This window comes from Pseudoalteromonas sp. OF7H-1 (genome assembly GCF_022347825.1).
Classification (GTDB): domain Bacteria; phylum Pseudomonadota; class Gammaproteobacteria; order Enterobacterales; family Alteromonadaceae; genus Pseudoalteromonas; species Pseudoalteromonas maricaloris.
Genome location: NZ_JAKRFX010000012.1, coordinates 1 through 57671 on the forward strand (window position 1 = coordinate 1; position 57671 = coordinate 57671).

42 protein-coding genes and 1 pseudogene (1 of these 43 running past the window's edge) are annotated in these 57671 nt (G+C 42.1%); 23 read left to right on the plus strand and 20 right to left on the minus strand.

Going from position 1 to position 57671, the window contains the following annotated elements; all coding sequences use genetic code 11:
- The 5 genes from MHN30_RS15085 to MHN30_RS15105 form a co-directional block, all read right to left on the minus strand.
- A partial coding sequence (locus tag MHN30_RS15085; protein WP_239360184.1) for an amino acid adenylation domain-containing protein occupies window positions 1–2701 on the minus strand: 2701 nt, incomplete at its 3' end.
- A gap of 111 nt (window positions 2702–2812) precedes the next feature.
- Window positions 2813–4501, minus strand: a complete 1689-nt coding sequence (locus MHN30_RS15090) for a cyclic peptide export ABC transporter (RefSeq protein WP_130165906.1) — start codon at window positions 4499–4501, stop codon at window positions 2813–2815.
- 8 nt (window positions 4502–4509) lie between these two features.
- The gene (locus tag MHN30_RS15095) at window positions 4510–7884 is read right to left on the minus strand and encodes a non-ribosomal peptide synthetase (protein WP_130165905.1); all 3375 of its coding nucleotides are present in this window, start codon (window positions 7882–7884) and stop codon (window positions 4510–4512) included.
- Window positions 7881–9881: an AMP-binding protein gene (locus tag MHN30_RS15100; protein WP_130165904.1), complete on the minus strand. Its 2001-nt coding sequence runs from the start codon at window positions 9879–9881 to the stop codon at window positions 7881–7883. The genes MHN30_RS15095 and MHN30_RS15100 overlap by 4 nt, the downstream gene beginning before the upstream one ends.
- 2 nt (window positions 9882–9883) lie before the next feature.
- Window positions 9884–10375 carry a VOC family protein gene (locus MHN30_RS15105; protein ID WP_130165903.1) on the minus strand — a complete coding sequence of 164 codons (492 nt, stop codon included), beginning with the start codon at window positions 10373–10375 and terminating at the stop codon, window positions 9884–9886.
- Between the two features lie 676 nt (window positions 10376–11051).
- On the opposite strand from MHN30_RS15105, the gene MHN30_RS15110 reads away from it, so the two are divergent.
- The 3 genes and pseudogenes from MHN30_RS15110 (at window position 11052) to MHN30_RS15120 (ending at window position 13349) form a co-directional block, all read left to right on the plus strand.
- On the plus strand, window positions 11052–11732 hold the full coding sequence (locus tag MHN30_RS15110; RefSeq protein WP_130165902.1) for a protocatechuate 3,4-dioxygenase: 681 nt from the start codon (window positions 11052–11054) through the stop codon (window positions 11730–11732).
- Window positions 11719–12120 (plus strand): hypothetical protein, encoded by a 402-nt coding sequence (locus MHN30_RS15115; protein WP_130165901.1) that lies wholly within the window; start codon window positions 11719–11721, stop codon window positions 12118–12120. The genes MHN30_RS15110 and MHN30_RS15115 overlap by 14 nt, the downstream gene beginning before the upstream one ends.
- A gap of 163 nt (window positions 12121–12283) precedes the next feature.
- A pseudogene (locus MHN30_RS15120) lies at window positions 12284–13349 on the plus strand (IS3 family transposase).
- Between the two features lie 197 nt (window positions 13350–13546).
- Here MHN30_RS15120 and MHN30_RS15125 read toward each other — a convergent pair.
- Genes MHN30_RS15125 through MHN30_RS15135 form a run of 3 tightly spaced genes read right to left on the minus strand, consistent with a single transcriptional unit; the run spans window position 13547 to window position 18031 of the window.
- Entirely contained in the window at window positions 13547–15985 is a 2439-nt protein-coding gene (locus tag MHN30_RS15125; protein ID WP_239360185.1) for an FtsX-like permease family protein, read from the minus strand.
- A 25-nt stretch (window positions 15986–16010) separates the two neighbouring features.
- Window positions 16011–16766, minus strand: coding sequence for an ABC transporter ATP-binding protein (locus tag MHN30_RS15130; protein WP_130165899.1), 756 nt, complete (start codon window positions 16764–16766; stop codon window positions 16011–16013).
- A gap of 8 nt (window positions 16767–16774) precedes the next feature.
- Window positions 16775–18031, minus strand: a complete 1257-nt coding sequence (locus MHN30_RS15135; protein WP_130165898.1) for an HlyD family efflux transporter periplasmic adaptor subunit — start codon at window positions 18029–18031, stop codon at window positions 16775–16777.
- A 180-nt stretch (window positions 18032–18211) separates the two neighbouring features.
- Between MHN30_RS15135 and MHN30_RS15140 the strand changes: the two genes are divergently transcribed.
- The 4 genes from MHN30_RS15140 (at window position 18212) to MHN30_RS15155 (ending at window position 22963) form a co-directional block, all read left to right on the plus strand.
- Window positions 18212–18907 carry a response regulator transcription factor gene (locus MHN30_RS15140; RefSeq protein WP_165384138.1) on the plus strand — a complete coding sequence of 232 codons (696 nt, stop codon included), beginning with the start codon at window positions 18212–18214 and terminating at the stop codon, window positions 18905–18907.
- Window positions 18897–20660, plus strand: a complete 1764-nt coding sequence (locus MHN30_RS15145) for a histidine kinase dimerization/phospho-acceptor domain-containing protein (RefSeq protein WP_130165897.1) — start codon at window positions 18897–18899, stop codon at window positions 20658–20660. The genes MHN30_RS15140 and MHN30_RS15145 overlap by 11 nt, the downstream gene beginning before the upstream one ends.
- Window positions 20661–20972: 312 nt before the next feature.
- Window positions 20973–22112, plus strand: coding sequence for a S8 family serine peptidase (locus MHN30_RS15150; protein WP_130165896.1), 1140 nt, complete (start codon window positions 20973–20975; stop codon window positions 22110–22112).
- 161 nt (window positions 22113–22273) lie between these two features.
- The gene (locus tag MHN30_RS15155; RefSeq protein WP_239360186.1) at window positions 22274–22963 is read left to right on the plus strand and encodes a DUF4386 family protein; all 690 of its coding nucleotides are present in this window, start codon (window positions 22274–22276) and stop codon (window positions 22961–22963) included.
- A 70-nt stretch (window positions 22964–23033) separates the two neighbouring features.
- Here MHN30_RS15155 and MHN30_RS15160 read toward each other — a convergent pair whose 3' ends face one another.
- Genes MHN30_RS15160 through MHN30_RS15170 form a run of 3 tightly spaced genes read right to left on the minus strand, consistent with a single transcriptional unit; the run spans window position 23034 to window position 25224 of the window.
- The gene (locus tag MHN30_RS15160) at window positions 23034–23438 is read right to left on the minus strand and encodes a lysozyme inhibitor LprI family protein (RefSeq protein WP_039496655.1); all 405 of its coding nucleotides are present in this window, start codon (window positions 23436–23438) and stop codon (window positions 23034–23036) included.
- A gap of 17 nt (window positions 23439–23455) precedes the next feature.
- Window positions 23456–23773 (minus strand): hypothetical protein, encoded by a 318-nt coding sequence (locus MHN30_RS15165; RefSeq protein WP_130165894.1) that lies wholly within the window; start codon window positions 23771–23773, stop codon window positions 23456–23458.
- The gene (locus tag MHN30_RS15170; RefSeq protein ID WP_239360188.1) at window positions 23770–25224 is read right to left on the minus strand and encodes a PLP-dependent aminotransferase family protein; all 1455 of its coding nucleotides are present in this window, start codon (window positions 25222–25224) and stop codon (window positions 23770–23772) included. Before MHN30_RS15170 ends, MHN30_RS15165 begins: the two co-directional genes overlap by 4 nt.
- 96 nt (window positions 25225–25320) lie before the next feature.
- Here MHN30_RS15170 and MHN30_RS15175 point away from each other — a divergent pair, with 96 nt between their 5' ends.
- The 6 genes from MHN30_RS15175 to MHN30_RS15200 all read left to right on the plus strand — a co-directional run bounded on the left by MHN30_RS15175 (window position 25321) and on the right by MHN30_RS15200 (window position 29511).
- Entirely contained in the window at window positions 25321–25896 is a 576-nt protein-coding gene (locus MHN30_RS15175) for a GNAT family protein (protein ID WP_045988419.1), read from the plus strand.
- On the plus strand, window positions 25893–26474 hold the full coding sequence (locus MHN30_RS15180; RefSeq protein WP_130165892.1) for an FMN-binding negative transcriptional regulator: 582 nt from the start codon (window positions 25893–25895) through the stop codon (window positions 26472–26474). Before MHN30_RS15175 ends, MHN30_RS15180 begins: the two co-directional genes overlap by 4 nt.
- 149 nt (window positions 26475–26623) lie before the next feature.
- Entirely contained in the window at window positions 26624–27088 is a 465-nt protein-coding gene (locus MHN30_RS15185) for a hypothetical protein (RefSeq protein ID WP_130165891.1), read from the plus strand.
- Between the two features lie 256 nt (window positions 27089–27344).
- Window positions 27345–28358, plus strand: a complete 1014-nt coding sequence (locus MHN30_RS15190; RefSeq protein ID WP_205992136.1) for a DUF5924 family protein — start codon at window positions 27345–27347, stop codon at window positions 28356–28358.
- A 99-nt stretch (window positions 28359–28457) separates the two neighbouring features.
- Window positions 28458–28901, plus strand: a complete 444-nt coding sequence (locus tag MHN30_RS15195) for a DUF2000 domain-containing protein (protein ID WP_130165890.1) — start codon at window positions 28458–28460, stop codon at window positions 28899–28901.
- A gap of 52 nt (window positions 28902–28953) precedes the next feature.
- On the plus strand, window positions 28954–29511 hold the full coding sequence (locus tag MHN30_RS15200) for a hypothetical protein (protein WP_130165889.1): 558 nt from the start codon (window positions 28954–28956) through the stop codon (window positions 29509–29511).
- Between the two features lie 278 nt (window positions 29512–29789).
- Here the strand turns inward: MHN30_RS15200 and MHN30_RS15205 are convergent, their stop codons facing one another.
- From MHN30_RS15205 to MHN30_RS15215, 3 genes are read right to left on the minus strand one after another with little or no spacing between them, the layout of a single operon-like run.
- On the minus strand, window positions 29790–31565 hold the full coding sequence (locus MHN30_RS15205) for an FAD-dependent oxidoreductase (protein ID WP_130165888.1): 1776 nt from the start codon (window positions 31563–31565) through the stop codon (window positions 29790–29792).
- Window positions 31558–33321, minus strand: coding sequence for a thiamine pyrophosphate-binding protein (locus MHN30_RS15210; protein ID WP_239360191.1), 1764 nt, complete (start codon window positions 33319–33321; stop codon window positions 31558–31560). The genes MHN30_RS15205 and MHN30_RS15210 overlap by 8 nt, the downstream gene beginning before the upstream one ends.
- A complete protein-coding gene (locus MHN30_RS15215) occupies window positions 33308–35182 on the minus strand; it encodes an FAD-dependent oxidoreductase (RefSeq protein ID WP_239360193.1) in 1875 nt (624 codons plus the stop codon). Before MHN30_RS15215 ends, MHN30_RS15210 begins: the two co-directional genes overlap by 14 nt.
- Window positions 35183–35816: 634 nt before the next feature.
- Between MHN30_RS15215 and MHN30_RS15220 the strand changes: the two genes are divergently transcribed.
- From MHN30_RS15220 to MHN30_RS15230, 3 genes are read left to right on the plus strand one after another with little or no spacing between them, the layout of a single operon-like run.
- Complete coding sequence (locus MHN30_RS15220; RefSeq protein WP_130165885.1) at window positions 35817–36677, plus strand: hypothetical protein; 861 nt, start codon at window positions 35817–35819, stop codon at window positions 36675–36677.
- Between the two features lie 58 nt (window positions 36678–36735).
- The gene (locus MHN30_RS15225) at window positions 36736–37944 is read left to right on the plus strand and encodes a cysteine desulfurase family protein (protein WP_239360195.1); all 1209 of its coding nucleotides are present in this window, start codon (window positions 36736–36738) and stop codon (window positions 37942–37944) included.
- 49 nt (window positions 37945–37993) lie between these two features.
- Entirely contained in the window at window positions 37994–39289 is a 1296-nt protein-coding gene (locus MHN30_RS15230) for a pyridoxal phosphate-dependent aminotransferase (RefSeq protein ID WP_239360197.1), read from the plus strand.
- Between the two features lie 78 nt (window positions 39290–39367).
- Here the strand turns inward: MHN30_RS15230 and cueR are convergent, their stop codons facing one another.
- Together cueR and MHN30_RS15240 are read right to left on the minus strand one after the other, a co-directional pair.
- Entirely contained in the window at window positions 39368–39778 is a 411-nt protein-coding gene (gene cueR, locus MHN30_RS15235; protein ID WP_010369762.1) for a Cu(I)-responsive transcriptional regulator, read from the minus strand.
- A 5-nt stretch (window positions 39779–39783) separates the two neighbouring features.
- Complete coding sequence (locus MHN30_RS15240) at window positions 39784–42162, minus strand: heavy metal translocating P-type ATPase (RefSeq protein ID WP_239360199.1); 2379 nt, start codon at window positions 42160–42162, stop codon at window positions 39784–39786.
- Window positions 42163–42338: 176 nt separating this feature from the next.
- Between MHN30_RS15240 and MHN30_RS15245 the strand changes: the two genes are divergently transcribed.
- The 5 genes from MHN30_RS15245 to MHN30_RS15265 all read left to right on the plus strand — a co-directional run bounded on the left by MHN30_RS15245 (window position 42339) and on the right by MHN30_RS15265 (window position 49309).
- The gene (locus tag MHN30_RS15245; RefSeq protein WP_239360201.1) at window positions 42339–42554 is read left to right on the plus strand and encodes a heavy-metal-associated domain-containing protein; all 216 of its coding nucleotides are present in this window, start codon (window positions 42339–42341) and stop codon (window positions 42552–42554) included.
- 233 nt (window positions 42555–42787) lie between these two features.
- Entirely contained in the window at window positions 42788–43813 is a 1026-nt protein-coding gene (locus MHN30_RS15250; RefSeq protein WP_239360203.1) for a DUF4150 domain-containing protein, read from the plus strand.
- Window positions 43810–47718: a hypothetical protein gene (locus tag MHN30_RS15255; protein WP_239360205.1), complete on the plus strand. Its 3909-nt coding sequence runs from the start codon at window positions 43810–43812 to the stop codon at window positions 47716–47718. The genes MHN30_RS15250 and MHN30_RS15255 overlap by 4 nt, the downstream gene beginning before the upstream one ends.
- A gap of 13 nt (window positions 47719–47731) precedes the next feature.
- The gene (locus MHN30_RS15260) at window positions 47732–48673 is read left to right on the plus strand and encodes a hypothetical protein (RefSeq protein ID WP_239360207.1); all 942 of its coding nucleotides are present in this window, start codon (window positions 47732–47734) and stop codon (window positions 48671–48673) included.
- Window positions 48674–48706: 33 nt separating this feature from the next.
- Window positions 48707–49309 carry a hypothetical protein gene (locus MHN30_RS15265; RefSeq protein WP_239360209.1) on the plus strand — a complete coding sequence of 201 codons (603 nt, stop codon included), beginning with the start codon at window positions 48707–48709 and terminating at the stop codon, window positions 49307–49309.
- Window positions 49310–49385: 76 nt separating this feature from the next.
- Here MHN30_RS15265 and MHN30_RS15270 read toward each other — a convergent pair whose 3' ends face one another.
- The 3 genes from MHN30_RS15270 to MHN30_RS15280 all read right to left on the minus strand — a co-directional run bounded on the left by MHN30_RS15270 (window position 49386) and on the right by MHN30_RS15280 (window position 55146).
- Complete coding sequence (locus MHN30_RS15270; protein ID WP_130165877.1) at window positions 49386–50792, minus strand: hypothetical protein; 1407 nt, start codon at window positions 50790–50792, stop codon at window positions 49386–49388.
- A 139-nt stretch (window positions 50793–50931) separates the two neighbouring features.
- Window positions 50932–52191 (minus strand): metallophosphoesterase, encoded by a 1260-nt coding sequence (locus MHN30_RS15275; RefSeq protein ID WP_130165876.1) that lies wholly within the window; start codon window positions 52189–52191, stop codon window positions 50932–50934.
- 165 nt (window positions 52192–52356) lie between these two features.
- Window positions 52357–55146 (minus strand): TonB-dependent receptor, encoded by a 2790-nt coding sequence (locus MHN30_RS15280; protein WP_239360211.1) that lies wholly within the window; start codon window positions 55144–55146, stop codon window positions 52357–52359.
- Between the two features lie 350 nt (window positions 55147–55496).
- On the opposite strand from MHN30_RS15280, the gene MHN30_RS15285 reads away from it, so the two are divergent.
- Both MHN30_RS15285 and MHN30_RS15290 read left to right on the plus strand, forming a co-directional pair.
- Window positions 55497–56405 carry a diguanylate cyclase gene (locus MHN30_RS15285; RefSeq protein WP_130165874.1) on the plus strand — a complete coding sequence of 303 codons (909 nt, stop codon included), beginning with the start codon at window positions 55497–55499 and terminating at the stop codon, window positions 56403–56405.
- Window positions 56405–57397 carry a helix-turn-helix domain-containing protein gene (locus MHN30_RS15290; RefSeq protein ID WP_130165873.1) on the plus strand — a complete coding sequence of 331 codons (993 nt, stop codon included), beginning with the start codon at window positions 56405–56407 and terminating at the stop codon, window positions 57395–57397. The genes MHN30_RS15285 and MHN30_RS15290 overlap by 1 nt, the downstream gene beginning before the upstream one ends.
- 72 nt (window positions 57398–57469) lie before the next feature.
- Here the strand turns inward: MHN30_RS15290 and MHN30_RS15295 are convergent, their stop codons facing one another.
- On the minus strand, window positions 57470–57671 hold the 3' portion of the coding sequence (locus MHN30_RS15295) for a DUF2846 domain-containing protein (protein WP_130165872.1). 257 nt of this gene lie beyond the right edge of the window; 202 of the gene's 459 nt are visible here — the last part of the coding sequence; its start codon lies beyond the right edge, outside the window; it ends in the stop codon at window positions 57470–57472.

Sequence of the window (57671 nt, forward strand, 5' to 3'; positions counted from 1 at the left end):
CACTTGGTCTATATCTAACTAAATCCCCTGTCTTATATAAACGCTTGCTGCTGCCGGATTGCCCTTCTCTATAAAACGGATTATCTATAAAGCGCTCTGCCGTTAACTCGCTTTTATTCAGATACCCCCGAGCTATACCTGCGCCACCTAGGTAAAGCTCACCAACACAATACATTGGACACAAATCTCTATTACTATCCAATACTAAAACTTCATTATTGATATTTGGCTTTCCTATCGGTACTACCTGAGCTGACTCCTCTAAAAGCGAAGTGTCCAGACTTGTAGCGGTAACCGTCGCTTCTGTTGGGCCATAGCTATTAATTAGTTTAACTGTATCACCAAAGCAGTCTCGATGTTTCTGTACCGTATGTATTGATAAAGACTCTCCCCCTACGACCACCATCCTTAATGAATTTGCCACTTCCATATTTGTGTGTTGAACTAGCTGCGCCCAAAATGCTGTCGGCAAGCTTGCTAAAGTGATGTTTTTATCATTACAAAATGCTATAAATTCCTGTAGCCCTTGCATACATTCTTCATTTCTTAGTGTCAGAGTACTACCTTGGCATAGGGCTCCAAAGCATTCTTCTATGAAAATATCAAATGACACCGTTGAAAACTGAAGTACATTATCAGACTCTGTAATGCTATACACTTCTCGTATATGCTCTTGATAATTAACCACTGACTTATGCTCAACCATCACGCCTTTTGGTTGTCCCGTTGACCCCGATGTATAAATTACATATGCTAAATGACTTGAGGTAAGCCCTATCTCCTCCCTATCTAGGTTCTCTTTACTGTAATCTGCACATGCATATCCCGTCGTATCCGCCATCCCATCTAAGCAAAGGACCGCACCTGCAAACTCTCCCAGTACATCCCGCTCCTTCGTACCGCTCAACACGATATCAACCGCTGTATCTGCTAGTAAGTAACTCAGTCGCTCTGCCGGATAATTCGGATCTAAAGGAACATACGCCCCCCCTGCCTTCAAGATACCCATTATCCCTATCACCATCTCCAGCGACCGCTCTATACACAACCCAACCAATGTATCCGGCCCTACACCATGCTCCGAACGTAGGTAATGCGCTACTTGGTTCGCTTTCTCATTCAACGCTCTATAACTTAGTGTACGACCTTCAAATACCACCGCCGTCTGCTCTGGCGCATTCGCTACCTGCCCCTCAAATAAATCATGAATACAGGCCTTCTCTGGGTAAGGCTGCGCTGTGTTGTTAAGGTCATTTATCAGTAGGTTTGACTCTATATCGGAAAGAAACTTAATATCAGAAAATTTCGAGTTATCGTTATTAGTGATTGAAAAAATTAGATTAACTAGACTTTCTGTCATTGAGTGAACCAACTCATCTGAAAGTACAGATTCTGCAAAAGTCCAATAAATACAGAGTCCTCCGTTACCCTCTACACATTCGATATCTAGATCAACCTCAATGTAGTCAGTTTCAGGCTCTTCTATTTCAATTCTACCATTACCAAGACGCAAATCCGGTATTTCATTGTTTTGAAAAGAGAAAAGTATCTGTATTAATGGAGAAATACCCTCAACCCTTTCTAACAAGCAATGACTAACAATATCGTCAAATGGCACTACTTGCTTATCAATTAAATCTAAAAATTGGAGGTTATGATATTTAACAGACTCAATAAACGTAGATGAAGTCTTGATTTTCGTTCTAAATGGTAACGTATTTACAAAATATCCGACCGTATCACTTAACGTTTCGGCCGATCTATTTGCTACAGGGATCCCCATAAGGATATCTTTGCTGTCACTGTACTTTGATAGAATAAACGACGTTGCTGTTTGTAGTACACTGAATAAAGTAACATGATGTATTTTACAAAAACTCTTTAATTCTTCATAACGTTGATGATCTAAATGAATAGTTTTACGTTTTGCCTTTTGTAAGTTTGATAGTGACCTATTAGTAGTAGGAAGACTATGAACTTGCGGAGCCCCTCTTAAGTATTCTTTAAAGAAAGACAGGTTGTCAGCGATTGCGTCTTGAGTTTTGCTACTTTGCTGCCAATCAGCATAGTCGATATACTGTAAAGGCAGATCTTTATTAACCTCGCTATTACTAATCAGAGCTTGATAAAACTCACTCAAATCTCTAACAATAACACCTATTGACCACCCATCAGAGGCAATATGATGAATCTTGATATGTAACTCAAATTGCTCAATGTCAGTTTGAATTAATAATGCCTTCAACATGCAACCCGATTCAAGTGTAAAGCTTGAGGTTTTAAATTTCTCACGTTCTGCATCAATATATTGAAATGAGTTGCTGCCATTGTTATATGGTAAATGATTTAAAAAGAATCCAAAGTCTTCAACGACTTCCTGAGTCAAGTATCCATTGCTCTCGTGATAGCAAGTACGTAAAATTGAATGGCGTTTGATTAGAAGCGTAAATGCATCTTCTAACGTTGAGACAGAAAGAGTGCCATTGATATGCAGAACACGATAAAATTGATAAAAGTCGCTTGATTGGTTCGAATTGGCTAAGAACCACATTTGGGCTTGTCCAGAAGACAATTTCCCAAGCTTCTGTTGAGGATAAACCCTTACAAATTCTTCATTCTCGGTTTCAGCATTTTTACTCTTTATATACGTAACTAGTCGTGCTTTATTATTTCTTATTTCCTCAAGCAGTGACTTGTCCATTTTTCCTTTTGGAGCATTTACTTTTAAGTTTGAGTTTTCAACCGATAAAGTCACACCGAGAACGGAGCACTTATCAATTATATTTTTTATATTCATAAAAAACCTAGTAAATTAAAAAACAGCAGATTCTTTTTCATTTAATGGAGAATCTGCTTCCTGATAAAACGGAGTTGACTCTACCACTTCCCCACTTTCTATTTTTATAATTTCATCACAACAGTGAAAGTATCTATCATCATGTGTGATCGCTATTATTGTCTTTCCTTTACTCTTTAAGTCCGGAATCACATAATTGTAAAATAAGTCTTTAAACTCTGGGTCCTGATCTGCAGCCCATTCATCCAAAATGTATATATCTCTATCTTCGATGATACCGATAAGAAGAGCTAGCCTACGACGCTGGCCATCAGAAAGCTTTATTGTCGAAAATTTGTTATCAACTAATTCCGTTTTCCCTTTCAACTTGAAGATATCCATATAGTATTTTATTCTTTCAACATCATTAGAACTCAGGCTATTATAAAAACCATTAAACAAATAATAGTCAGAATATATTGAATAAAACATCCCCCTAGCAGAAAAAATATTTTCGAGGTTAATCTCGTCACTCCCAAAATAGTAGGTGCCAGAGCTAGGCGTGTAATGCATTGACACAACTTTGCACAATGTCGATTTACCAGAACCATTACCACCAACAATGAAATAAACTTTACCCTTATGGAACTCGAGATTTTCAACAGAAACCTTAAATTTACGTTCCTCTTCCCCATAAGAATATTCAATGTTTTTCAATTTAATACTATTCCAACATTTATCTATTTCTTGACCTTCTTCATTTAAAACTTCTCCACTAGAATATATTTCATTAATTTTATTTAAAGAAATTTCACCTAGTTTCAACTGATTCATTAGACTAAGCACGCTTGCAATTGGACCTGTTATATATAGAAGAGCCATAACGACTCCATATGTACTCTGTTGCTCTACATCAGGGCCTTTAGGAAGTAAAAATATAACAATACCAATCGCGAAAAAGCATAGAATCTCACTTGAATTACCAGCTAAGTGAAGTATAAAATCACCTTTTTTTTCTTGTTTTAAAGATTCCAGAGTTGGGGACGTGATTTCACTATCTAAAAATTTCTCGGATTTTCTTTTATCTAGCTTTAATTCATAAGCACCAAACACTAAACCTCGAAATCCTTCCTGCATAACGTCTTTTAACTCTCTTGACTTAGAGTAAAATTTCTTAGTTCTACTTAATGGAAATTGAAACAAAACCAGCCCGAATATAATAAATAAAATTGTGTAGATAAATATCTCAAGATCAATTACAGCAAGATAAATAAGCATACCTATTGCTGTCACAGTTGAAACAAGTACCATTGGAATCGCGATAGCAGCATTTGTAAGTCTCCCCATATCCTCAGTCAGAACATTTAGAATGCGAGACAACCCTAACCCTTCGACATGCGCTATTTCAGAGCTATTTATCTTCCTCGAGAGATCTATTCTCAATCTAGCAACGGCAGTTTTAGCTAAATTATTGACAAGAATAACTGATGAAGCTTTGGTTATTAGTACCAAGGCTATCAATCCAAAAAAGAATGCCTCAACACTAATATGATTGGAAATGTAATTATGAGCTTTCGCCTCACCAGAAACACCTGACAATATACTCGGAATGATCAAAGCGTATAGGGCTCCAGATATGATACTCAATGAGATAGAAGCATATAACTTACTCGGTGAGTTTGAAAAAAGCAGCTTCATTAATGTTAAATCATTATTTAATTTCATAATAATCTCTAGATAATGAATTCATCAGTTTCTTCCTCTAACTCGTTACTTATTCCTCCGAGTACGGCCTGGCTTCGCTTAACTTGAAGCAACTCCTGATCAATTATCGACGCGCACCCTTGAATCGTCGAAGATTCAAAGAAGCTCTTAAGTGGTAGTGAAATATGGAAGTGCTTGTTTATCAAGTTTACCAACTTAGTTGCCATCAGTGAGTGACCACCTAATTCGAAGAAGTTATCCGTAACCGAAATGTGATCTAGCTCTAATACTTCACTCCACAGATTACTAAGGTAGATTTCGGTTTCGGTCGATGGCTCTATCGCTCCGGCACTGCTCACCGGCTTAGGTAGCTTCGTTCTATCCAATTTACCATTTGGATTATGTGGAAACTCAGTTAGATGCATATATACAGTCGGTCTCATAGACTCTGGAATTTCCTTCGCTAACGCGGTTCTAATTTCATCTTCGATAGCTGTATTAGAGCCATTTGTATATGTCGTGTAGTACAACGCGAATTTGCTATCGCCACTTTCCAATGGGACTACATGAGCAAGGCATTTTTTAACAACCTCTAGTTGGTTTACGATGCTCTCTATCTCACCGGTTTCGATTCTTATCCCTCTTAAACTGACTTGGTGGTCAACCCTTCCTAAGAACTCAAAATTTCCCGAACGGGTAAGTCTTGCTCTATCTCCCGTTTTATACAATCTCTCACCAATAGCGTTGTTGTACACAAACTTTTGCTCTGTTAATTCTGGTTTCCCAATATATCCATTAGCTAGTGATAAGCCACCAACGTATAACTCTCCAGAAACCCCCAGAGGCTGAGGCACTCCGTAGCTATTCATTGTATAGAACTTCATATTTGGATGTGGCTTACCAATACAGTACCCACCGCCGTCGTGTTCATGGGATAAGTATCCACTGCTGACAACTGAAGATTCTGTCATGCCGTAAAGGACTCTTACTATTACTTTACTACGCCAAGTGCTCAACTTAGTTAATAAAATCGGGGGAACCGCTTCCGCACCGACTAATAAGAGTCTTAGATTAGGATATAAAGACGGTTCTGATTCTATCATCTCAAGCCATGGCATCATTAGACTCGGAACCATATGCATAACAGTTACATCTTGTGTAGATGAGATTAATTTGGTTAAGTTGGTTACATCAGACTTTTTCAATATCTTTACTGTTCCACCTGAAATAAGTGGAACGAATGTCTCAAGTAAAGATACCCCAAACGCTTGTGAGCCAACCGTCGGCATCATATCGTCGACACAAAAGTTATATACATTACGATTGGCTTGGAGTGAGTAATATATACTACCATGTGGAACCATAACTCCCTTAGGCTTACCTGTCGATCCTGATGTATAAATTACATAAGCAATTTCGGACTCTTGAATACGGTGTAATTGTGCACTTCTATTGTGTTCTGTTAGTGATTCAAAGGTAGCATCATTGCCCTGTTTTATCAGGCTGTTAGGTGGTACGAGATCTTCTGAATACAGTAAAAGGTTAGCACCAGAGTCAGCTCTAATATAGTCTAACCGATCTTCTGGATAACTAGGATCAAGTGGTATATAAACATATCCAGCTCTCATTACTGCATACATAGTGACAACTTGCTTTAGGCTCTTTTCCATATATACCGCAATGGATTGTCCAGCAGCGATTCCACGTTCTTGTAAGCCTGCAATGAGTTTGTTTGCTTTCGTAACTAACTCTTCATATGTCAATACACTTTGTCCATCAACAACCGCTACCGCTTGAGGTTGGGAGTATCCATGGCTTTCAATAATTTCAGGATTACTTTTATAGTCGGCAAAATTACCTTTATTCACTCGCTGTAAGCTTGTTTCTTCGTTAAAAGTAAACTCATGTATGCTATCAAATTCATTATCCAAATGGTGCTCAATAAACTGAGCAAAGTAATCAAATAAGGCGTCAACTCTTGCTTTGCTTAAAAGTTCAGTATTAAATTCCCAATTAAGAGCTATTCTATCGTCATGAAAAGTGCTATGAACTGAGAAATCAAACTTGGCTACAGGCTGTCGGCTATCAAGCTTTACTACCTCAAGATCAGCCAAAGAAAATTGATTTAATGTATCGTCTTGCAAGACAAAGTGTACTTGAAATAAAGGGTTATAAGACGCATCTCGTTCGGTCCCGGCACACTCAATAATCTTCTCAAATGGATAGTGTTGATACTTTAATGCTTTTTGATTTTGTTCTTTCGTCGAATTTATGACGTGAGAAATGTCTGTCTTACCATCAAACTTATATCTAAAAGGGATTGTGTTGGCAAACATACCTACTGTTTTCGTAAATGCCCCAGTCGTCCTATTTGAATAAGGCACCCCGATAACAAGGTCACTTTCATCCCCTAATCTAGCCATAAAGCCGACAAATAGTGACTGTAATAGGAAAAATGCAGAAATATCATATTTTTTTGCCGAGTCCAAAACCTTGTCTTTCAACGAACCGATAAGATTATAACTAGCAGTATCACCATCAATTGATAGGGATGAGGGTCGATTGAACTCCAAAGGGAAGTTGTGACATTTTGGCGCATCCAATAATAAACTCTTCCAGTAATTTCGGGCCTCTTCAGCATCATCACTAGACAGGTAACTCTGAAACCACTCAGCATATCGGGCGTACTGATTTGGCGAGTTACTTAGGTCATCATTAAAGCCTTTTAGTTTCAATTTAAAGTTATAATACGATTCAGAGATATCCTTAGTTAATAATTTTGCTGAAAAGCCATCTGCAGCTATATGGTGAAGATTCAAGCTCAATATTTGCCTAGAAGGCGACTTTAGGAGAAAACACCTTATAGGCCAATCTTTCGTTAAGTCATATTTAAATGCTCCTTCTTGGGCGAGGAACATATCTACTTCTTCATCTTCCAGATCGATGACTTCAAAATGAACTTTATCGTCGTCGAACATTTCGATAACCTGAATTAATTCACTGCCATCGAGGCGATAGATTGTTCTGAAAATATGGTGCTTTTGGCAAATAGATGTTATGGAATATTTTAGCGCGTCTTCTGAAACTACTCCCTGTAATGAGAAGCAAATAGGCAGATTATAATAACTTTTATCTCCAACAAGTGATTCTAGAAAAAAAATGTCCTTTTGTCCGCTTGTTGCCTGTGCTTCATATTGCTCTAGCTGTAATGGCTTTGAACTTAACAAGCTTGAACACTTTGTATTATTGAGTAATGCTAAGATGTCTTCTTTGCAAACTTTGAGGTTTTCATAATCATTTTCTGTAAGCGCTTCAATATTTCCCGTTAAAAGTAATTCAGAAGCGTCACATTTTACAATGATTTGACGCTGAAAAAGTTCAACAATTAGTTCTTTTGCATTCATATTCTTACCGCCCCACGAAGATCACTAGAAGAGTTTTGTTTCACTTTTACGAGTGTTATCAATTGCGCCATCTCTTTGATGTTCGTACATTCCAACAATTCTGTTTCGTCCAAGTTAAGTGTTGCATAAAAGCTCTGAACATCGTCTACAATCTGAGTAGCTTGAATCGAGCTTCCACCTAATTCATAGAATCCCCTTTCAACACAAATATTAGGTAGTCCTAAAATTTGAGTCCATATCCTGTATATTTCATTCTCTATTGTTCCACTTGGCCTTACTGCTTGCTCTGAACCGACTTTATTGAAGATACTCGGTAATCGACCAGTCGTATATTGCTCCTTTGTTTCCTTTCTACGAATTTTTCCACTTGAAGTCATTGGAATTTTATACGGAGGTAATAGGATAATATCGTGAATTGATACACTATGTTCCACATACACGCTTCGTGAAATTTCTTGTGTCAAAAGCTTAAAGTTATTTGCGCGCAGTGCCTCACGCGTCACCTCAGTAACTACGACCAGTTGATTACCATACTCAAACGCTGCAGTATGACCTGGATGAATATCTCTATGACAATATTTAACTGTTTCTTCTATGTCTTGAGGGTAATAATTCTTGCCATTAAGAATAATTAAATCTTTCTTTCGACCGGTAATATACAAATCGTTATTGAATACAAAACCTAAATCTCCAGTCCTTAGAAAGTTTCTATCACTAAATCTGTTTAAAGTATTTTGAAACGTTTCCTTCGACGCCTGTTCTAATCCCCAATATCCCGGAGAAACACTAGGACCAGAGAACCAAACTTCTCCAATAACCCCTTCTTCTACCTCGATATTTGTATCAGGATCGACCACCTTTAATAAGTGCTCATCATCTGTGAAACCATTTCCCACAAATGTAAGGTTGTTATTTGAATTCTTTTCATTCACCTTCAATATGTTATCAGCCAGAGATGATTTATCTACCAATAGGGTACTTGGCGTGCCTATCCCATTCCCACCACTGATAAATGCTGTAGACTCTGCCATGCCATAACTAGGATAGAAGCTATCAAAGTTAAAGCCTACAGCTGAAAACCTCTCACTAAACCTTTGTAAAGTTTGATACTTGACTGGCTCTGCCGCATTATAAGCGATCCGCCATTGTGATAAGTCAATATCAACGAGTTCTTCCGTAGGAATTTTATCTGTACACAAATCGAAAGCGAAATTAGGAGCGCCAGCAATTGTACCGCCAAACTTTGTTATCGCTTTTAGCCATATAGCTGGATTTTTGACAAACGTAGCAGGTGCCATAAGCACAGACTTACACCCCAAATACGCTGGTAATAATACTGTGGTTACCAACCCTAAATCATGAAACAAAGGAAGCCAATTAACAAAAACATCTTTTTCGTTAGCACCCGAAAGTCTCTCCAGATACTTTGTATTGGCGAAGATATTATTTTGGGTGATTATTACCCCTTTTGGATTGCCCGTGGATCCCGAAGTATATTGGAGAAAAGCCGGTGCATCGACATCAATTTCAAATCCAGCTGGACTTGAATCCAACTCTTCAGATACCAAAACGCCTGTGCTCAAGAATTTTACATTACTTTTACAGTTCTCTTTCCACAAATTTCGTAGTGGAATAATGTCTTTATCAGCCGTTAAAGCAATCTTAGCGTTTGAAAGCTCCGCAACTTTAAATACTTTGTCAGCCTTACTGTTCTTCTTTGGAGGATACAAAGGTATTGCAATGACTCCAACCATTAAACATGCGAAAAAAGCTTTTATATATTCTATCCCCGGGGGAAAGAGAAGTAATGCACAATCGCCTTGAGCAAGATGCCTACTGATCCCATTCGATATTTGTTTAACTTCTTTGTACAATTCAGCGTAAGTTATGGTTGTGGTTGGTGATACCAGATCGGTTAAAAATTCATATGCAATTTCATCTGGCTTATTTAAGGCATTGTATCGAATACAATCAACAATATTATTTACCTGTGACATTTTTAAAACGCTCCACTCGCTTCTAATTGTTGGAAAAGATCTTCTATGTTGTTTTTCTCGAACCCTGAATCTTCTGCTCTTTTCTTTATGAATTCGATCATCATCCCACTATTACAATCTCTCTTGGTGAATACCTGTAGCAAGTTTTTCCCCTTAATTATACTGGTAGCGAATTCCATGCCTTTTTTTTCAAGTGTACTTACTAGTGCATCGATATCCTCTACTTCTACAGCGATATGCTGCACACCTGGACCGTACTTTGAGATAAATTGGCTCACTTGAGACGACTCGCCAGTGCCCTGTATCAAAACAATATTAAAACCATGAGCATCTAATTCTGCAGATAGCATTCCTGAGAATTCACCACATACCTCCCTTTTTGCAATTAGCTCAAATCCTAGGACTCCTTGATATAAAAATAACGCTTCTTCTAAATCCAACACGGCAATAGCTATATGGTCTATCCTCGCGGGAAGTTTATATAATTTCTTCATGATTGAGCTTCTTATAGGTATATTAAATTACAACAGTTAAAGGTTTTGTATCACTCACCACAACTTCTCCTACAGCGCTTTAAGATTCAAATCAGTGGATAGTTAAATACTCTTATTGATACGCTTTCTCAATACATCAGCCTAAAGTGATGAGTAGGAATATGTCCGCTAGACACTCACTTCTTCACTTTCTAAAACATCTCACACGTGAGACAAACACTAAAAATGCTTTAAAGACAGAACTCTTTTTTCTAAACGGCGACTAAACAACATTAGTTGTTACACATTTTCAACGCTAATAAAGCTAAATTGCGGAGCAATAAAGAAAATTCGAGTGAGAGGCGTATACCTGCAACAAGTTTTTATTTTGGCCTATGATACTAACTTAGATATTTGGAAAGCGTCAAGGTCACATGACTTTCTTTTAAACAAGTTATAGACAACTCACTAACACAAATGCTAATTTAAGAATGCAGTAATGAATTTAAATCCCTACTTATTATAGTACAGAGCGCACCTACCTTTGGGGGTGTAAGAAAATATTTTGATGCATCACACAGGCTAAAACCTCGAATTTGACACAGGGGTATTGCACCTGTTTGCGAACTAAATTAGAACAATCAAAATTTAGAACTTAACTTTCAAAAATAACTGACATTCGAACAGGAGCAGATCTATGGAAAAATTAGAACGACGTGAAGTACTTAAAAAATTAGTTATTGGTACTTCAGCTTGTTTTATCGCGAAAGGGGCATTGGCAAATGAGCCGACACCAACAGAAATGGAAGGTCCATATTATCCAATAACTCCACAAGATGATAAAGACGCCGATTTAACTCAAATCAAAGGAAAAACTGGAACTGCAAAAGGTGAAATTATCGAAGTCTTTGGCAAAGTTTATGATAATGATATGACCCCATTGTGCGGAGTAACTGTAGATTTATGGCAAGCTAATTCATTTGGAAAATATCATCACCCACACGATCCAAATGATAAGCCAATAGATGAGAACTTTCAGTGTTGGGCAATTCTAAAAACTGATAACCAAGGAAGATTCAAAATTAAAACGGTAATGCCGGGAATGTATCCAATTGAAGGAACTGATATGATCAGGACACCTCATATACACTTCAAAATTAGCAAGAATGGTTATAAATCATTGCTAACGCAGATGTACTTTCCTAATCATCCCGGCAACATTGAAGATCCTCTGATTTTAGATAGGACGGAAAAGGAAACTGAAATGATGACTGCGAAGGATGTTTCTTCTGAAAAATCAGAGTATAAACAATACCAATTTGACATTATTATAGAAAAAATTAAACCAGTAAAGCGAGGGGATAATGAGCAAAAGTAAAAAGCTAATCGCTTTAGGAATTTTTATTGAGATATTAGCAATCGTATTTCTTAGCTATGTAAACCCATCAATAATTAAGCTTCCACTTAATCATGAGTTAGTTTCTATCATGTTGTTTTTTATCACTTTAATAGGCAGTTTGCTTATCAACTATAGAGAACGCACGAACTATGTTTCCAATGGAGCCTTAGTTGGAGTTGTCATGATCCTAACCTACATTGTCATTACTGTTTCAGCTGAATTAGCTGGAGTCTATCAAAACACATATGATTTGGAGTACTGGGTAAAGCATTTAGCAAAAGTAGCTGGTGGTGTATGTGGAGGACTCGTTTTTGTTCTTTTCAGAAAAAACAGATTAAAAGAAGTAGAAGCAGATAACATTAGCTAATCCCCGATGACCCCAAGACATTTGTGATAAAAACTTGCAGCTCGAAACAAGGCCGAAATGTAGACATATTATGGTCGCATTTTTGGCCTCACCTGTAACTTCCCCAAAGAATGAAATAGTTCATAAGTAGAATTTTCCATTAACTAAAATAGGAAAATTTACGATGAGAAAAAGCAAGTTCGCCGAAACCCAAATTGTCAGCATGATCAAGGAAACTGAGTCAGGTATTCCTGTGCCTGAAATCTGCCGTAAACATAGTATCGGCCAAAGTACATTTTACAAATAGCGCTCAAAGTATGGTTGTATGGAAGCGTCTGATGTTAAACGCCTCAAAGAGCTGAAGAAGAAAACCGTAAGCTAAAAGATATGTTTGCAACGCTTAGCCTAAAGCACTCGATGCTTGAGGATATCATCGCAAAAAAGCTGTAAAAACAAGTAGCCGCAGAGCTTGGGTAGAGCATTTTAGAGCTCAATTTAACGTCAGCGTCGTATTTGCTTGTGAAGTGGCTGGTCTAAGCCGCTCAGTTTTTTATTACAAACATAAACGACCGTTAGATAATGAAGTTATCGACGCATCACTTGCGCTGGTAGAGCGCAATCCTAGGTGGGGCTGCCTAAGCTATTCAAAAGGCTTCGCAATAAAGAGTAAAAAGCGTGTTGAACGTGTTTACAACATGCTAAAACTAAACTTAAGACGTAAGGGAAAGCACCGTGTTCCAACAAGAACACCTGAACCATTAAGTGCACTGGCACAACATAATGAATCGTGGTCAATGGACTTTATGAGTGATGCATTAAGCTATGGACATCGCTTTAGAACATTGAATGTACTCGATGATTTCAATCAACAAGCACTGGCGATTGAGGTCGATACAAGCTTAACTTCTGAACGAGTGATTAGGACACTAAAACAGATCATTGCTTGGCGCGGTAAACCAAAACAAATTAGAGTCGATAACGGCCCTGAGTTTACTTCCACTTCACTTGGAACTTGGGCTATGGGAAATAACATCAAGCTGGAATTTACAGAACCTGGCAGCCCTTATCAAAATGGTTTTGTGGAAAGGTTTAACCGAAGTTATCGTGAAGAAGTGCTCGATTTATACTTGTTTGAGTCACTGCAAGAAGTACGTGAAATCACTGATTAGTGGTTAGATATTTATAATTATGAGCGACCTCATGATTCACTTGGCGATATGACACCAATTGGTTATCTTGAGGCTGCATAAAATTCTATGAAATAGCTGTACTAAATTGGGTGGAGTTATAAAAATAGTGAAAGTGAGTGGTAATTTTATGGCTCAAGCGATTGGAAAAAAGAGGTATTTTACTCGGAAACTAACCGCCAATAGAAAAGCTCCACAGCGCGAAAAAAGACAAGTAAAAATAGACTCAACCAAGCAGCCGATTGAGTCTATTCTATTTATTAGCTTTGCCTTAACCCTTCACAAGGTTCCTGCTTAACCATTTTATTACTAGGATAATAGGTCGCCCATAGTACGATTAAACTTATGAAAATTGGTATTCCTACCAAACCAATCACATAGCTATTACCGTCGATAATCATTGATTTCGTGATCTGACTTATAACCCATAAAGACATAAGAATACCGAAAGCCAGCCCAGCGCCTAATTGAAGAGAAGCCTCTTTAAGAAACAATTTAATGACGTCTGAATTTTTGGCTCCTAACGCACGCCTCGTAGCAATTTCTTGCGTACGGATAATGATACTGTTTGAGGAAACGGCATAGATGCCACTTGCGGCTAGCATTAATGCGACAACGCCACACCAAAGAAAAATCGTATTTACTGCATTCACTAATAGCATCGGCTGTTTGATTAAACTTTGATAGCTTTGCACATGATATAGCGTCACCTCATTATCCATGCCATTTACAGCTTGCCTGAGAGCCGATTCTGCAGCATTAAGTGAGCCACTGTAGTGAATCACAATTTCCATGGTCCATCCTCTTAGATCCATTAATCCATAGCCAGTATGCCAAGCACTCGTCGATTGCATTGTTGGTCCATGAACACTATCAGACACAATTCCAACAATTGTTCGCCATTCTGTATGCCAGCCACCTTCATCAACCGTTCTTACTTTTTGACCAAGCGCATCATTGTTTGGAAATAACGCCTCTGCCATTGAAGCATTTATAATTGTTGGAGATTCTCCACTATCAACATCTCTCAGCTCGAAGCTTCTGCCTTCAATAATGTTCATACCAACGACTTGCCAAGCATCTCGGCTAACAACTTCAAAGTTCCACATTGGATTTTCATTATAAACAAGCGCTTCTCTACCTTGGATTTCAAAATGTGAACTCCCTCCGCCAGTGCCAGGTAAACTGGTAAAATATCCTACACCGTTGATGTTTGGCTGCTGTTCCAGTTTATCTTTGAGCTGATAATAAAAATCGTTTCTTTTTTTAAGCTCCGATGTTGGATAGCTAGTGCTGGGTAATTGAATAGTGGCAGTCAATCGCTGCTGTGTTTTTACCCCATAGTCTGCATTTTGAGCCGCATAGCCAGTGCTTAGAAGAAGCGTCGCAACGACTAACACAACTGAGGATAAGATGACTTCTGATATGACAAGCAACTTGTTCATTCTGCCAGCCTTTTTCCCAAGAGCACCTCTTGTTCCATCTCTTAGCACGGCATTAACATCTTGTGCCAATGCTCTCATTGCGGGAATAAAGCCGGTTACAAAAACCATAAAGATCACTGACAGTAATAGAACCAAAATTGCGTCCATTTCTAGTGACAACACCCACCAAAAAGGACGTTCTCCATTGACTGAAAATATCTCGTCTAACACTTCATTTGTAATGCTTGTACCGAAAGATGCGAATATAAAGGCAAGGATCGCACCCAAGCCACAAATGAATAAGCTTTCCCACAGCATTTGTAAGATCAATCTCTTTCTAGGGATCCCAAGAGAAATTCGAATTGCAACTTCTTTTGCCCTTTCATTCACTCGAGCCAAAAGCAAATTGCCAATGTTAATACAACTCAAGAATAATATCAGAACAACAACACAGGACATGGCGATAAATATGGGGTAGTGATGCGCAACACCGTCGTCAGTCATTTTAAAGTTAAAAACTCTGATATAGCCACCTGGAGAATCTGCTCGCCAACTAAACTCTTGCGGTAAAGCGAGGAATTGGCGTGTAACTAAGTTACCTACTTCTTTTTCAAACTGACTCAAAGAGACATCAGGCTTTAATCGAGCCACACCATTAAGCGAGTCTCGAAAGGCATCAGAAGGGTGAGTAGGCTCGAACTGGTTAACAGCTAATGGTTGCCAAACTTGAGCAAAGGCCGGAAATGAAAATCCAGCAGGCATCACGCCAATGACTTGTTTAGAAATGCCATTAACCTTAAGGTTCATGTTTAAAATATCATTACTTCGAGCAAAGTATTGGTCCCACAATTCGAAACTTATTACAACCACAGGCTCTGCGCCAATCTCATGATCTTCAGGGCTAAAACCTCTACCCAAAACTGGTTGAGTTTTCGCAACTTCAAAAAGATTCCAATCACTATGGCTAGAGTGAACTTTTATTGAACCTTGCCCATTGTTAATATTACTAATGGTTGATGTTCCCGTCCTATACAAGCTCATATTATCAATGAGTTTTGACTCTTGACTAATATAGTTCAAATGGAAAGGATCCGTTCTCTGCCCTCGCCCATGCGCTTCTCTATATTCACCTTCAATTGCAACGATTGGAGTGTCGCCATTTAACGTTAAAGGTTTAAATATTAACTGTGATAGAAGCGTATATGTATAAATAGAAAGCCCCAATCCTACCGCGACTATGAGTATCGACATTGATGAAAATAGTGGCTTTTTCAACAACCCCCTGAATACGTACTTTATATCAATCCAATAGTTCATATTCCGATCCCTTTAACGCATGAGCCCCTATTGATCCGATGTTATTTGATATGTCCCCTACAATTTCACCATCAAACACTTCTATTATACGTTGTGTTCTTTTCGCTGATGCAGGATCGTGAGTAACCATACATATAGTCGCGCCTTCTTTATTTAAAACCTCCAACAATTTCATCACCATTTCAGCGTTTTTCGAGTCCAAATTACCTGTCGGCTCATCAGCTAAGATAATAGAGGGATTACCTGCAATCGCTCTCGCGACTGCTACTCGTTGCTGCTGTCCTCCCGATAATTGAGATGGGTAGTGTTTTGCTCGGTGCGCCATATCTACTTTTTCTAACGCGGATACTACTGACTGTCTTCGCTGATCAGCGGTCAGGTCTGTTCGGTATGTTAATGGTAGCTCTACATTTTCTTCAATTGTCAAATCGCTAATCAGATTAAATGATTGAAAGACAAAACCAATTTCTTTATTTCTAATTCTAGCTCGCTCATCAGTATCAATATCAGATGCGTCATGACCTGCTAATTGGTACATTCCTTTCGTTGGCGTATCTAACAAACCAAGCAGAGAAAGTAATGTGGATTTTCCGCAACCAGAAGGTCCCGTAATGGCAATATACTCTCCAGAATATATTGTTAAGTTAATGTTTTTTAACGCATGGGTTTCTACTTCATCGGTATAAAAAACTTTGTCTAAAGATTCTAGTTTAACTAGAGTTTTATTCTTCTTACTCATTGGCTTTCCTAATTAATTTGAATACGTTCGTGTTGTTTCCAACCCGAGGCGTCTGAAACGATGACTTGGTCTCCTTCCTTCAAACCACCTTCTATTTGAATATACTGACTCGACATAAAACCAAAGTTCACTGGATGCTTTACCGCAAAATCTCCCGATGTTTCCAAAACATAAATTTCCATCTGACTAAAGCTATTAGCAAACATTGGCCTTCTAACAAACAATGTATTGGGAATGGTATTAATCTCTATGACCCCATCAACTGATAACTCAGGGCGAGCTTCTTTAGGTAATGCGCTCGTGAGTTCAATATCTACTTGAACGGACCCATTTGATACGATGGGGTCAATACGAAGTACACTGCCTTCTATTTTACTGCTTCGTGTATCGAGAATAGTGCGTTGGCCTACAACAACATCTTTTATCTGTTTTTCAGGAATTCTAAGTTCAGCAATAAAGATGTCACTTCTAGCCAGCAATGCCAAGTTGGTCCCTGCATTTACCTCCTGCCCAAGCTCAATAGGTACTTCTTGAATTATACTATCCATCGTTGCTGTCACTTTTAGACTATCTACTTGTTGAGCGTATCTATCTACAGCCTTTTGCATCATAGTTAATCGCGCTTCACTAGCTTCAATCTGTGCCGCTAAATTCTCTTTACGTTTCTCTAAACGCTGCTTTTCCAACATCCATTGTTGTTCATACTGCATCACATCCATTTTGACTTCCTCGAAGTCTATTTTCGAAATTGCATCGAACCCCTTTTCCAACAGTTCTTGTTGCGCATTTAAGGTAAGCTTACTGCGTTCAAAACCAAGCTTCTCATTCATTACTCTGATCTCTTGATCGAGTAACTCAGATTCCAACGCAACCTTTCTTGCTTGTACTTCTGATTGCAACGCTTGTAGTTCCCATTTAGCCTCTTCCATTTGTTGCGATAAATGAGGGTTACTAAGTTCCAAAATAAGCTCACCTTGCTTCACTACTGCTCCAGGCTTTTTAAGTATTCTTTCTACTCGTCCTGAAACACTCACCGCCATCCAACGCTTTTCCTTTGGTACCAGTACGCCTGTTCCCCTCACATTGATGTTCAGCTCACCTCTTTTTACACCATCAATTAACAAACTTTCCTTCTTAGCTAAGTAGGAGGCATTACTTGTATTTAACATAAACATGGTCGCTAAAGTGAGGCAGGTAACCATAACAAGGCCCCACTTAACTCGTCTGCTAACCCCTTTCTTGTTATCTTTTCGAACTATATCCATTACTTATCCTAAAAATTTGGAAATCATCGACCTTTAACATCCAATGTAGGTCTTTCAATGAGTTTTAATAAGACAAGAAAGGTAAAATAAACCGCGCTAAAAGTTTACAAAAGTTTGCATTTAACTCAGCGAGTTAACAGGTATAATGAGGACTAGGACTATCTAGGGAGGATGCTGTAGTTGAATATCAAACCCAAATTACTCATTATTGAAGACGAACCAGCCATTTTACGCGGATTAACCGACCTTTTCGTTTTTCACGGCTATGATGTACATAGTGAATCTGATGGTGTATTAGGGTTAAAATGCGCAATTCACGAAAATTATGCCTGCGTTATCCTTGATGTAATGCTTCCATCCATGAATGGTTTCGATATCTGTAATAATTTAAGGCAGTCGTCTCCTTCACAACCTATTTTAATGTTGACAGCTAAAAATAGTGAAGAAGACATCATCAACGGTCTTTCTTTAGGCGCTGATGACTATGTTGCAAAGCCATTTTCCACATCAGAGCTGGTATTGAGAGTTAATGCCCTTGTTCGTCGTTCGGGTTGGACAGGAGCAGAGCAAACGCTTGTATTAAGCCCTGATATCACAATCAACACGCAAACTTTAACGGGTAAGTTAGGAAACAATGAAACAAAATTTACACGTAGAGAAGTCGAGGTACTGTGTTACCTACATCGTCAAAAGCACCCTGTTTCTCGCGACGAACTGCTTAAAGAAGTGTGGGGTTATAAAGAGACTCGCGATATAGACACTCGTACGATTGATATACACATCGCAAAACTTCGAAAGAAAATTGAACATGATGCCAAATCTCCTCAATATTTAGTGACCCATCGTGGAGAAGGATACCAACTTCATGCTGATTAAGTGGCTAACCTCTAGTCGTGAGGCAAAATATACGCCTTTGAACTATCTTCAAGGTGTTAAAAAGCTTCGGGTGCTAACTAGCTTAATCACGCTGTTAATCATGATTCTTATGGCTCTGTTATTGTACTTTAGCTATCAATCTGCTCGAGAGTCTCAGCTAGATAGTTATCGCCAAGAAGCCCGTAATTTGATTCAAGTTACAAACACAAAACTGTTTCGAAAGCTCATAGCGCATGACTCTATTCCCGCTACTGCGTTCGACTATTACAGTTACTCATATAACTCACAGACTAATCAAACGGATAAATTACGTTCACCGTTAGTATCTCCGGCGACTCAACCAAACATTCCTGGGTTGGTTGGCTTTTTTCAAATAAATGCAGATCACCAATTTAGTAGCCCGATTTGGATCAAAGAAATTAATTTCTATGCTGGGATGGAACAACAAATAAATTCCACATCACCGTTTGAAAAAAAAGCCTTCGAAATACTGCAATTGGTTTCTCAATCATCGCGCATCAATGCATTATTGGGTAATAGCCTAAATCTCAAAAAGCAGCATTGGAATATCACATTTGATGTGCCTGATAACTTACTATTTTACAGAATAATAACTAACTCTAAGAGCGCCAAAATACAAGGTTTCTTAGTCGAAAGAACGCTCTACTTACAACGACACATTAATGATATTTTGGCGCTACGCAGCTTTTCTGACTCTGTGCTCGTGAAACTCACAGATAATGAGGGGAATGCCGGCGATGAATATTTCCTCTATCAAAAAACTGAAACGAATGAAGTCATCGTAAGTAATCCGGAACAAACAAATATCAACCTTCAGCAACAAATAATTGACTCGAGTACGCTAAAGTGGCCTTATTCGAATTACGATATATTAATTTCGACAAAAGCACTGCCTTTCTCGAAGAATATGTTTTTAGGAGGTGCTTTTCTTGCTGTACTCTTTAGCGCCTTACTTATTGGCTGCTTTGGTTTCTATAGACTTGGCCTTGAGCAACTGCAACTTGCTGAACAACGGTTAAACTTTGTTTCTTCTGTTAGTCATGAGTTAAAAACACCACTGACATCCATAAAAATGTACAGTGAGATGCTACAGGCTGGTATCGTACAATCGCCAACACATCAAGCTGAATACTATGACTTTATACACAGCGAAAGCGAACGGTTAAGTAGATTGATAGATAATATTTTACAACTTACAAAGTTGCATCACCAAAAGCAAACAGTTAAACCACAACCAGTTAGCGTTGCTGTTTTAATGGATATCATCCATTCAAAAGCATCCTCTTTGATGCTGAAACACAACTTTAAACAACATATAAGTACAGAGCTTGTTGCGCCTGAAGAAACCATGTTAAACATGGATTTAGATGCTTTTTCACAAATAATAATAAATATCACAGACAATGCGATTAAATTTTATGACCAAGCTAAGATTAACGACATAGAAAGACAAAAAGTCGATTTCATATTCCGTCGCCAATCCGGCCAAACAAATATGCTAGAACTAGAGATCCGCGATTATGGTGCAGGTATTACGGAATCCCAAGAAAAACGAATTTTCGAACTTTTCTACCGTGCTGGTAACGAGCTCACAAGAGCGACTCAAGGAACTGGAATTGGTCTGGCGCTTGTTCACGAGCTTGTCCATGCACATCGTGGGGAAGTCTTAGCGGTTCGCAGAAACCCAGGCTTAGCAATCAATATCACTTTTCCAATCCCCCCCATTCATTAATGTATTAAGTAATCTGAGCTGCGGGTGATTAAGGCAAATTTTAAATACAATAAGTTTGCTCATTCTTCATCCAATCTCAAGTTAAGTACTAGAATGCAGCCCAATACTAACAACACACCCACTCCAATACAGCGCATAAACTCAACTTGATTTGATAAGTTAAAATCAAAATACTACTCATTTATGCACCTAAATAGGAAAAAGTAGATATTTTTTTCGTTCCACCTTTGACAATTATTAATATACAGCTAACTTTGTTACCAACCTGTTTCAAAGGTTAATTTTAAAATAATTATAAATAGGAACAATAAGATGAAAAAAACACTACTTACTTTGTCCATCATGTCGACGTTTGGTGCTACTACCGTTTTTGCACAAGATGCAACGTATCAAGGCGCAGCCGTGGATGCCGAAATTGCAAATACCTGCATCGTGCGTTTTAAAGATGATGTTTCAAAGTTTGATGTTGAAGGTAAAGCGCGTGGCATGGTCGCAAAAGCGAATGCACAAGCGAAGCATGTCTATAAAAATACCATTAAAGGCATGGCCGTGAACATGAGCTGTGACAAAGCTAAATCCGCGTTTGCAGGAAATAGCGATGTGATGCGCTTTACTCCCGATGGTAAAGTGTATGCAAGCCCGACAAAAGCAAAGGGAAAACCAGGTGGTGGTAGTAACCCACAAACAACACCTTGGAGCGTAACGCGTGTTGGCGGTCCCGTGAATGGCAACGGTTATACCGCTTGGGTGATTGATACCGGTATCGACTTAGATCATCCAGATTTAAACGTTGACGCAAGCCGCGGTTTCTCTGCTTTTTCTAGCGGTAGAAATGCAGGTATGGACGACGGCAACGGCCACGGCACACACGTAGCGGGTACGATTGGCGCGCTCGATAACGATATTGATGTAGTGGGTGTTGCAGCGGGCACCACTGTAGTTCCAGTAAAAGTGTTAGATGCTCGTGGCTCAGGCAGCTGGTCAGGTGTTTTAGCTGGTGTCGATCACGTTGCGGTCAATGCAAGTCCTGGCGACTGCGCAAATATGAGCTTGGGTGGCGGCTTCAACCAAGAGCTAAATGATGCTGTTGAAAGCGCAGCTCAACAATCTGGTGCTTTCTTTGTGGTAGCCGCTGGTAACGAAAGCCAGCACGCGGCAAATGTATCTCCAGCTAGTGCTTCACACAACCGTGTATTCACTATTTCAGCGACCGATTCAAATGACCGTTTTGCAAGCTTTTCAAACTATGGCAACCCACCTGTAGACTATGCAGCTCCTGGTGTTGGCATTTTATCACTGAAAAATGGTGGCGGAACAACAACGATGTCAGGCACTTCAATGGCTTCACCTGCGGCCTGTGCTGTGATCATGATGCGAAATGGTAACCCAGGTACTGATGGTAAAGCATCGAACGATCCTGATGGCAATGCAGATAGCATCGTTCATCTTTAATATGGCTTAGAGAGCACCTAATGGTGCTCTTCTCCTCTTCCGAATCCCCTTCCCTGCTCAATAAACTATTGTTACAAATAAAGACGCCCTATTCTGGAGCTGATGCTTAGTATGTTGCTAAACTGAGCACAACAATAACAATCAAATTAACTGGAATCGCTATGTCATTACAAAAATGGGGAGGTGTCGCAGCACTCACAGAAGCCGCGACTTATTTATTTGGTTTTGTTTTATTTTTTGGGGTGCTGGACTCTAGTGAGCACAATACGCCAGCGTTATATCTAGATTTTTTTGTGCAAAATCGCGATACCTTTTTTCTTGGTTATATCGTGATTGGGATTATTTTCAGTTTTTCCCTGATTGTGTTGGTGCAAGCAATTCATCAACGCTTTAACACAATGTCACCTGACTGTATGAAGTTTGCTAGTGTAGTTGGCTATATTTGGGCGGCGATTGTCCTTGCCAGTACCATGGTTTTTTTAACCAGCATTGAAGCGATTGCAAAATTTCATGAGCTGGATCCGGCGCTTGCATTAACGATCAATCGCACCATCTCAATAGTGGTAGATGCACTTGGCGGTGGCATTGAATTGGTCGGCGCGATTTGGGTGCTGGCAATCAGTTGCGTCGGTCTCAAACATAAAATATTTAGCCCACAGCTTCATTATTGGGGTTTGCTTGTGAGTCTAGCAGGGGTTTTAACTTTACTTTCTGGTTTATCTTTCCTAGCCAAAAATCCATTCTTTGAGATTACTACGGCTATATTTGGTCTCGGACAAATCCTATGGTTTATTGGATTAGGCGTGATGCTATTGAGGAGTAAAACATCATCAGAGGTTGCTCCCGACTAAGTTAGGCACAACCACTGCTGGAGTAATATCCCCAAGAGGCGATTGAAAAGTTATCGCCACAACCACGCGTTTACTCAGGTTCTGGCAGCACAGGAGGCGTACTATCCATATAAGTCAAAAAGTTAGCCCAAAGAGTATGGGTTCTGGTTTTTACTAATTCCTTACGACATTCAAGTGCCATCACACCGCGAATAGTACCTTCTCGCCATTGGGTATATACCGCGCCGCAGTGTGCATCGAGATAGCTTTGCCACGCCAACTGCGAGGCTTTAATCGCTTCTACCAGTTGCTCATCAAAAGCATTATGTTCAAGGCTTTTTTGGTAGTAACGTTCAAGTGTTTCAGTTCTGACGTTAAGCTCGCTCATTGCACACTCGTTGATGTCTATGGTTGAGATAGGGTTTTCACATACACCTCCTCCCGCCAACGCGATTTGGCAATTTAATAAAAACAATGCAGCCGCTATTAATCTCATGGTATTTCCTTTTGTGTTTAACCTTTAATGAGTTTCAACATGTTACCGATGGAATCGAGGTTAATTCCACCCATCAGCTCTGGATTATTCAACGCATAGAGGTAATCTTCTATCAGGGTGCAATCAATCTCGTCACGCAGTTCAACAAACCCAGCCCAATTTTCGAGGTCATCTTCGTCGATTTCACCGCTGAGATATTTTGCTAATACCACACTTAACATCGCCTTGCTAATGGCAAGCGATACTGCGCTGTTATCGCTCAATAGGATATTTAACGCCTGCGCTTTGTGTGTGCCGAATGTAACAAATTCGGCCAGTGCTTGTTGCTTATTCATGATTTTTTCTCCAGCTCTGCGACCAAAGCAAATAACTCACTCAGCCCAGCTTGCTGATGCTCGACTTCTTGCGCCGCAAAGCCTAAGCGAATATGACTTAAACTACTAGCCTTATCGAGGGTAAATTCAGGCTCACATTGTACGTAAATCCCTTTTTCAAGCGCTTTTTCAGATAACCTCGAGACGTCGCGTTTGCTGTTTACCCAATACGCCATGCCGCCTTGTGGCATTTCAAAGTCGATATCTAATTTGGCTTTAAGCTCACTAAGGTGCTGCCCCATCGCCTGATGGCGTACTTGATAGGCTTTGGTCATGCGGTGTAAATGGCGCTCAAATCCGCCCTCTTCCATCCAGTAAGCCACAGCCAACTGGGTAAGGGCATCATTCTTGTGATTAAGTAGCTGTTTACGTGCCACCAATTGCGCGAGCACATCTGCCCGTGCACTCATATAGCCCACACGAGCACCGGCAAACATGATTTTTGAGAAGGTAGAAATATAAATCACAATACCACTTGGGTCGCTTGCCGCCATAGGCTGCAACGGCGGGCAGAGATAATGAAACTCATGGTCGTAATCGTCTTCAATAATAAACACGCCATACTGCTGGCACAGCTGATAAATCGCCATGCGCCTCGGTACAGATAAAGTCACTGTAGTTGGATATTGATGCAGTGGCGTTAAATACAACAACTTCACCTTATTTTGTTCAAGGCAGCGCGCCAAGGCTTCCACTTTAATGCCTTCTGCGTCTTGTGCTAAAGCAAAAATTTCAGCACCTGCATTGGTAAAAGTATGCCGCGCAGGTGGATAACCAAGCATCTCGATGGCAACACCATCACCTGGATTAATAAATGCATTTGCCACCAATGAGAGTGCTTCTTGGGAGCCATTACAAATCAGTAAATCATCACATACTAGCCCCCTTGCTCGGCGCAAATATGCCTGAATTTGGGATTTCAGTAACTCGCACCCCGCAATGTCTGAATAGTGAAAATGACTGACATTGGTTTTGCGACACGCCTTTACCAAAAACCGCTTAAACTCATCATAGGGAAAAGCATGAAGATCTGGTAAGCCTCCTGCAAAACTATAGCGGTAGGCTTTACGCTTAGTGCTGCTTACTGGTGCCAGTGTTTTAGCAAATTGCGGTACGATTTGTGGTGTAGAAGGCACCTCTGAAGTTATCTGTTGGCTACTGAAAATAGGCAGTTCAGTATTGACTCGATAGCCGCTACGCTCTTTAACCACCAGCCAGCCTTCAGCTACCAAGTTTTGTAGGGCATTCATCACCGTGTGCCGATTCATACCATGTAACTCAGCCAGCTTTCGGGCGGAAGGAAGTTTGTCACCGGGGGTGAGTTTACCTTCGGTAATGGCGCAGCGTAAAACATCTGCTAAGCGTTTATGTTTAACATCTTGAGACTGTGTTTTTGGGCTAATAGAAATCAAAACTGGTCTAATTAAATTATTAAATCTGGTTGTTTTATATCAACCAAAATCAGCGCAATATGCAAGCATTAAAAACACAGAATGAATGGAATATTGATGCTTTCAAAACAAACGCTAGAATCCAATCGCGTTAAGCTCACCCCACTTGAAGCCGCGCATTTACCTGAGTTATTGGCTCGAGGCAAGAAAACCGAGATCTGGAAGTGGGTATTTAATAATTATTGTCGCGATCAAAAAACCATAGAGCAATGGTTTTACGGCTCTGCGCAGTTTGACGAAAGCGAACAGCTTGTTGTTGCAATCATAGACAAAGACTCAGATAAACTGGCTGGTAATAGCCGCTTGTTTAGACTTGATAAACTCAACCTAAGTGCCGAAATCGGCCATACTTTTATTGGTACTGAATTTCAACGCACGCACGTTAATACCCACGCCAAGTACCTGTTGCTCAAATATGCCTTTGAAGCGATTGGACTGGTGCGTGTGCAATTTCAAACGCATGAATGTAATCATAAGTCTCGTAATGCCATCGCACGCCTAGGTGCCCATTTTGAGGGCTTGTCGTTAAAAGATAGACGCCTGCCTGACGGAAGTTATCGTAATACGGCACGATTTGCCATCACCGACGAGATGTGGCCTGAAGTGAAAGCGAGGTTGGAGGAAAAGTTATGAGCTACCCAAGAAACTACTACGTTGAAAGCAATCCAAACATACTCAGCTCTGTGATCACAAAACACCCGCTGGCAACGCTGACGGTGATACAGGAAGGCAAGATAAAGACGGTTTTTGTACCGCTAACATTAAGTGATGACCATGCTTATTTGCTCGGACACGCTACAAAAGATAACCCGATTTTCCACACAGTCGGTGTTATTCAAGCTGTTTTCCACTGTGAAGATCATTACCTCTCACCCGCAGTTATCCCTGACATTAAGCTCCCCACGTGGTTGTACGCAAATGTGATAGTTGAAGGTGAACTCGCGCTTATTACTATTGACGATGAAAAATACGCGTCAATGCAAGCGCAAATAACGCATTTTGAGCGGTTTTCAAATAGTGATTGGCAGCTTGATAGCGTGCCTGCCAATCAACGCCAATCGCTGTTTAACGCCATTAACTTTTTCAAGATTAAAATCAATACGATGCATGGCGCTTTTAAGTTAAGCCAAAACCAGTCGAGTGATATTCGCGAAAAAATCAAAATACATTTACAGCCGCTAAAACCTGCGATGCACAGCTCACTTGTATAAATACAGTGACAGAAGTTTAATTTTTCGTTACCTTTTCCTATAATGCAAATCTACACGTTACGTTATCTTTCATTAAATAAGCTTTGGACAAGAGCAAATTATGGAAGGTTTTAACTACTTATTACTGACTTTATTTTATGGAGAAAATAATGAAAATATTACCTATTTTAGCATCGTTGCTCATCCTCAGTGGTTGCGCAACAACAGATTATTCAAAAATAAAAATAAGCACTGCATCACTGTCCAATCTAGAAGTTGAAGAAGTTGGCAACTTACAGCAAAGAAAACATGAAATTAAGGTTTCTTTCGATTACGCTATTGAAAATTTCAGCCCAGAAAACAAGCTATATACTTGCTCAGTTTTGTTTGCCAATATTGATGGAACCTCCGTAACTAGCTTCAGAGGTACAAGCCACCCTTGCATTCTTAACAATACGACTGGAAGCGTTTCTATTACTTGGCCTACACCTGTAGATATAAGCCGCAATGCACCTAAAATGGTACTATCAAAACTGAAGTATCCAATTGAATACTTTGTTGCAATTCATCAAAAAACAGGCAAAAATTCAAGCGAATTGATTGGCCAGTCTAAACCCTTAACAAGCAAACTATAACCCTCTAGACTGGAGTCAAAGTGCAGCATGTCAGCTTTGTGCTCCAGCCAATCACTTTTTGCATCAACGGAAAACACAGGTTAATAGACTTTGTGATCACACTAAAAATCTCGCGTATCTAAAGTCAACAACTGAAAACCTCCTGTCCACTCCCCTTGCGAATGCTAAACGTACAAATCTTTAAAGTATTCAAGCTCATATTGCATTCATGGTTAAGATGCTTCAATGGTAAAATCAGCAAGCAATTTCTATTTCCATGCGTTATTTCAAAAACCTAATAACAAAATTTATTTTGATGATGCAGAAGTGGCCGGGCCTGATGGCCGTGCTGGCTTTTTGTAGCGGTATCGCGAGCTTTATTTTAGTTGAACGTAAAGAGTCGTTTTCACAGATCATCGCTCTGCTTTTACTCACCAGTTGGCTGTGGCTTATTATTGATAACTGGCTTCGAGACCAAGTGGAGCAACGTTTTGGTATTGTGTTGTCACCCAACTTCATGCGCTTTGCCCTACAAATGGTGCAACAGGAAAGTCTATTCTTCGCACTGCCTTTTTTCTTGGCTGCCACAACATGGAATCATCCACAGGCCGCGTTTACCTGCTTAATTGCACTCTGCGCGTTGATCTCCGTTGTGGACCCGATATATTACAAAAAGCTAGCCCGGCACAATGTGCTGTTTATGGTATTCCATAATTTTGCTTTGTTTGTTGTGATTTCAGTTACGCTACCAATTTTGCTTCACCTGACAACCGATCAAAGTATACAAATAGCGCTAGTCACCGCCATTATTCTTACCCTACCGAGTCTTGGCAATGTTATGCCACACGCAAAATGGTGGCGTTTTCCCTTATTGGCTCTGCTGCTAAGTGCACTTAGCGCTGGTTTGTGGCAGCTACGTAGCTGGGTTCCCCCTGCGGCCTTACGACTCACCGACATAGCACTGGCTTATGAGGTTGATAGGCAACAACGAAAGCCAATGAACAGTATCCAACACCTCGATACCCATTCGCTTCACGAACAAGGCTTATACAGTTGGAGTGCGGTAAAAGCACCTCGAGGACTAAACGAAAAAATCTTTCACGTATGGGTACACAACAAACAAGTGGTTGACCGAATCCCCTTAAATATTAGCGGTGGACGCGAGGAAGGCTATCGTGCTTGGAGCCATAAAACCAACTTTCCCGCCGACTCAACAGGTAAGTGGGAGGTGCATGTTGTCACCAATTCAGGACAACTGATTGGCCTTACAAAATTTACTGTCTCTCCTTAGGAAAGTTTTAAGGAATTACAATCAATTATCGACACCGAAGCGCGGTGATCGCTTTATTATGATATGGTTAAGCGCCTCTTTTTTAACTCAAGGAAGTCTATGACTGATTTTTCCGTTTTACCGGACGAAAACTCAAAGCGATTTGTTGCTGTGCTCAATAAAAAAGTTGAACTTGGTCGGCTTTTTAATGCGCTTGGCCATATGAGCGCTGGGCTCATTGACCAAATTGGTAATACCGATGAGCTCTGTTTTTTACCGTACCAAGACAAAGATGGCGGCATTCACCCATCGATTTCGCACTACCCATTTATTGTGCTTAAAGCAGATAACAGTAATAAAATCAGAAAAATGCGAGCAGAGCTTGTGACTCGTAACATCCCCTTTACCGATTTTACAGATACCATGATTGTTGGCACATCCGAACAGCAAGTAAGCGCCACCGCAGAAACACCTGAACAAGACTTAGAGTACTTTGGCATTTGCATGTTTGGCGATAGCACAGAGCTTAAAGAATTTACTGGGAAATTCAGTTTGTTTAAATAATCTGGGGCTTATTTTTGGTATTACTGATTTTGTTATAGTTTAGATTTAATTTATGAAACGATTTTCAAGTATCGCGCTGGTCATTGTTGTATTACTAGTCACCCTAAATATGAGTAATTTGCCTTGGGAATTAAGATTTGCGGCTCCTCAGCATAATTACCTTTTCGTTATGATACTGGCCATCATCTTACCCGCTTCTGTGTTGCTGTGGTCGTTATTTCGACACACCAAGTTACTCAAAGTGTCTGGCTTCTTAGTCACTTTGGCAGCAGCAGTGCCGAGTTTCATCGTATTCATCTTTGCTGCTGGTGATTATTCCGAGATCAAACGAAGCGGCGTCGACCACTCCTTTGTCGAACTTAATCGACTAAACGTCAATGACGATAACTATGTGCTTTACCGAACCGACCGAGGAGCCACCACCTCATATGGTTTAGTTTTACGCTTAGAGCGAGAAATCGGATTTGGTATTCATGCAGTAAAGGTCGTTCATAGCAAATACAAAGCCGCAGAAGGTCAGCTGGAGTTGCTTTCTGAGAGCCAATTAAAAATGCAGATCCAGCCTTACGATACGCAAGACAAAATGGAAGTCGTGGTGTTAGATATTTAAAATGCTTTCAAGGCCGCAGCGTAAAGCACATGATAAAAGCGACAAAATCGCAGTGTAAAACAGCTCCTACTGCGTAGCGTAAATAGGCTTGTAGGAGGCGATTCACTCGCCGAGCAGTTTATGTTTTCCAACGAATTTTTGACGAAGAAATCCCCTCATCTCACCAGCCAAAAATCCAATATAAAAACAACAAAATTGCTGTGTGAAACATCTCCTACCTCAAGGTGAAACCAAGCAAAAAGCCGATACTGGCTTTTTGCTCTTCGTATTTAACACTGTTAAATAATTGTCTTACGGGTTCTTAGGCGATTAAAGTTAACGTAAACCTTTTTACCACAGTCTAATTTAACTGTGAAACCCGAATGCTCCTCTTTGATTTCAATGAGTTTTTCATAATTCTCTTGGAAGTAGGTCTTCGTCGGGATGGATGCGTCTTTAAAGCTGATAAACGCGCCGTATGCCCCTTCAATAGTGGTGTCGCGGCTAACTTCAATCCAATCAAGTGCACGGTTTACATAGCGGTATACTGGATTTGCTTGACCAAGGCGTTTGCTGTCGTAACTACCGTCGTATTTTAACTCGGTATTCCACCAAGTTTGGTATTGAATGGTGTACTGCGCAGTAGTATAAGGAAAGGCAACACGCTTCTTAGCATCATCACACGTATCATTGGCATAAAACTTACCCGAAATGGCTCCTAAAGTGACGTAACTAAATAGTCCAAGTGGGGCATTTTGTGCAAACAGTAAAGGCGATGTGAGTGAACGCAATAGCGCCAACTTGCCTTGTTCGGTAAGGCCAGACTCACGCACTAGCTTTGAGGTGATCTTGTGTGGCGCTGGGGCATCAAAATCTGGTGTAAATGGTTCCCCATCCAGGCTTGCAGCTAACGTTCCTTTTAATCCCAGTTTTTTGAGATTAGCCAAGGAGTTTCGTGACCAGTCAGACATCAATGCTTCACTATAATTCTGCTTGGTGTCCGTGCCCGTCACCTGCACTTTAGCAGCAGGAAAATACCGCTTAGCAAACTGAACCAGCGCCTTTTCGGAGCCTTGCCAATAGCCGTACATAGTGCTTGGGTGCGCTAACGCTTTTTCGTAACCAGATGATTTTTCACACTCGCTAACATCTGGTATGGCGTTGATTTTTAGGTTAGTACCAACTAAGTTCTCGGTATCCTTTCCCGTATCGTTAATCGCATCTTCCCACTGGCCGAGCAGCTGCCAAGTTGCTAAGTCTGTAGAGCCAACCGCCTCATTATTCCAGTTAATTTCAAAGCGGTGGATTTCGTCAGGTAGCTCAAAAGCTTTGACTCTAAACTCCGTTACGATTCCATAACTTAACGCCCCGCCTCCGCGTAGCGCCCATAAGATATCTTCGTTTTCAGTTTCAGATACCTCAACTCTCGAGCCATCTTGCAAAATAACAGTCGCACCAACGAGTGACTCACAGCACATCCCCTTTGCTCGCGTCCACGGGCCCCAACCACCGCCTTGAATATACCCAGCTAACCCAACCGTGGCACAGGTACCGTGTGGAATGGTTAACGGCGGAATATCTTTATAACCAGATTCTGCAAGCTTTGGGACTAATTGATAAAAGCGATAGCCAGAGCCAATATGAGCGATATAGTCATCACCTTCTTTCTCAATGGAGAAGTCTTTTAAACCGCTTAAATCCAGTAGCACCACATCTGTGCCGCTACACTCCCCTTCGTGATCATGGCCGCCAGAGCGCACCCGAATGGGTAAGTTAAACGCTATCGCCTCTTGATAGGCGCGCATTACATCATCGGTGTTATTACACATCACAATCACCGAGGGCGAGAACTGAAATCGTGTGTTAAAGATAAGCGCTTTAGCTTGATATTCTCTAAAGCCCTCCATCGAAGTATCCCCCGTTGGTAATAAAGTAAGCAACTGCTTCGCAGAAAAGCCATGCTTGCTTTCTAACGCGAGTATAAATCCTTGTGTCGCGCGCCAATAGCGGTCGATACGCTTTTGTGCTTCTTCTAACTGATATTCAGGGATTGGTTTATTGGATTGTTTAGGCATTATTGTTTCCTTGCGCTGTGCTATTTCCACATGGACAGTCGTCCACTTTGTTACCCGTAATGGCTTCGGCGAGATCTTGTATCGCCGGTGCGAGATCTTTTTTATCAATATTGACTTTAATGAGGTACGGCTTACATGAGTTTTCATGAAGCGCAGCAAAAACCTCATTTAGATCCGCGACGGTCTCTACATTCAAATATTCAACAGAATACGCATTCGCTAATGATTTATAGTCCCAACGATGCAGATCATCAAATGGTGCAAATGCGCCCGCAGGAGTAAACGCACAGATATCAACGAACGACTGCTCAATTGCATACACTTGGTTACTCATTACAAACACTGCAGTATTGAGTTTGTTATGGCTAATGGTAGACAGTGTTTGGCACATCATCATAAACCCACCGTCGCCGGCAACCACTACACTACGCCGATTGTCAGCCAAGGCTGTGCCGAGTGAACAACCGGTTTCATGACCTAACGACCCCCAAGCAGCGTCACTAATAAAGCGACTTTCTTCAATGCCAGTTAAACGAGCCGCCATATAAAGCGAAGAGCTCTCACCTAAAATAAGGTTGCAGTCACGCACCTTTTGACATTGGGCTAGCTGCTTTTGGTATGTGCAAAAGAAGTTTTCGTAGCTGATGGTATCGCAATCCTGTACGGGACTTTTCAAATAGGGATTTTCCGGCAACGAGCAAAGCGCATGATGCTGCATCGGGTAATGCTCGGCATACACCGTTAAATCATCAATAAACTGTGCTAAATCGATACCACTAAAACGCTCGCAGTTACCAATTCTTGCTTCGCCCATATTCACGCGGATCAATTCGTTACCTTGCGTTTTTAACATGGTCAGGTAATCGTCGGTGAATATCGCGCCCAACGCTAAAATGCAATCTCGTTTACTAACAAAATCAAATGTTTCAGGCCATGATGCTTCACCCGCATAGGTGCCAACAAACAACTCCTTCCCAAGCCCTTGCGCCTCACTTAATACTGATTTGGCTAGCGTGGTCGTGGTATACGGAATATTGAGGTTACAGAGCAAGTTCTCAACTTCCCTTTGTATGCCAAGCCGCGTTATCTCAATGCCTAATAATACCAATGGCTTCTCAGCCTCTTTGAGTCGGTTGATTACTTTATCGAGTAAACTTGCCATCATCGCAGGATTAGAAGCCGGTTTTGGGATCACTAAATGGCCATCTGGTTTATCACAAGCTGCGCCCCACACGTTTTGCCATGCTTCTAGATAAATAGGCCGCTTTTCACTCATGGCAAGGCGTAACGCATTATCAATAATCTCAGGAGCAGAAGCAGGATCCGAAAGAATTTCACTGGCGACAGTGACATTTTCAAACACCTTTTTATCAGCGCTATAGTCGCCGGTAGAGTGATGAAATAACACGCCTGTTTCTTCAATATCTACACGGTTTTCAGCCGATGGGCTTGCCGATATAACGACAACAGGATTACGCTCGACATAAGCGCCGGCGATCGCGTTTAATACACTGAACGTGCCAACGCCGTATTGCACCGACACCGCGCCAATTCCACGGTATCTTGCATATCCATCCGCCGCATAGCCTGCCCCTAGCTCGGTTACATCACCTATTGCATCAATACCAGGAAAGTTATCAAGAGCAGTCATAAATTCTTGCACATAGTCACCAGGCACTTGAAACACCTTATCAAGGCCCAACTGCTTTAACCGCCACAGTAAATGGTCAGCAACCGTAAAATTAGCGGTACTCATGATTAATACCTCGATAAGCGAACTCAGTGACTTCGTCTAGCGTGTCTGAGCTAGCATTTGGTTGTTGCGCTGAATGCTGACACGAGCAGTCACCTTTACGGCAATCTACTGGTAAGTAGTTATGGTGTGACTCAAGCCACTGTTCATACTGGACTTTGTCTTTGGATAACCAATTAGGCGTTGGTAAAGCAAAGAACTCAGCCAATGTTGATTCAGCCGTATTTAACGCTCCTTCAACCCAGCCTTGTTCATAGGAGTACGCTTCGCCAACAATATAGATTTCTTCACTCGCAACCGGGTGGCGCATTCTGCACATGATCTCATCGAGACGATAATTGGCTTTCCACTCATGCCAGCCACCGCCATAAGGATCATCCCCCCACTCTTGGTAGATTGCAGAATATGGCATTGGGAGTGCTTTTTGATTATGTAACGCTTGAATTTGGCGATGTGCCGCTTCAACCATCCCGGTGGTAATTTGATACTGGTTTTTAGGTACTATCTCATTTTCGGTATAACCTTGTGCACCATAGGCTGGCATATAGCCTTGGTAATGCTCGCCCTTTTCTAAACCTTTCCAGTAAGGAATAGTGCCAATATCATTGTAAGAAGCCATTAGCAGCGAGTTGGTATTGGGCTCACCATAGGTGTGCTCTACTTTACATACCTGTTCGCCTTTTTCGTTGGTCTCGTATTCAAGGCATGCTTTTTGATCGCATTCCGTGCCCATGTAATAAGTTTGACGGATTGGTAAGTCAGTGACAGAGCGACCAGCAACAAGGCCTAAACTGCGCCACCAAGGTTGCTCGTATGCCATAAACATCTTAATCGCTTTTTGGATAAGTACAGATGGAATGTTTTCTTTCAACCAAGGGTCGTCAAAGAACGGCGATTCAATTAGCTCAAGCGAGCGCCTTGGCATAGCCAAAATAAGCCGCTTCACTTTAACGCTGTACGCTGGAGCATCTTTATCAACCACTTTCCCACTGCTATTCACTTGTGTTGGTTGAAAAGTGAGTTCATAACGATACTCGCCACAATGGTGCAGCTCAATTTTTGCAAGTCGATGCAACATGTTAACGCGCTTACAGCGGTCAAGGCAGCCCGGTGCCGCAGCAAACTCTTCACATAACTTCAGCGGTAACGCCTGAAAACCATCTTTTAGGGTCTTAAATACCGTATCATCGCTATATTCAGTGGCAGGCAACTGAGTAACCGCACTGGCATTCGCCACATTAGCATCGTAGCCCCCCGCTTCTTTCATAAACAGGTATGCTTCGTTACTCAACACATGCTCAAGCAAGTTCCAAAAGCCAAAGCGCCAGATTTCCTTGCCAAACACTTTGACTTTCATCTGCTCTGCAAGAGACATATCGGCAAAGCCCGGGCAGATGAGGTTCATGACCTTAACTTGAAGATCTTCCGGTCCATAGCCTCGCTCTGTTTCTTCAAGCTGGTATGGGATTTTATCTGGACACTCGGCGAAATCACGATATCTAAAATATTGTCCGCGCAGGTAAAAGAGGTTGTTTTCACTGCCTGCTTCAGGAGAGCTTTCTGCATTTGAGGGGTATAAAGGCAGCTTTGAGCCCATAGGAAAGTCTTTGGTTTGGAGTTTTAGCTCATCCACCAGCGTACTCACCATCACATGATCGTCAGGAATAAAGCGCATTCCACCAAGCTCAGCCACAACGTTGGGCAACCCTGGAAGCGTGCGACTGTACAAACGACCACCGATACGATCGCTATACTCAAATAAGCCTATGCGATGTGTATCACCAAGCTCTTGTTGAAGACGCCATGCACTATAGACACCTGAAACACCGCCACCCACAATGGCAATATCTAGTTCTTTATTCATTTTAATATGCTCCTTTAAGCTATTACTTTAAAAGCATATTTAAGGGTCGTGATTTTATCTATTACACCGAGTTACAAGCGATTACAGAGACATTACAGCAACTGCAAAAACCACTTTTCACTAAACAAGCATAGATATGTAACCCAATGTTTTTAGCCAAAATGCTTAGCTAATCGCATTTATTTTGATTAACGCAAATGCCGTGCAAACGGCAATGACTCAACTCGGTGAAGAAATCTGCATAGTCCTACTGATTTCTTATTCCGCCTAAAAGATGTTTATTAATTAAACAAGTCACTTAGCATGATCTTGGTTTTCTTTTTCACCAATTGGCGCTGACTCGATTAAAACAATTGAAATGAAAGTTTCACAAAAAAACTTCTAAAAAACTCAATTTTTACGCAAACAAACATTGACCTTACCACCGTGGCAATCTTTACAGTTATTTAACTTGGCAGATTCATCCTTAAGGTGAAGTTGACTTTTTATTAACCTCACTTTGTTAGTAGGGCATGGAAATTAATTACTTCGTGCGTTACCGCTTTGGCACATGCTTGTCGGTAAACAAACTAATTAGGCCGTTACTCAAAGGTATTAAACACCTTTAACACAACTACAGATAGAGACTAACGAAATGAAATTAAAAGAAAAAATGGTTGGAAAAGTAGAGCAAAAGCTCCTAGAGATGATCCGTATGGATGTCGCTGAACACTACCCGACTGTCTCCGCCTTTTATCTAGAAGGTGGGCATTTTGATCCGCGTTATTCCGCTACCGAATTCTCAATAGATTCAATGGTAAAGGTGTTAAATGTCGCGAACAACGCGATTCTAGAGCACAAGAAAAAACTTAAAGTGGTGCTTGGCGTGTTGATAGACGATCTGGGCTTACAGTGTGGTAGTGAGTCTTGTGATATTTCTGCATCCCCAGCAATGGCCACCGACAGCCAAGGGCTTGCGCCATTACCTGACGAGCTAGAAGCCGTATTAAGTGATTACAGCATTGTAAAACGCGACCGCTTAGTACTTCAGGGTGAGCGCAATTGTAAAAACCGTGGGATCCAATCTTTACGTAAAATTATCTCGCAAGATTTAGCAAGTTTCCCACAATTGTCACTCGCAACGAGCAACGGTGTAACTAAAATTCTATTTGAAAACAGTAAGGGAGTAGACATCGTTTTAGCTGAGTCAAAAGATAAGGATATATGGACTGCAAAATGCCCGCTTATCATGGCGCAGCACTATAAAGATACATACCAAAAAGCACTGAAAATGAACCCTCAGGCAGGGGTATTCCACATTATGGACTTCTCTGAAATGGATGACTTTCACAAAGTCGTGAACGGTACTGAAGTAGCATTAGGACTTTTCCTACAAGACGAAAGCCTTGGCGACAATATCGTTAAGATCTCCAATATCTTCTTGTCTGACTTTGATATGGAAGATTATTCCATTAACACCCAAACCAGCACCCTAGCCGAAGCTTGCGAAGCGTAACGCACGCATTTATCCGCTTCAATTTGACTGTTGCCCCAATTTTATACGGAGATTTTTTATGTCACTCATTACAGCACTAGAGAGTAAGTCCACCACGGAAGCGTCGCTACGCTTTCCTATCTATTTGGATCATAACGCCACAACACCGTGCGACGAAGCTGTGTTACAAGCCATGTTACCTTACTTTTGTAACGACTTTGGTAATGCTGCGAGCATGTATGGTTTACATGGCTGGAACGCCCATAAAGCGGTCGAGCAAGCGCGTGAAAAAATTGCAGATGCACTTGGCGCACAACCTGAAAATTTTATCTTTACTTCTGGCGCGACTGAAAGCAACAACTTAGGGATCCGCGGCGTGTTTCGTGCTTGTAATCACAAAGGCAAACACATTATTACTTCGTCGATTGAGCACCCAGCAACGCTTGCAACACTTAGAGATCTAGAACATGAAGGCGCTCGCGTTTCTTATCTTGAGCCGCTACCAGATGGCAGCTTTGATATTGACGCAATGAAGGCCGCAATCACGCCTGAAACGATTTTAATCACCGTGATGTACGCAAATAACGAAATTGGCACCATTAATCCAATCGACGACATTGCCTTTATTGCAAAGCAACATGGCATTCTATTTATGTCTGACGCCACACAAGCGCTAGGCAAGGTCGATATCAATCTGACCACTTGCCCTATTGATATTTTAACTTGCTCGGCACACAAAATTTATGGCCCTAAAGGGGTTGGCGGCCTGTATTTAAGACATCAGCATGGCAATAGAGTGGTTGATATTAGACCGCAGATCACCGGTGGTGGAAGCGAGCAAGGGCTACGTGGTGGCACGTTAAATGTGCCTGGCATTGTTGGTTTTGCCAAGGCTGTGGAACTTGCACAGCGAGAACTGAGCAATGGCGCAATTGACAAAGTTGAGCAGCTAAGAGACAAGCTCGAAGATGGTTTACTGGAGCTGCAACAGGTGCAAGTCAATGGCATGAGCGAAGAAAGACTCCCCCATGTTTGTAACGTCTCTTTTCATGACACCGACGGTAAAAAAATGCTGAGCTTATTAAAGAAAAGCATTTCAGTCAGTACTGGCTCAGCTTGTTCATCAAGCAACCTATCGCCAAGCCACGTATTAACCGCACTTGGGCTTTCGGATGAACTGGCACAGGCAACCATACGCTTTAGCCTAGGCAGGCATACTACAGAAGCCGAAATTGACTTCGCACTCAACAAAGTTAGAGAAGTCGCAGCGCTAACTTTATTCGTTTAAATAATACTAAATTATTCCAGAACAAATACTTAAGGAGAAAAATATAACAATGGAAAACCTATCAAATTTAGCCAATGCACTTGATTACTCGGACATTATTCACCTTGAGTTTTACGTGCAGGAGCAGCTTGCAAAGGGGAAAGAAATTTGTGATTTGATCATTGGAGATTTTGACACGCAACAATTTCCGATGCCCGACTACCTTACCACACAGATCCAACAAGCTTACGAGAACAAGCAAAATGATTATCCCCCGCTTGAGGGGGTGTTATCACTTCGCGATGAGGTAGCAAAACAAACTAAAAAGCGCTTTAACGTCAGCTATAAACCAGATACGGAGATGCTGATCTCTGGCGGTGCAAGACCTTTGCTGTATTCTGCGATGCTCGCCACAGTGGGCGCAGAAGACAAGGTGATCTACCCTGTGCCTTCTTGGAATAACATGTTTTACACCACCATGTGTGGTGGCAAGCACGTGCCAATTGAAACCAGCGAAGCAAATCAGTTTTTACCTACCGCGGAACAACTTCAAGCGCATATATCTGATGCGCGCCTTATCACCTTATGCTCACCACAAAACCCTAATGGCTCCATGTTTTCAAAGCAACAGCTCGGTGAAATCTGCAACATGGTTGTCGCAGAAAACGTGCGCCGCAGAACGATAAACGCCAAACCGCTCTATGTTATCTACGACCAAGTGTACTGGATGCTGACAATGCAAGAGGTTAAGCATTATCATCCGGCGTCGCTTTGCCCAGATATCAAGCCTTACTTAATTGTGGTTGATGCTGGCACCAAAGCTTTTGCCGCAACAGGTATTCGAGTTGGGTGGGCGACAGGCCCACACGAAGTGATAGCAAAAATGCAGGTGATCCAAGAACATATAGGTGCAATGGCCCCGACGGCAGAGCAACTTGCCACCGCGGTGTTATTTCAAAATGAAGCCTATCTACAAAGTTATTTAGCCGGCTTTAAAGAAAAAATACTAGCCTCAATGGCGGTACTGCATCAGGGTGTTCAGGATATGAAAGGCGCAGGCATAGCAATCGATTCATTTATACCAAATGCCGGCATTTATATGACCTTGAAGATCGACGCCATCAATATGGAAACCCCCGATGGAAACGTACTCAAAAATGCAGATCATGTCAGTCGATATTTAATTGATAGCGCAGGATTAGCACTGGTGCCATTCGCCAGTTTCGGCTGTCGTTCTAAAGCGTCACAGCTTTGGTATCGCGCTGCCGTTTGTACGATTTCACCGAGTGAAATTGAAGCGGCGCTGCCAAGATTACAAAGTGCACTGCTCGCACTTACTCAGTCAAGACAATTACTCGAAGCTTAGCGCTATTTTGCACAACAAAAAAGCCAGTCTTCATCATTGAAGACTGGCTTTTTAACGTTTGGCTATTCTAACCTTCGGCTACTTTAGGCTATTTTGGCAAAGCCCATCTAAAATTGGACAGTTTGCATTTTCGTCACCACTACAGTTGTCCGACAGCTGTTTCAAGGTCTCGCGCATTTGCTGAAGTTCATTGATTTTATGTTCAATCTCATTCAAATGATGCTGCGCTATCGATTTGACTTCACGGCTAGTACGGTCTGGGTTTTGTAACAAATCGAGTAAAGATTGGATCTGCGCAATAGGAAACCCCAATTTGCGTGCTTGCTTTATCACACCTAGCAATTGTAATTGTTGCGAGTCGTACAGCCGGTAACCCGCTTCACTTCGTTTGCTGCACTTTAGTAGCCCGCTTGCTTCATAATGGCGGATCATCTTTGCCGAGAGCCCAGTACGCTGCGCGGCTTCGCCGATTGTGATCAGTTTTTCCATGACGTTTACTCCTTTGGTTGCCAACGTTGCAATAACAACGCATTGCTAATGACTAGTAAACTACTGGCCGCCATCGCCGCACCTGCAAAAATAGGGTTAAGGTAACCCAGTGCTGCCAATGGAATGCCAATGACATTAAAGATAAATGCCCAAAATAGATTTTGCTTGATTTTGCGATAGGTTAATTTTGCCATCGCTAAAGCAGATGCCACTAAGTTTGGCTCGCCACGCATCAGCGTCATTGCCGACGCGCTTACCGCCACTTCCGTACCGGTAGCCATTGCGATACCCAGATCAGCCTGTGCCAGCGCTGGGGCGTCATTGATCCCATCGCCGACCATTGCCACACAGTAACCTTGCTGTTGGGCATTAGCAATATACTCAGCTTTGTGCTCTGGCAGTACTTGCGCTTTATAATCGTCCAGTTCCAGCAATTTAGCATTGTACTGTGCACTACTTTGGCTGTCTCCAGTCAACATTGCAACTTTGATCCCTTGCTGCTTAAGCTGTTTGACCGCGGTATAGGCATGAGCTTTAAGCTCGTCAGTAAAGTAAAATAGCGCCAAAAACTCGCTGCTCAGTTCACTATTTTGGCTTACTAACCAAGATAAAGAAGCACCGGGTATTTCTTCTGGTAGCGCAGGTAAAGTTAAGCCTAACTCTTGCATCCAAAAACCGCTCCCCAAATAGACTGTTTTATCTTGGTATTGTGCTTTAACGCCTCTACCCGCTACCACTTTAAAGTCGCTTACAGGAAGTAATGATAATTGCTTTTCTTGTGCTTTGTTTACCACAGCCTTGGCAAGCGGGTGTTCGCTGTATTGCTGTAACGATGCCGCCAGCTGTAACACATCGTCTTGATGATACGTAAAAGTGTGCATATTGCTAAGCTCAGGTTTGCCCACCGTAAGCGTGCCCGTTTTATCAAAAATCACCATATCGATGGCAGTTGCTTGCTCCAATGCACCAGCATCTTTTACTAAGATCCCATAACGCGCGGCAGTGCCAGTGCCTGCCATAATCGCGGCAGGTGTTGCTAAACCAAGCGCACACGGGCAAGCAATAACAAGAACAGCCACCGCATTCAGAATACCTGTTGGCCAATCTCCAGTACTTAGCCCCCATGCAAAAAATGTAATGAGTGCAATCACCAATACCGCAGGTACAAATATCGCACTCACTTTATCCACCAACGCTTGCACTGGTGCTTTCGCGCCTTGTGCTTGTTCTACCAAACGAATAATTTTTGCCAACGTTGATTCCGCGCCAACACTGGTTGCATCCACTTCAAGCACGCCATCAAGATTCACCGAACCACCAGTAACTTTATCTGTTTGTGCTTTATAAACAGGCACGCTTTCACCGCTGATAAGCGCTTCATCTACCTGTGAGTGGCCTTCAACCACAACGCCGTCAACCGGTATACGCTCACCAGGTTTGATCAAAAGTCGTTCGCCGCTTTTTACTGCCGCAGCTGGGACTTCTTGCCAACTGTTATCACGCCAGACCATAGCCGATGTTGGCCTTAAGCTTTCAAGCGCTTTAAGGGCGCTGGTTGTACGTCGCTTGGCTCGGTGTTCAAGATACTTGCCCAACAGCACCAAACTCAACACAGCACTGCTGCTTTCGAAGTATAAATGTGGAGCGCCATGCTCACCGCTGAATGTCCACCACAAATACAGCGACAGGCCATACGCTGCACTGGTGCCGATGGCCACCAGCAAATCCATATTCCCCGTCCCCGCTTTTATTGCTCCCCATCCTGCACGATAAAAACGCGCACCAAAATAAAACTGAACAGGCGTGGCCAATGCCCATTGCATCCACGCCGGGAGCATCCAGTTTTGGTTAAACAACATGGCAAACATGGGTAACACCATAGGTAAGGTGAGCGTCAGTGACGCCACTGCCGGGAACCAATCAGCGCGATAAAAGGGAATTGCTGCCACTTGTTCGCTTGACTCATCAGGGTCTGCTTGTGGCTGTACCACAGTGTAACCGGCGTCGTTAAGCTTGGCTTCGATTTCAGCGAACGGTAACTCTGCCACTAAAGTTAAGGTTAGCTTTTCAGTCGCTAAATTGACCTCGGCTTTAATTACCTGCGGTAATGTTTGCGCCGCCTTTTCCACTCGGCTCACACAAGACGCGCAAGTCATGCCTTTAACTTGATATTGCACTTCATTGGTATTGACCTTGTAGCCAGCATCTTTAACCGCACTCACCAACGCCGACACTTCCGCACTGCCCTCAACAGACACCGCTTCCAAGGCTAAGTTAACACTGGCGCTGACAACGCCAGACACTTTCTCTAAGGCTTTCTCAACTCGGCCAACGCACGAGGCGCATGTCATGCCCGATACATTAAATTTTATTACCTTGTCCATTTCTATCTCCGCAAACGCGTTAACTCTCATTTTTGGACACTAACCCTTACCCTCATGGTAAGGTCAAATAAAATTGTTTGTTCATTCATCTAACAGAAGCTTATTGTTAAATAGTAGTTGACCTTACCATCAAGGGAAGCTTCACAGTGCAAACACTTTAATCCACAAAGGAAATAATGATGTTAAGACTAAGAGTAGAAAAAATGGTCTGCGGTCACTGCGTAAAAGCAATCACAGAAGCAATGCAAGCGGCTGATAGCCAAGCGCAAGTGAATGTCCGCCTCGATGATAAAATCGTTGAAATCTCAAGCACCAAAGGAGAAGACGAGATCATCACTATTATTGCCGACGCAGGCTATAGCGCAGAACTCATCAACGAAAGCTTTGCCTAACTCCCAGAAGTTATCAATCCAAGTCGACCCAAACCACTTTGCATTAGTAAGGTGGTTTATCCACTCACTTCCACCTTCATTGCCACTCGTACTTGTTTTATACAGCTCACGTTAATAAACGCTCACAATAATTCACACTTTGACAAAGCGCAGACTATGCGGAACAATTACGCCGTTTGTATTAGATAAAACCAATACAACTGCGACTAAAGGAATAATTTAAGGACAACACAATGAGCTTTATCGGCGCCGGTGCAGGCAGCGAAGCCCAGAGCGTGCAATACAATGTCGACGCGCAAACTGCCAAATTACGAACCTCAGGTTCTGCTTCTTGGCGGCACAACAATCCAGCCTTACTGCCATTGAATATTAGTGCAAAGCGAAATCAAGCGCTGGGACAAGCCTACCGTATTGCGATATTTTCCGACCGTGCTGCGGGTGAGCAAGCCTTTTTAGAAGAAATCGAAAGAGCCAAATACGGCGATTTTACCTTAGGCCAAATGGTCAATGCGTTTATTCCTGACTACATCATCGACCCACCACAATGGGATGAACAAAACCAAACGGCTGTTCTACCGCATATTGAGCCAATAACGGGAATGGATGTCAATCTGCCAATTAGCGACCCACAAGCATTCTTAGATTTGGTAACCCTTAAACTGGGTTGGCAAGTAGGAACTGAGAGTGATGTTGCCAGAGATTTTGAAGCCGAAGCCAGACAAGCAGCTATCGTTTCAAATACCAATGTTCTCATTAACGGTAGAACCGCTGTGCATAGTGGCAGCGGCGGTGTGTTAAGCACAGTAGACGTATGTTTGACTAAGATAGGCAAAGTGGTTGTGCCTATTCCTTATGGCAACATCGCCCGCTCATCAGACACCGCAAGCGTTGCCAGCTCAGTAAAAATTCAAGGTAACGGTGCAGCCAATATCAAGTCTAACTTTTCAAAAAGTACGGGAGACCAGCCCGGTAATAAAAAAGGTATCGCTAGTCGAACATTGGGTAAAAAAGCAGAGTTTCTGCAAGGCAGCTTTGATGTTTACATCGAGGGAAAACCGGCGGTTAGGCAGGGAGATTTAATGGTATCTAATAATAAAAATACGCCCCCCGCACCATTAAACCAACCCGGTGGTGCCACTCCTGCAGGCCTTGATGTAGTAATTGGCGCAGAACCACTAAGCCAAGACGGTACGAATAAGATCAATATAAAAGTGTCGGGCAGTAGTAAACCAAGCGATGAAGAGGTGAAGATAGGATGAGCCACACTTTACCAACCAAAACCAATGCTAACGGTAATTTTAGAGAACTTGTTTTTGAGGGCTATGCAAGCGACAAAGAAGTGGTGTCTTTGATGCTCAAAGACACCTCGGTTGATGGCACGAAAGAAGGCTATTATAAGGTCCCCCTTTACACTTCAAACACGGTAGACCAACAAAGCAGCGATGCCGACATTGAGCTGGTGCACATTTATCCATTTTTATACGACACGCCAGAACAACAACTACAATCGGCCTCTCCGGTAACCAGCGGATTTATCTATATTTATGTCGATGGCTATTTATGGCGTGAACTACAAGTTATCGAACCTGAAGACTTTGACGCTCCGGCGCTATTCTCAGATGTAAATTTGTATTGGCAAAAAGGCTTTTTAAGTTGGAAAAAGTCGGCCAATAAGCCAAACACTCGACCGCAAGGCACGCGTGCAGCAACCTGTAAGCCAACCAGCAGCATTCTCGTCCCGCATAAATTAAATGGCAACGAAGTAAGCGTAGAAATCGCATGGTCTGAAGTACAGTGGTCGTGGGAACAGATCTTGTTGTTTGGCGGTTTTAATGAACAGGATCCGCGCTTAAATACCGGCACACCACTCGCTGACGAAGAAAGACATAGCCCTGCCCCAGGAGATGCAGCAGCGCTCAGAGCACAGCGCATGACGAAGCTGGATAACTTAGGGCAATTTGCCACAGGCTATAACGACCAAGGCAAAGTAGTTAACACCCCGACACTTCATCAAAAGCTGCATCTTCCAGAACGCGATAAAATCGCCCAAGTGCCGATTTTTGACGGGATCCATGTGGCTCGATATTTCATCTCACAAATTCAAGATCTCACCACGGATATTCAGCATTTACTCAACAAATTATCAGGGTTAGATAGTGCAACCGGTAAAATTGATCTGCAACAACAAGCTAAGTATGAACTCGCCAGCTTTATGGTGCAGGTTTTTTACCATCAAGCCGATTCGATTTTAGATAAAGACATTGAAATTCAAGGCAGTGGAGAGACTCTTGTAGAATCTGATGAAGACGCCGTCGACTTTGCCAATAAATTAAAGGACTGGCGCACTTCTCATTTAGAGGAAGATAAATTCTTCAAGTTTTTGGAAGAAAAGGCCTTCCAAAAACTTGCTCGTCGCATTGCAGAAATCTCTGACGAGCTAGTCGAGTTCTTAAATCAAGAATCTCTTAGTGCAGGTTTTACTGAGTGCTTTAAAGACTATGCCTACCAATCAGATCTGAGGTTCTTTGAAGCATACGACTTAGTCACCGATGTATTTCTCGCGTTAAAGCCTCACCCAGCCGCACCGCTTGCACACCTTAATACAGACAAAGAGTTTTGGCATGAGTTAAGTTCAGGCTATCAGGGGCAAGATTTTATCCTGCAATGTCTGGGTCAACACCCGACAAAACCAGCTAAGCAAATCACCCAATTTTTGTTTCCAAAGCCCACAGGCGACAAACTACACGACTACGAAAAGGCGGAATATGATCGCTTTGCATTGCCTTTAACTAGCGCCAAAATACAAAAGATCCATGCTCAAGAAGCCATTTTGCCACAAGAAGAGAGTGAGCAAATGGGGCGCCGCCTCTCCCAAGTGATTATGGGTTTAGCAGGCAGTTTATTCGAAATTCCAGAGGCCGCTTATAACCTCTCTACACATCCGGGAACGCTTGGGGAACAAAAGGCCCAAACTCGTGAGGCAATGGATGCAACACAACATGAGATAGCGCAGTCAGAACAAGCCCTTATCAACGCTGAAAGAGAAAAAGCAAAAGCATTTAAAGAGTTACAAGAAAAGCGTGCTGAATATGAGTATAAGAAGAGTGTACTTGAAAACTTAACAGAGCAAGAACATGGAATGAGCAGAGCGCAGCTTGATCAACAATTAGAACAGGAACGTGCGCGTCTACGAGAGTTAGAGGCTAAATTTGCTAAAGCAAAAGTTGCCGTCAGTCGTTCTAGAAAACAGGTTAACTCTTTTGTGAAGGTAAACAATGCTTGGAAGAAGTATCCGTTTGCAAAGCTCATTGATGCAAAAGCGGACGTGTTGCAACCTTTGATGCGCTTGGTCGATATCTCAGCACCTGGGTACCTAGTTGAAGTGGAAATGAGAGTGCAAGATTACCTCAACGGGAATTTTCCTGAAGGGTATATGCCACTTGATCCTCAGTCTCGAAAATTGGCTGCAGAAAAGCAAATTAAAGAACTCAACCAAATTATTCGCGGCAGTAATAAACGCAAAATAGACGTTGGATATAGAGGCTCTAAGCTCAAACTATCGTTAGAAGACGTACTAAATTTAAACAAACGACTTGAATTTCTAACCCAGTCTCTCAATCAAGCGGAAACCATCACAACGATTGAAAGCAAAAACAAATCCATTGCATATTTGATAAAAATTACTGGTGCTGATGTCTCAGCCAAGTCAGCAGAATCAACAGCACAAGCGATATACGATGCGGCAGTAGAAGAGGCAAAACAGTATGCAACAGAGCTAGATAATCAACATGCAACACTTAAAAAGTTATCTGATAGGCTCGCAAACTTACAAAAATGGCAAAATGCGGCTGTGACCGAGTCTGTATCTGGGCAGTCATTAAAGGGAGGAATGGCGGGTATACTCGGTATTGTATATATCTTTGAAGTCGCTAACTTTCGACAAGCCTTTTTGAATTGGGATATGAGTGGAGATAGAAAACTCGTTGACTTCATGGGTAGTATTGCTGATCTAGCAGCGATTCATTTCTCTACTCTCTCAATGGTCACAGAGATGAAAGTTGGGTTACCTAGCCTGCGCCAATATCAAGAATTTCAACAGTACAAAATGGCTAAAGGAAATCTCAGCGCCGTTCGTAAGTTTGGTCCTGAGTTTGCAAAAAAAGCAAACATCATTACATGGACAGCTAGATTAAACCTCTTAGCATCTGCATATAGTGCCGGATTGTCAGGCTTTGATGCCTATTACGCGTTTAAACGCGGTGACTCTGGTGGCGCTGCAGGCCTCAGTATTGTAACAGCAGGCTTTGTCGCGCTAGCAGTTGAAACCGCGCCAACCATACTTGCCACGATCACCAGAGGCGTTATTTTAAACCCCATGAGTAAACTGGGCTATGTAGGACTCATTCTGGTATTACTTGGGTATGGTATTTATTATCTATTACGCGATGAACCACTAGAAGCTTGGATTAAAGCGTGCCCTTGGGGCAGTGACGCATATGGTGGTGGCGAGCGTGATTGGTTTGGTGACAACCCCTATTACTGCTGGAAGACAAACCCTGAATATGCACTTCATAGTCTCTATGATCAGTTATTTTCTCCAAAAATAGTTAGCGACGTATCTGTTGTACAATTACACACACCTTCTCGGATATATGACAAGGTAACCTCCAAAGGCAAGTTCCAAGTTGCAAAGTTTAATGTGCAAATACCAGGTCATATTCCAGAATCAGAGCTTGGTTACTTAGACATTCAGCTGGACATTCGCCCACTATTAGCTGGAAAACCTTGGAGCTCATTAATTGCTGTCGCACCCACAGGACAAGCTCAAACGGCGTTGGATTACTTTTGGCAAAATACCAATATCTTCGTTAATTCTAGTTTAACGGGTTTAATTATTGAATTTGAAGAAAGTGCTCTTTATCCCTATTTTGATAAATTCAATCATTCTAAAATTCAAATTAGAATGCGGTGTCGAAAATATCCTAGAGGTAAAGGAGCAACAATATACTCAGGTTCATCTCAAGAGTTAAAGTTACCTGCGTCAGAAAGAGACGAAGAAGGAAAGATAGATAAGCCAGATCTTTGGGCTGAGCAAGTCATTAACGTCGAAATCGAAGATTATGGCATGAGCCCTGCTGGTGTGTTGCAGCGACTCCTAAATTAACTAAAGGCTACCCATGAGAGACAAGTTAAAATCCAATCAATCAGTTCTCGCTTTTATAGCTATTTTGGTAAAAACAATTGTTGAAAAGGTGATGGAAACTGAGGGTAAAAAGGAGACGCAAACGTTAACTCCCTCGGCACCTGTAGATAAGGTAGTGCATGATCGGCCAATAGAAGAAACACCGCTACTAAAAATAGAGGACTCGATACCACGAGACTTTAACATTAGTAAAGGCATGCAAAAAGTGGCTGTAAATAGTAAAGCAGACTTTGTCTTGCAAGATAATAACGTGCTCTCATCGAACCTACGTATCGCATTAGGCGGAGCTGACTTTGCGCGAGCAGGGAAACTTGCGAATATCGTTTTTGCTTATATGGCCTCAATATTTGCGCTTGTTTGTCTCCCCGTATATCTGAAAGAGTCTGAGCCTCATATCCTTTACCTTATGATTGGGTTAGTGGCGTTTGCAAGCTTCGTTTTTTATCGAGTTCACAGAATTAAACACCATACATCTGAGATACTACGGGTAGACTTCTTCCGAAATACCGGCCTCGTCACATTTCCCATTGGCAATAATGAAGGGAGCTTCTCGTTAACACTTGATGAAGTTGAACTGTATATTGTAAAGGTCTCCTCGGGTAAAGGTGTGAGGCATAACTTGGCGTTTTTAGCCCCACTGCGATACCCAAAAACACTTAAGCGCCAGACACTTTATTCAACCGATTGGGAGCCAAAGGATATGGACAGCAGCGTGCAGCTGTGGAGTGAAATTCACCGTTTTATGGATACCACTCAGCCCATACCAAGTTCGTTTTATAAAGGCTGGCAAGAAACGCTAGAAAGCCCCTATCTTGACCACCAAGACCATATTCAAATATTAGGTGAAGATTTAGTAAAACAAGCCCCCTTTTATGACCTAAAAAATAACCGCCCACTAGATAAAGAGTTTTGGTGATACTCGAATTAATCTCTATAACAAGGAGTTTTTGTGACAATAAAAAAGTTAATTAAGAAATGCGTTGGGCATATTCTAGATGAAGGAACGCCCACTCGTGCAATCAGTGATGTGAGTGTGCAAAATCAACAACCCAAATATGGTCAAGCTTATCAACAACAGCCGCAACAAGTAATACGGAATGGTCAGCAAGTTACGATGACAAGATCTCAAGTTTCAACAAAGCGAGAGCCCAACCCAGTCGCTGAATTTTTGATTAAAGCCATTGTTATTTTGATAGGCATCTTTGCAGTTGGTGCTTTATGTTTCGATGCATATTATTTAAATAAACGAGGCGACAATGCAGCTGTCGGCTTAATGATGGCAGCCGTTGGTGTGATGTATGGGTATCACTTTATTATGGCAAAGCTTAGCGATTACACTCAGCTTATAAAGACATCCCGTTTTGTAGGATGGGGCTTAAATGTAGCAGGTACGTTTTATAGCCTATTTATCTTTGCTGATTTGCTGTCTGACTTTCGCGGGCACTCAGAGGATCAAGTAGCCCTTATCATGGCGTTCATCAATATCGTTTTTATAGGACTTTTGTTCTTTCTAATGCAAAAGATAAAGCAACCCACAAAGCAAATTGATTAAACTCCTTGAAGTAATAAGCCACCGCTAAAATCGGTGGCTTACTATTTTGAGCCTGTGCGCATTCAGGAAACCTGACTTACTGACTCTTTTGCATTAACTTCAAATAGTTATTGTAAATATGGCTTACTTGCATCGTTGATTTACCTGCACTTATACCATGGCAGCTGAAACAGTTAGCTGGTTTAATTTGTGGCTCGCTGCCAGTGACATCGCTGAAAGTTTGGGTATAAGTTTCCATAGTAATATTGGCAACTGCCAATGAGCCGCGTAACGCCTCGTTGGCTCCCTTACCCACGATATTGCCACTAATGCCATTTGCAAAATCGTAATCTTGCGTGCTCAGCCAGATTGATCCGGCGTAAAAGTAGTTACTCCAAACTGGATTCTTTTGTTCCAGTTTTACATTCACTAAGCTATTTAGTTCAGTAATATTATTGAAGTTAGTTTCATCTTGAGCTTGTTGTGTCTGACTCCCCACCAGCTCAGGGTTATTACCCGCTATATATGGATTGCCGTTTGGCACGCCGTACTGATATAAACGAAACGTGTTGGTCGTAGTTTCAGAAGCTGGATACGTTAAATGTGCATTTTGCACCTCAGTTCCGCCCCGATAAAATAGCAGATCGTGACTATTACTCACTACTTTATCTTGCTGTAAGTAAGCCGTGCTTTTCTTAAACTTTCCCTCAGAGCTGTAGTAATCTGGTGCACTCAATTTATGCTCGAACGTCGCCCAAATAAACTCTGGGTGATTTTCAACCACACCGACAACATGCATGCCAACGAGCGCTACTTCTCCCGTACCGCTATATTTATTGTCTTTTTGGTAAACCGCTTTACGAATATAAAAATGCTCAGCTAAATCAAGCTTTGGATAGACTTGCTGCAGCGCTTTGACATCCATCCAAGCAACCTTTAACTCAACCGACCCCACAGCAAATTCAGCTTTGCTATCTGCTTTAGGGTGGGAGGTTGCTGACTTCATATAAGTATCGTTAACGTGGATCGAATAATGTACGGGCGTCCCACCAAACTTGCTGTAAATAACACCATCTGATCCTGCTTGATTTATATCTTCAAGGATCAACACATTTGCGGGGCGAAGTCCGGTTGGATTTAATAAATCATTCCATGGGGCAAAATAAGGTTTTAGCGCATTATCAACCTGCCAAAACCCAGAACCAAACATCAACAAGCCACCAGGAGCACGCTTGTCAGGCTGCGTTAAATAAAGAAACTTATTCCACGACCACTGATGAAAATCGCAGTTTGTCGAGAGATCTTTACCATCTTTAAATGCAAACGGACTATTTGCACCTTCAGGAGGGTTTGGCACAGGGCTGCCAAACCAATCGTTATTCGGTTTACAAGAAGTATCGTTCGAGTAAGCAAGCGCACTTGGCGCAGCCAGTGTACTTGTAGCAAGCAATAATGACATTCCAAGTAGTTGGAGTTTAGTGCGTGTAATTGATGACGGTAGCATGATGCTTTCCTTAAGATGTAAAACTCCTGTTAAATCTAGTTCATCAAAACGGAAGTTATCAATTACACAGCATTACATTTAATCTGTATTTCACCCTTTTTAAATACTTAAAACCGCATGTTTATCGCCTGCTGATCCGTTACTTACTGCGGTGAGCGAAGCTAAAGCTTTGCTCTGGCACCAGCTGACCGCTTAAATCGTTTGGTGTTGAGTAAAACGACACATTGAGCATGTCTTTTTGGTTGTCTAATTCGATATGCGCAAAGCCCCAAGTAAAAGCTTTATTCCAGACTAGGTCGTACTCTGGATAACGCTTTTCTTGATAGTTAGCAAGCGGTGTATGCGTGCCGCGCATTTTTGATGCGGCGCCGCTGATAATAAGTGGTAACTTAGGCTTTGTGTTTCCAGGGAGTACACGTGAGCAGTCGTCCGTTAACAGTTCCAAATCATGCTCATGGCCTGCGATATATGCATCTGCATACTCACATAGTTCGGGTAAGATTAAGCGGCGTAATACATGAGCTTCGTCATATTTGGTGCCACCAATCGACCAAAGTACATGGTGTCCATATACAATTTTCCATTTTGCGGTTGAGTTTTTAAGCCCATTTGCAAGCCAAGCCAATTGCCTATGATCTTCCCCATTGACAGGTTGCTCATGTTTTTCAATGTCTTCAACTTCGGCTTGACCACTCGCCAGTGCACTTGCCAGTCCCTGTTCACTACCATCCGGTTTTAGTGGAATTTCGTAATAATGCTGACCAGAGAGCAACATATTGGTATCAAGCACAAAGAACTCGACGTTATTGCCTTTCTCACCAAAGGTGTAGCTGTAATAACCTTTGCCATCCATATGAAAATTAGCTTGCTTAGCCATCCACTCGGTCTGTAATTTCACGCCGCGACGAGACGTCTTCCAATCGTGGTTGCCCAATGCTGAGTACACAACCAACTCTGGGTTTTGAATAAGGAGTGGCTTTAGCGGCCCTAGAATCAAGTCATCCATACGTTTTTGGTCGTCTTTGCCATCGTTAGCCGCCGCACCGTCAGGATAGATGTTATCACCAAGCTGAATAGCAAAGTTGCATGGCTTTTTCTCACACAAAGAGGCCATTGCCTGTCCAACCACCAACGCACCGGTTTCCTCCGTTGCGGTTTCGGTTCCCGGATAAACATAGATAGGCGCATGGTTGAACTCTTCGAGCGGGCGATGCTCTTCTAACCAATCCGCCTTTTCAGCAGCAATAAACTCGGCCTTATTTTTAGGTGATTTAATGTGCTTTGTTTTTGGATAATCTGGGTGATAGCCTCCATCACCAAAGGCCAGAAAGTTAATATTTTCTGCGGCTTGTGCTGCACCACTAAGCGCGAATAGTAAAGCTACTGATGTTATTTTCATTGTTACCAACACAGTGTTACCACTGCATCCTCCTGCATATAAATAAGGTGGGTGTCCTGCTAATACAGCTCGGTGTCCTGCTAATACAGCTCTGCTAATACTGCTAATACCCTAGCTCGATACGGTGGGTGCTTTTACAAGGACACCCACCTCTACTTTTTTCTGTTAGAAGGACGTTACCGTTACTCCAAGCTCAAATGAACGACCATAGGTTTCGTATTGGTAGTTGTAACGAGTGTCGCCTTGATAAATGCTCATCGGCTCGTCGGTTAAATTGATCGCGTTGAAATAAAGCTGAGTTTGCTCGGTATAAAAGTACTTCATGCTGAAATCGAGTTGCAGATGGTCGTCTTGGAAAACGCGCTGCTTGTTCTCTTCAAACAAAAAGCTTTTGCTCTTGTACGATGCACTTAACCTTGCGCTTATTTGGCTATTTTCATAACCAAACATCAGATTGCCCACGGTGTCGGATTGGTTTGGTAGATTGTCATCTGCGTCAATAAATGTACCATTAGCTGAGAACATCAAACCGTTTTGAAAGTTCTTCGTGTACGCAAGCTCCACCCCTGTCAGTTCAGCGGCGCCGCCATTAACGCTTTGAATAACTTCTTTATAGCCTTGCCACTGACCGTTATCTTGCACCTCGGCTTTGGCAATAAAATTATCGATGTTTTTGTGAAAAACGCCTGCAGATAACACGCCAATCGCGCCGGGGTAATATTCTACCGAGAAGTCATAGTTTGTTGACTTGTATGGGTCTAAGTCTGGGTTTCCGACTTCGGCTTTACGCTCAATTTCAACTTCGCCATCATCTTCTGTGGTCTCTGTTTCTATGATTTGAAATGCTGCTGCATCTTCAAAACTTGGACGCGCAAGAGTCTGTGTATAGGCAAAACGAGTGATCAGTTTATCGCTGATTTCATAGCGTAATGTTAAGTTTGGTAATAAATGGTCGTAGCTATCTTCAACTTGCCATTGGTTGATCTCGACGCGTTCAACGTCATTCACTTCATCATTAATGAGTTCAACACGATTACCACTCGTTGCATAATCTGTGTCTTCGTATCTAAAGCCCGCAATAACATTGAGTTTATCAATGTCGACCGTCAGCATGGCATAGAGCGCGGTGACGGTTTCTTCACTGGTGTATGAGCGACCTTGTGTTTCAATGTCAGTTTCAAGCTGGTTTAGCTCAAGGGCACTGCGATTACTGTAGAAGTAGTCGCGGATCTGGCCGCGACTTAAACCCGGACCAAAGGCCCCGAGATCATACTCAGGCTCATTGGCGGCAAAGTCTTTCGCCGTTAGGTCATCAAAGCCGCCGTCATATAGTTTGGCGTCAACGCGGTTAAACTTTTCACGGTCAGCATATTTACCACCAAATTTAATTTGCGCATTGTGACCAAGTAAAATGAAGTCTTTAGTTAAGTCCAGTCTAAAGCTGGTATTTTCATCTTCACTTAGGTTGTTCTCCCAGACAATTTCATCGATTTCAAAATTGCTAAGCTGCTGGGAAGCTTCATCCGCTGCAAGCGTGGGTGTCTTACCATCCAGTACATACCCTAGCGCAAAGTCTTCTCCAGCAAATGAGGTATCCAAGCGATTTGGCTCGCTTTCATCTGATTTCGAGTAGCCAATACTGTATTCAATAAACCAATCCTGCACTAAGTTTTCGCCGCCCAAAACCACAGATAAAATGCTTTGCTCTTCATATCTGTCTTTGGTATCTCTATCCATTTCTGCACCTGAGAAATAGGCCGCATTTTGGCTTAGCTCATCGGCAAATACATCGCCTTTGTCAAACTTGTACTCATTGCGTTGACGAAATTCATCGTCAGAAAACTTGCTGTAGAGCATGCGTAAGTAGTATTTGTTAAACCCTTTGTGATGGACATCAAGATTCAGTGCCGCCCCTAAACGCTCTCGCGTAATACGATAGTGGCGCTGCTCCATTTCCTCAGCACCAAAGAAGCTCACTTCTTCTCCTGAGTTCACATCGTCCATTTCTAGTTCCATCCAGCCGCCATCGGTTTCCATATTATGAGAACCAAACTCACGCTCAAACCAAGATACCGCCGTTGCAACCCCAACTTCCACCTCTTTGCCTGCGGCATAAATATCGGTGAAGCTAAACGACGCTTTTGGGCTGGTCTCGCTCACCTGTTCATTGTGTGACGCTTGTAACGTTACGCTGTAGCTCTGCCCTTCTCGGTCAAAAGCACTGAGGCTTTTTACTTCGATGCTACCGCCCACCGCTGATGCGTCCATATCCGGTGTGACCGTTTTGCTCACCTCTAGGCTTTGCACTAACTCACTTGGGATGACATCCATCGCCACCGAGCGCACGCCCGCTTCAGGAGAAGGCACGTTGGCACCATTGATGGTGACGTTGTTTAGATTTGGGTCGATCCCACGAATTGCCACAAAACGGCCTTCACCTTGATCTCGTTGAATAGAAAGTCCAGGCAGACGTTGCAGTGCTTCTGCTGCGTTTTGATCCGGCAACTGACCGATGGAATCCGCGCTGACGATCGACTTAAGTGACAGAGCATTTTTTTGTCGGTTTAATGCACCTGCTTGTCCAGCTCTTTGCCCTACAACAATAATATCGTCCATTTGGCCCGTTTGAGAACCAAGCTGTACTTGAACATCGGTGACTTGGTCATCAGTAATTGTGATGCTTTTAGTCACGGTTTCAGCGCCAAGATAACTTATCTCAAGCGTATAATTACCCGCTGGGACATTCGTTGCGGTAAAGCGACCATCTCGCTCAGAGATAAGGGTTCTATCTAATTCTTTGATCACCACTTTAGCCCCTTGAAAGTGGCTCTTTTGTGATACGGAACTGACTTGCCCTGTTAGGGTGTTAGCATTTGCAGCTGAGCTTAACGTCAGTCCAGCGCAGATCATCGCAACGGCAGAAAGTGTAAAGCTAGTCGGTAGATTTTTTTTCATTATTTGCTCGCACAGGTTGAGTAGAATTTTAGCGCCCCGCTAAAACGTCGCGGCTACCCTAGTGCGAAAACGTGACGCTTTTATTTCACTTGAGTGCGCTGCAGCCTTTAACAGGGCGTTTATGCCGGCCGAACTCGTGAATTTGAGCCGATATGACCCCCCAGCGCTTGGGGTTTTGGCAACGATATTTAACCTGAACTCTGAATAACAATCGGTTTGCTAGCTGCAGCTATGCAAAAGTGTTGCGGTTTTTGTCATAAAAACATCGCCTTTACTGAGCTAAATTGACCCTATCAGCACCAAGCGCAAATTTTTACTATATCGCTCTACATTTTGACTAGACAACAAACATGAAACTTCAGCCTTTTTTACTTCATCAATCGCGGTGGTTGCTACTAGTTATACTCACACTGGTTGCCATTACCATCACGGCCTATACCTCAGTACTGCGACCACTGTCGGACGTCAATTGGCTCGATAGCCTTGGTGAAGGTGGCCTCACGCTGATGACACTGATTTGGATTGCGGTGACCTTGCTCACTCGACCAAAAGGACTCGTCACTAACCTACTGTTTGCAGGGTTGAGTGCCATGTATGTTTCTATGCTGTGGGATTTTTTAGATGAGATGGTGGTGTTCACACCCCATTATTTAACCAGTTTTGAAGCGATCCCTGCTTGCTTTGGCATGGTGCTGATGAGTATTTCAGCCTATTACTGGTACAAAGAACAAAGCATATTCAATCAAACCTTAATGAAAAAAGAGCGTTTTTATCGTGACCACAGCATGACCGACTTTGTCACCGGCCTCTACAGCGTTGAGTATATGCAAAATCAGGTTCGCCACGAACAATCCCGCCTTGCCAATGGCAATAGCCCATTTTGCTTAACACTATTCGATATATGTGATTTTGCCGCTTATTCTCGCCAGCATGGTTTGCAAAAAAGTAATCAGTTACTGCGCGATATTGCCGATATGCTCTCTTTGAGCATGCGAGAGAGTGATCTGCTATGTCGTTTTGCAGCAGATAAATTTGTGGTCGTTCACCCGCAAACCAACCATATTCAAGCCCAAGCTTTTGCTAACCGTGCGGCCGAATTTATCGCCCGCCATGCCAACTATGATGACGGTGAAAACCAGCCGCAATATAGTGCAGTGAGATGGAGCTGTATCGAAGTTGATGACAAACACTGTGAATTTGAACCTCTGATAGCAGCGCTTGTGAACGAGCTGAATCAGACCAAGGTAGCTGCGGCTTAATGTCCTATTTTGAGTGCCAAACAAAACAACTTGCGAGTCGCTATTTTGCACTCCCCTTGGTGGAGTTGGCTTTCCAGCACGGTGTACATGCAGACGTCATTTTGAAAGGCAGTAAATTGTTTTATACCGATCTGCACGCTAATCCAACCTGCATTAGTTATGAGCAGTTTGAAACAATAGTAAGCAACCTTGTCAGTCAGGCGAGCTGTCAGGAAGTCAGTTTTATTTACGGCCAATACCTACTTAATACGCTGATCAGTCACCATGCCGAGCTGCTATTTAATTGCCACAACATACAGCAATTACTCAAAGTTCTACTGCTTAAAGGTTTGGATATATTGCCTTTTTACCACATTAGAAAACTCCAGACAGAAACAAGCTGCCATTTACTGTTTTCACCCGCCATTGCAGAAGGTAAGCCTGCGGTCACGCGATTTTTATGCGAAACAATGGCAAGCCTTTGTTGTGGCTACCTTAAGTGGCGCAGCCCAGAAACCACATTAACATTGCAGTTTCCGTATACAAAGCCAAAACAAGTCGCGCAATACCTGAGCCATATACACCTAGCTTACAGCTTTGATCACAGTGATTTTGCCGTTGTAATGAGTAACCAAGCTTTAGCTCAGCAGCAAATTGGCACTTTTCCTTATTTAGTGGCTCGGCAGTTAAAAACCTTGCCCTCACCACAGCGTGGATTTCTCGCCCAATTGCATCGCTTACAATTAAAATATCCTAAATATCATAGTGAGCAAATCGCTGAAATGATGGGCATGAGCGCTGCAACTTTTAAACGTAAACTCAAGCTACATCAGACTACTTTTATTAACGAAAAAGACAGACTGCATCGTCAACAAGCCATGTTTTATGTGACTGAGCAAGGCTATTCCAATGAACAAGTTGCAACCGCTTTACAGTTTAGCGACATCACTAATTTTCGCCGCGCATTTAAGCGCTGGACGGGATTAACGCCTTCTTACTTTCGTAAAGTGTAAAAGCTAAAGAAGTAAATGAATATAGGAGGCTAATAAGATATTAGCCTCGACAAGAGAGTAAATTTAGTTATATTACTTACTACATTTACCTTGTACCGCTAATTTAAGCGGTTTGATTGCTTTTTTACCTTGTTCCTCAGAAACCAGTTCTAGATTAGCGCCACCAACCATCACACCCATCTTTATGTACTGCTCAATGAAGTAATGCTTACCAGCTTCTGTTTCTACAAATAGGTCATTGGGTGAAAACTCTGATTCAGTAGACACTTTATGT

What these genes read in the sequence shown, in the direction of transcription:
- MHN30_RS15195 (WP_130165890.1), top strand. Translation starts at nt 28,458, where the DNA reads ATGACTGATTTTTCCGTTTTACCGGACGAAAACTCAAAGCGATTTGTT.
- MHN30_RS15225 (WP_239360195.1), top strand. Translation starts at nt 36,736, where the DNA reads ATGTCACTCATTACAGCACTAGAGAGTAAGTCCACCACGGAAGCGTCG.
- MHN30_RS15255 (WP_239360205.1), top strand. Translation starts at nt 43,810, where the DNA reads ATGAGCCACACTTTACCAACCAAAACCAATGCTAACGGTAATTTTAGA.
- MHN30_RS15180 (WP_130165892.1), top strand. Translation starts at nt 25,893, where the DNA reads ATGAGCTACCCAAGAAACTACTACGTTGAAAGCAATCCAAACATACTC.
- MHN30_RS15280 (WP_239360211.1), bottom strand. Translation starts at nt 55,146, where the DNA reads ATGAAAAAAAATCTACCGACTAGCTTTACACTTTCTGCCGTTGCGATG.
- MHN30_RS15230 (WP_239360197.1), top strand. Translation starts at nt 37,994, where the DNA reads ATGGAAAACCTATCAAATTTAGCCAATGCACTTGATTACTCGGACATT.
- MHN30_RS15160 (WP_039496655.1), bottom strand. Translation starts at nt 23,438, where the DNA reads ATGAGATTAATAGCGGCTGCATTGTTTTTATTAAATTGCCAAATCGCG.
- MHN30_RS15100 (WP_130165904.1), bottom strand. Translation starts at nt 9,881, where the DNA reads ATGTCACAGGTAAATAATATTGTTGATTGTATTCGATACAATGCCTTA.
- MHN30_RS15275 (WP_130165876.1), bottom strand. Translation starts at nt 52,191, where the DNA reads ATGAAAATAACATCAGTAGCTTTACTATTCGCGCTTAGTGGTGCAGCA.
- MHN30_RS15175 (WP_045988419.1), top strand. Translation starts at nt 25,321, where the DNA reads ATGCTTTCAAAACAAACGCTAGAATCCAATCGCGTTAAGCTCACCCCA.
- MHN30_RS15200 (WP_130165889.1), top strand. Translation starts at nt 28,954, where the DNA reads ATGAAACGATTTTCAAGTATCGCGCTGGTCATTGTTGTATTACTAGTC.
- MHN30_RS15210 (WP_239360191.1), bottom strand. Translation starts at nt 33,321, where the DNA reads ATGAGTACCGCTAATTTTACGGTTGCTGACCATTTACTGTGGCGGTTA.
- MHN30_RS15270 (WP_130165877.1), bottom strand. Translation starts at nt 50,792, where the DNA reads ATGCTACCGTCATCAATTACACGCACTAAACTCCAACTACTTGGAATG.
- MHN30_RS15150 (WP_130165896.1), top strand. Translation starts at nt 20,973, where the DNA reads ATGAAAAAAACACTACTTACTTTGTCCATCATGTCGACGTTTGGTGCT.
- MHN30_RS15105 (WP_130165903.1), bottom strand. Translation starts at nt 10,375, where the DNA reads ATGAAGAAATTATATAAACTTCCCGCGAGGATAGACCATATAGCTATT.
- MHN30_RS15220 (WP_130165885.1), top strand. Translation starts at nt 35,817, where the DNA reads ATGAAATTAAAAGAAAAAATGGTTGGAAAAGTAGAGCAAAAGCTCCTA.
- MHN30_RS15130 (WP_130165899.1), bottom strand. Translation starts at nt 16,766, where the DNA reads ATGAGTAAGAAGAATAAAACTCTAGTTAAACTAGAATCTTTAGACAAA.
- MHN30_RS15290 (WP_130165873.1), top strand. Translation starts at nt 56,405, where the DNA reads ATGTCCTATTTTGAGTGCCAAACAAAACAACTTGCGAGTCGCTATTTT.
- MHN30_RS15135 (WP_130165898.1), bottom strand. Translation starts at nt 18,031, where the DNA reads ATGGATATAGTTCGAAAAGATAACAAGAAAGGGGTTAGCAGACGAGTT.
- MHN30_RS15250 (WP_239360203.1), top strand. Translation starts at nt 42,788, where the DNA reads ATGAGCTTTATCGGCGCCGGTGCAGGCAGCGAAGCCCAGAGCGTGCAA.
- MHN30_RS15260 (WP_239360207.1), top strand. Translation starts at nt 47,732, where the DNA reads ATGAGAGACAAGTTAAAATCCAATCAATCAGTTCTCGCTTTTATAGCT.
- cueR (WP_010369762.1), bottom strand. Translation starts at nt 39,778, where the DNA reads ATGGAAAAACTGATCACAATCGGCGAAGCCGCGCAGCGTACTGGGCTC.
- MHN30_RS15145 (WP_130165897.1), top strand. Translation starts at nt 18,897, where the DNA reads ATGCTGATTAAGTGGCTAACCTCTAGTCGTGAGGCAAAATATACGCCT.
- MHN30_RS15110 (WP_130165902.1), top strand. Translation starts at nt 11,052, where the DNA reads ATGGAAAAATTAGAACGACGTGAAGTACTTAAAAAATTAGTTATTGGT.
- MHN30_RS15190 (WP_205992136.1), top strand. Translation starts at nt 27,345, where the DNA reads ATGCGTTATTTCAAAAACCTAATAACAAAATTTATTTTGATGATGCAG.
- MHN30_RS15245 (WP_239360201.1), top strand. Translation starts at nt 42,339, where the DNA reads ATGATGTTAAGACTAAGAGTAGAAAAAATGGTCTGCGGTCACTGCGTA.
- MHN30_RS15185 (WP_130165891.1), top strand. Translation starts at nt 26,624, where the DNA reads ATGAAAATATTACCTATTTTAGCATCGTTGCTCATCCTCAGTGGTTGC.
- MHN30_RS15165 (WP_130165894.1), bottom strand. Translation starts at nt 23,773, where the DNA reads ATGAATAAGCAACAAGCACTGGCCGAATTTGTTACATTCGGCACACAC.
- MHN30_RS15285 (WP_130165874.1), top strand. Translation starts at nt 55,497, where the DNA reads ATGAAACTTCAGCCTTTTTTACTTCATCAATCGCGGTGGTTGCTACTA.
- MHN30_RS15205 (WP_130165888.1), bottom strand. Translation starts at nt 31,565, where the DNA reads ATGCCTAAACAATCCAATAAACCAATCCCTGAATATCAGTTAGAAGAA.
- MHN30_RS15095 (WP_130165905.1), bottom strand. Translation starts at nt 7,884, where the DNA reads ATGAATGCAAAAGAACTAATTGTTGAACTTTTTCAGCGTCAAATCATT.
- MHN30_RS15090 (WP_130165906.1), bottom strand. Translation starts at nt 4,501, where the DNA reads ATGAAATTAAATAATGATTTAACATTAATGAAGCTGCTTTTTTCAAAC.
- MHN30_RS15115 (WP_130165901.1), top strand. Translation starts at nt 11,719, where the DNA reads ATGAGCAAAAGTAAAAAGCTAATCGCTTTAGGAATTTTTATTGAGATA.
- MHN30_RS15215 (WP_239360193.1), bottom strand. Translation starts at nt 35,182, where the DNA reads ATGAATAAAGAACTAGATATTGCCATTGTGGGTGGCGGTGTTTCAGGT.
- MHN30_RS15155 (WP_239360186.1), top strand. Translation starts at nt 22,274, where the DNA reads ATGTCATTACAAAAATGGGGAGGTGTCGCAGCACTCACAGAAGCCGCG.
- MHN30_RS15240 (WP_239360199.1), bottom strand. Translation starts at nt 42,162, where the DNA reads ATGGACAAGGTAATAAAATTTAATGTATCGGGCATGACATGCGCCTCG.